Genomic DNA, 56,813 nt, shown 5'->3' on the forward strand with positions numbered 1-56,813 from the left:
ATATGGCACCTTTATATTCTGAGGGGAGCATTCGTGGAGTGGTTGCTGTTCTGCGTGATGTGACTGAAGAAGTGCGACTCGAAAAAATGCGCCGTGACTTCGTGGCAAACGTCTCTCATGAGATTCGGACGCCATTATCGATGATGCAAGGTTATAGTGAGGCTTTACTTGACGGCATGGCTTCTTCACCAGAGGAAAGCAGTGAACTGATTCAGGTCATTCATGATGAATCGCTCCGTATGGGACGTCTTGTAAAGGATCTGCTCGACCTTGCGCGAATGGAAGCTGGACATACGGATATGCTGAAGGCAGAAGTAGATGTGAACGAACTGCTGGAACGAGTGTATCGTAAATTTTCCGTACGTGCGAAAGAGCGTGATATTCATCTGCAGCTAAATAAAGAGAGCGATGTCCTTGTTCTTAAGGCAGCGGATGAAGATAAGCTTGAGCAGGTCTTAACCAATTTGCTCGATAATGCTTTTCGTCATACGCAGGGTGGCAAGAAGATCACAGTTCATACAGGAACTTGTGTCTTAGAAGGGCGTCGCTATTTTGAAATTAAAATTCAGGATGAAGGCGTCGGCATTCCGCAGGAAGATCTGCCTTATATATTTGATCGTTTCTACAAAGCCGATAAGGCACGTGTACGGGGAGAATCAGGTGGAACGGGACTCGGGCTTGCGATTGTTAAAAATATTGTTGAGTCGCATCACGGAACCATTTCAGCTTCCAGTAAGTTGGGCGAAAGTACAACCTTTACCCTGAGACTTCCTGTCGAAAAACAGTAATTCCAAACACAATGTGTGATAGCGCCTCTGACAGCAGAGGTGCTTTTTGTTGAAACAAACACATTAATCTTGTTCATCGTGGAACATATCTCATTGTTTATGCTTGGGAGGCCATCAAATGATTTTATCTTTAGACCAAGGGACTACTAGTTCACGAGCCATAGTGTTCGATGAGGACGCTAGAATCGTCTCACAAGGGCAATATGAGGTTGAACAATCTTTCCCACACCCTGGCTGGGTGGAGCATGACCCAGAGCAAATCTGGGCGTCACAGCTTGCAGCTGCAAGAGATGCGATTACTCAGGGCGGGATAACGAATCAGGAAATATATTCCATTGGAATTACAAATCAGAGGGAAACGGCCCTGATCTGGGATAGAGCAACAGGCAAGCCGATTTATCCTGCGATTGTGTGGCAGGACAGACGTACTGCAGAGCTGTGTGAAGAGATCAAGAGTAAGGGGTTAGAGGGACTCATTGCTAGCAAGACGGGACTCGTTGTGGATGCTTATTTTTCTGCAACAAAATTCTCCTGGATTCTGGATCATGTAGACGGCGCACGAGAGCGGGCGAATAATGGCGAGCTACTAGCTGGGACAGTAGACAGCTGGCTAATCTGGAAGCTTACTGGCGGGGCTGTACATGCTACTGATGTAACTAATGCATCGCGTACGATGCTATATAATCTTCATGAGCGCTGCTGGGACGAAGAGCTAATGGAGGAGCTTCGTGTACCACGCTCCATCCTGCCAGAAGTGAGGATGTCCGGTAGTGAATTTGGAGCAGCAGACGCGCAGTGGTTCGGGACAGAAATACCTATTCACTCTGTATTGGGGGATCAACAAGCTGCTTTGTTTGGACATACTTGTCTTGAACCTGGCAGTGCCAAAAACACATATGGAACTGGATGCTTTATTCTGATGAATACAGGTACAGAAGCTGTAGTCTCCAGTCATGGGTTGTTGACTACTGTAGCTTGGGGAATGGGGGATGAACTCTATTATGCACTCGAGGGCAGTGTGTTTGTAGCTGGAGCGGCTGTACAATGGCTTCAGGAGGGGTTAGGACTCATAACGGAGCCGGCAGGCTCGGAAGACAAAGCACGGGAAGTAGAGGACAGTGAAGGGGTTGTCGTCGTACCTGCTTTTACTGGACTAGGTGCCCCTTATTGGGATATGTATGCACGTGGAGCAGTTTTCGGTCTAACTAGAGGAACCACCTCGGGGCATTTGGTAAGAGCAACGTTAGAGGCATTAGCATTTCAGTCTAGAGATGTAATTGGGGCGATGGAAAAAGATGCAGGCATGCCATTGACCGGACTTCGTGTAGATGGTGGAGCGGTTCGTAATGATTTGCTGATGCAGTTCCAGTCTGATATCCTCGGTAGTGAAGTTACTCGAACTACATATGCGGAGACGACTGCGCTGGGAGCAGCACTTCTGGCTGGATTAACCTCAGGAGTCTGGACAAGAGAGCAGCTAGAAAGCTTTAACAAAGCTGAGAGGGTCTTTTCACCTGTAATGGGTATAGAAGAGCGTGAAAGACGTTACAACGCCTGGAAAGACGCTGTAGCGCGTACCATGGGCTGGGAAAAACATGAAAGATATCAGTGATCAGGGAGATGCATATGTCTATGTTTAATGGAACAGAATCTGATCTACCGAGTGGACTATCTAAGCCTGCACTTCGAGCACTTCATGGTGCTGGGTATACACAGATTCACCAAATCAGTATGCTCACTGAGTCAGAGCTTCTGCAGCTCCATGGGATGGGACCAAAAGGGATTGATGTACTACGGCGTGCGCTCACTGAAAAGGGGTTATCCTTTGCCAGCGAGTCCTAAAGAACAGATCAACCTAAAAAGCGGCAAGCTAAGGATAATCCTTGGCCTGCCGCTTTTTAGGTTGTAACGCTTAATATTCAATAACAAATGCTACGTTTTGCCATCCAGCGCCCACTGTCCAGAACAGAACTTTATCTCCGCGTTCGATCTTTCCTGTAGTAATAGCTTTGTGTAGAGCGATAAACGGGCTACTGGTTGAGGTGTATCCGAATTCATCACCTATGTAAACCGCAACCTCACGATCAATACCCACTTTTTCACAAACACCAACGATATTAGGCAGTGAAAGCTGTGAGAAACAGGCCGCTTTAATAGATTCAGGCGCTATGTTGTTATCAGATAGAAGCGTGCGAATCGATTCAGAAGCAGCATCTACGCAAATGGAATCATCAAATGGAATGAATTTCACATTGAATTCTCCAGCCGCGACGCCTTTTCTACCCAGATTAGCCAAGCCTTCAGCCGGGAACATGGAGTTGCCGTAAACGCATGTGTCTGTTTGATAGACAGAATCAATGAAGCCTACCGCATTATCATCGCGCACAAGAAGGACTGCCGCAGCTGCATCACCGAAGTTAGCATAATAGACAGGATCATTCTTATCTGCATGAGGTGCTACATAATCGGATCCGATGACCAAAGCACGTTTAATTCTAGGATTGGCTTGCATTTGACGGCTCACCTGTTCTACGGAAGCAGTCATACCTGCACAGTTAGCGTTGCTATCTATACAAATTGTATGGGATGCGCCGTTAATTAAACGGTGAATCATTAAAGAGTTAGTAGGAAAGATATATTCAGGAGTTTGACTTGCATAGGCAATAAGATCGATATCAGCGCCAGTGAGACCATTTTTATCCAACACATTACTGGCAGCCTCAAAAGCCATCGTAAGAGAATTTTCTTCCTCATTCTTAATGCTATAGCGCGTATCACGACCTAAAGTGGTCAGTAGACCTCGGATATCAATACCCTTTTCGTCAAAATGCTTAATAAAAAAGTCGTTATCAACTTTATTACTAGGATGATAGATATCAATGTCTTGAATACGAATTCCGGTCATATGAATGAATCCTCCTGAAAAACTCTATAGTTTTTTTAGTTATAAGAAGAATTAAGCTGTAACGGTGGAAATGATCTCGATGTTTTCTAGTCCTGCTTTACGACCCAGACGAGCAAGCTGCATTTTAAGAATTGGGTTATTCTCAAGGGTTAGATTTACTTTTACAAATCCATCATTCTTAAACATTACGAAGCAACCTTCCAAAAGAGGCACAACATCAGGAGCAGTTACGTTTAGCTTTCTGCAGTCGATTTGTAATTCATAGTCAGCTGGAGTGATAGGATTAATAGTTTGTTGATAAGCTTGGATAGATTTCAGACCATCTTCTTCAGAAAATGTTCCTTCCAGCTCAATATTGATCACTTTTTTAGTAGTGTCTGTCTTTAAAATAAACTGTCCCACGTTAACATCTCCCGATATTTTAATTTTACTGAAAATAGTTACTTTATTTCTTCAATCGTTTCGAGAAGAATATTAAAAGCGGTGATGATTCTAGGTGCCCCTATAGCGGGTACTAAGTGTAATAGAATACCTTTGAGTTGTTCTACAGTAACTCCCACACGAAGAGCCATGACATAATGAACACCCAATTGATCAAACTGACCCATCGAAATCAGGGCAGAGATAACTGCGATTTCCTTCCAGTCAGCTTCGATTGTGTTGCGTTGAAAAATATCGCCGTAGGCATTCCCCATAATAAATTCAGCCAAATCGGGGAAATGTTCTTTAATCGGAGCCAGTGCTTTAGCTCCGTAGTCTCCAGAGAGATTCGTGAAGTGGTTCAGACCACTGTTTACATTGTCTTTCATAAGTGACCTCCTAATTTAGGTTCAAAGTACGGTGAGCAGTCGGAGGGACCTCATCACGGTCTGTTAACAGTTCAATGACGGCAACACGGTTGATGGCAACAGCGTCCTTGATGGCTGTTTTGAACTCCTCCGCTGTCTCACATTTGTAACCCGTAGCGCCTAGTGATTCTGCGAATTTCACAGCATCCATAGGGACTTCGTAGATAGTTCCGTCAATACGTCCTGTAGTTTTTTCCATACCTTTTAGAGCCATATCTAGCTGTTTATTATTCACAACAATGAATATGACAGGAATATCCTTGCAGACAGCAGCGTTAATCTCTGCGCCTAGCATCATAAAGCAGCCATCTCCTGTAATGCAGAAGATCGTTTCTTCTGGAGCAGCAACCTTTGCACCAATCGCCATTCCGATGGAATTACCCATACAAGCAAAGTAAGCATCGAAAACAAAACTGCCCGGTTTCTTAACCTTGTACCATTTCGCAGCATGGAAACCGTGACTTCCATCATCAACAAAGACTGTGCTGTTATAAGGAATCAAATCACTCATCGTACTCAAGACCGATGCAAGTGAAAGGTTTGGTAAAATCGGAGGCTCTTCGGTATAATCGGAATTTGTCGGTGCTTCGCGTTTTGTGATGTTGTTCGTGTCAATATTATTGAGATAGTAAACTAGATTGTCCCGTAGATCTCCAGTCACTGGAATCGTATTAGAGAACAATATTTTTCCGACAAAAGTCGGATCGCTATCAAACTGAATTAATGTTGCAGGATGATTTTCCCTTTTAAGATTACAAATAGTCATATCACTTAAACGTGACCCGAGAACGATAAATAGATCACTTTGATTCAGCAAGTCATCCCCATGGGTACAACCGCCTACTCCAATTGGACCGTGATAGAGTGGATGATCCCAAGCTATAGCCCCTTTACCACCTGGAGATGTAACTACAGGAATATTAAATGTTTCCGCTAATTGAATTAGCTCACTATGTGCTCCTGAGCGGTTAACGCCTTTACCCGCGATAATTATTGGATTCTTAGAGTTATTTATAGCATCAAGTACACGGTCGATATTAGCATGGCTAACCAGTGATTCGCGTTCAGGGATTACAATATTACATTCCTCTAGCAATTCCGTTTGTACATCAAAGGGAATACAAAGGTGAACTGGACCACGATTACCGCTCAAAGCAATGGATATGGCATGATTAAAGATTGTGTTAAAGTGATCTCCACGTTCAATAAGCTTGCTATATAAGGTGGCAGGTCTAAACATATCAGCTAAATCAGCTAGAAAAGAAGTAGAGTCCTGACATTGGGGAATTCCAAGCTCTTTAATAGATTGATGGCCAGTAATAAATAGGACAGGTAGGTTGTTAGCCTTAGCATGTGCTGCTGCAGTTAATAGGTTTGTTCCACCAGGACCTGAAGTACCAAAAGCTACACCTAGTTTTCCAGTTTTAAGCGCATACCCGGCTGCTTCGAAGCCGGAACTGGACTCATGTCTCCCAGGAATAAATTCAATACCGTAATCTACCATTTTAAGAACAATAGGACAAATGGATTTCCCAATAATACCAAAGGAATGGGTAACACCTAGGTTCCGTAGTGCTTCCGACATGTAATCTGCGACTGTCTTCAAAAAATACACCTCACAAGTTGATTGTTATTTTAAAATCAAACATTAGAAAACCTGTGCTCTGAATTAGGGCACAGGTTGGTGGCATAAATCGCCATAGAGACTGAACAATTGTTCAGTCGTCTTGGTTTTCTGCAACCTGGCAGTCATGGCCTCTGATTAAAAATGAGGCTGTAGATCCATGGTTTTGCGTCATCCTCTTTCGAAGATTTTGCCAATATTAATTTTAAAATTTATAAGAAGAATTTTCCTTTACAATATATTCCTAGAGTACCTTTGTCAATATATTTTCGCAAATTAACTCGAATTTTGACGAAAGTCTTGTCCAACCTATGAAATAATAGATATAAAAAAACTCCCCCTAAGTCAAAACTTAGGAGGAGTTTTTGGACTTGTTTATATGATTTGCAAGTGACTTAAAACTTGAAAATATGGATAGTCTTCTGTAGATTAAACACAGCCTGTGTCATTTTCTCAGTTTCTTCAGCGACGGACTGCAGGGCATTAATTTGTTCATTCATAGCGGCGGATACTTCCTCGGTGCCGGCAGCGGTTTGCTGTGTGATTGCAGAGATATTCTCTATTGCACTTGAGATTTTCAAGGCACTTTCCAACATCAGATCACTTTCAGCAGAGAAGGAAGAGATTTGCTCGGTAATATACTGCACACTTTGCACAATTTGAGCAAAGATATGAGCAGATTGAGTGATCATCTCATTCTGTACCTGTACGACTTCTTCGTTGATAGCGATATTGTCAATCGCTTGTTTGATATCAGTTTCGATGCTCCGAACTAAGCCAAAGACTTCCTTCGTTGAAGCCGTTGATTCTTCGGCAAGTTTACGAACCTCCTGTGCGACTACAGCAAATCCTCGACCATGCTCTCCGGCGCGTGCTGCTTCGATGGAGGCATTCAGCGATAAGAGGTTGGTCTGCTCAGCGATCTCTGTGATGGTTTTTGTAATCATCGTAATTCCGCGAGCATTATGAGACAGGGCTTCGATAGTATCAGCTACTTTTTGAGTAGCCTGGATGTTTTTGCGCATGCCTTCAGCTTGAGTATCAACGGACTGCCGTCCTTGTTCAACTAGTTCTAATGTATGTATTGAACGTCTGTTCATTTCTTTCGTTGAGTTCGTATAATTGGATACTTTATTCTCAATATCTTTAATGGATTCTGTCATTTCAGCGATATCCGTAGATATTTCATTTGCACCAAGAGCTAGCTCGTTAGACGAAGAGGCTACCTGTGCCATGACAATTTTCAAATTCTGATTCTTATCTTCGATTCCACGGCTTGCATCCATAACTTGACGAGTGATTTGTGATGCTTCTGTCAAAATCTTCTTGAGCTTGTCAATCATAGTATTAAAGGAACGACTTACGTCCCCCATAGACCCGTTCTCATCGGCTCTACTAGTAAAATCCCCTTTTGAAATACTATGAGATACATTCGCGATGTCATCAAAAGAAGATGTAAGCGTTCTCTCGATAAAGCGGGCCACGGGGAAAGTTAGAGCAGCAAGAACTACGATTAGAACAATACCCAAAATAATGTTGCCTAAGATCATAAAAGTAACTAAAACAGGAATAGCAAATAGTGCGGCAACGAGGTAACATCCGGCAACAATTCTTTGTTTTAACGGAAGTTTATGCATCCAGTTCATTGGTATAATGTCCTCCTTATTAATATTATGTATTGGTGTTATTATATGGGATTTAAAGGTGATTGGTCTATAGTAAGAACTGACATAAATCTTCTTTTCGGAGTAGTTCTTTAGATTTCGTGTCAAAAATCCTCATAAATAGCGGAAATTTTTGCGATAGCAGACTTTACCATCTCTAAAAGTTCTTGCGGTGAAAGTACAATAACCGAGGGACTAAAAGAAAGGATTATCCGGCAGGCCGACTCGATCGTATTAAATTCGGCATCTACGTTTACCCACTCTGCTTTGCTAGTTGGCTCTATCAATTGGACAGAGACGAATCTTTCTCGCTGTAATTCTTTTAAGATAGAGGTTCTAACCCTTAGCTTTACTTGATACTTTGGCAGTGCTGCTTTAAAGGCAGTGGTGGACTCTTCCCAGTACTGTTTTAAATCAAAGTCATCAGGTCTTTTAAACCACTCATGAGTCTCCTCAACGTTAACTAATCTGGACACACGAAAGGTCCGTAGTTCATCTTTGCTTTTGGCTACGACATACCATACTCCGCGTTTTGCAACTAACCCAAGAGGTTCAATGAAACGGACCGTTGTCTCGTTGCTCCGGAGATAAGTGATTTTTACTTTGCGGTCCTCCCAAAGTGCTCTCTGCATTACAGAAAGGAACGGATAAGTCTCATCCGAAGGATGCCAACTGGCGCCATCAATATGAATACGCTCGCTTAGGTAATTTGCTGGGTTACTAAGTCGATGTGAGGATGCAGCCTCTAGTTTGAGAAGAGCGGAAGAGTAGTCGTCTTGTATCCCCAGATCCTTCATTATAGATGCGTCAGCGGACAGAAGCAGTGAACCAATCTCTTGTGGCTTCATTCCCGTTAGGGAGGTTCGGTACCCTTCAGTAAGCATCCAACCTCCTTCACGACCACGTTCAGCTAAAATGGGTATTCCTGAAGCACTTAATGCTTCCATATCACGAAACACAGTTCGTTCTGATACCTCGAGTGTTTGGGCCAATTCTCTAGAAGTCATTTTTCCACGATTTTGCAACAGAAGTAATATTGATAACAAACGGTCGGCTCTCATTAGGCTATTGTACCTCCTCGAATTATTGATTAGACGATCACCATTAATCATTTCTAAATCATGATTATATTATATATGTCAGTTGATGTCATATATACGGGCTATACTTATAAAACGTAAGGAATGTTCACAGAATATTGAAATCCGAATTCAGGTGGAAAGGGTTGAGGGCTATGACATTGAAAGGGAAAGTCGCATTGGTTACCGGGAGCAGCAGAGGTGCTGGGAGAGGGATCGCTCTAGAACTAGCAAGAAGAGGTGCTTTTGTCTATATTACAGGGAGGACCACAGATGTATCCGTCACAGAGCATATTAAGGGGAGCATAGATAGCGTACTTAGAGAAATAAAAGAGAGTGGAGGTTCTGGTGCGGTAATACGATGTGACCATACGAAGGATCAAGAAACAGAAGCAGTGATCCGCCAGATCGCTGAAGAGCAAGGTCGGCTCGATATCTTAGTTAACAACGTATGGGGAGGCAATGATTTAGCTATCGAGCAGAAGCCTTTTTGGGAGCTGCCTACAGCTCATTGGGACAATATGTTTAATGCCGGTGTGAGAGCACAGATGATCACAAATTATTACGCAATTCCCTTGATGCGCAAGGCAAAAACTGGTGGTCTAATTATCCATACAACCTTCTGGGATCATTATAAATATTTAGGCAACTTTTATTATGATCTTTCTAAAAATGCACTTTTACGTATGGCTTTCGGATTGTCGAAGGAGTTAAAGGATGACGGCATTGCGGTTATGCCACTTTCACCTGGATGGATGAGAACAGAAGCGGTTCTAGAAGCCATGAATACAGATGAGGAACATTGGCAAGAAGTTGAGGAACTGAAAATGAGTGAATCGACGACATATATTGGTCGAGCAGTGACTGCACTAGCCGCTGATCTAGAGGTTATGTCTATGTCCGGTGAGCCACAGCAGGTTGGAAAGCTTGCTGAAAAATATGGTTTTACAGATATTGATGGAAGGATAATCCCTTCGTTCATAATATAGGAAGAAAAAGATTCGTAAAATATAAGAAAGGCCACTCCAATACATTCTGGAATGGCCTTTCTATATTATAGATTAAAGAAGGATGATTTCTTCAGCAGTGTTAATTTCTGGTAAACCAGCGAGTTTCACAAGGACTTGCTTAGGAACGGCTTTGTCAACGGTCAGCAGCATGATTGCAGCGCCCCCAACAATTTTACGTCCCACTTGCATGGAAGCGATGTTTACATCGTTCTCACCAAGCAATGTACCCACGAGTCCGATAATCCCTACTTTGTCGTTATGGGATACAAAGATTTGATGACCTTCAGGAGCAATATCAACTGGGAACTTATTCACTTGAACAATCCGTTCTCCGTAACCTTGCAGCAGGGTGCCGGCAACAAGATACTCTTGGTCACGATCAGCTTTTAGAGTAACAGTAATCAGGTTGGTAAAGCCTTTAGTTTTAGAAGCTTTAGTTATTACTACGTTCACGTCGCGTGTTTTCGCTAAATGCATGGAGTTTACGATATTAACGTCCTCTGCAAAGTGGCGGGAGAGCACACCTTTTACAATGTAGCGGGTTAGTGGTTGGGTATCTACATCCGAAAGATCACCAGCGTATTCAACATGGATCTCACGGATAGCAGCAGCTGCAATTTGGGTAACAAAGCTGCCCAGTTTTTCCCCAAGCGTGAAGTAAGGTTGAAGCTTATTCATTACACTTGGAGCCACTGGAGGAATGTTGACCGCGTTAATGAACGGTTCATTACGCAGAATATGCAACACTTGCTCCGAAACATCGATCGCCACATTTTCTTGAGCTTCAATCGTAGAAGCGCCAAGGTGAGGAGTCACGATGATTTTTGGATGAGACAGGAAAGGATGATCTGCTTGCGGCGGCTCTTTCTCGAATACGTCGAACGCAGCGCCAGCAACAATACCGCTATCTATAGCTTCTACTAATGCCATTTCATCAATTACACCACCACGTGCACAGTTGATGATGCGCATTCCCTTTTTCATCACTTCGAATTGTGGGCGAGAAATCATATGGCGTGTTTCCGGAGTAAGTGGAGTGTGCACAGTAATGAAGTCTGCTCCGCGAACAACATCGTCTACGGAAGCCAATTTAACTTCCATCTTTTCAGCACGTTCAGCTGTTAGGAAAGGATCAAAAGCAAGAATTTCCATACCGAAAGCTTTAGCACGTTTAGCCACTTCGCTACCGATTCTGCCCATTCCGAGTACACCTAAAGTTTTGCCACGAAGCTCTACACCTACGAATGTTTTTCTATCCCAGGTTCCACCGATTGTTTTTGCATAAGCTTGTGGAATATGACGGGCCAGAGCCATCATCATTGCGAAAGCATGCTCACAAGTCGTAATTGTATTTCCATCAGGAGCATTGATTACAACAATACCACGCTTTGTTGCAGCATCCAGTTTGATATTATCTACACCAACACCTGCACGACCAATTACTTTTAGATTTTTTCCTGCTTCGATGATTTTGTCTGTTACAGTAGTTTGACTGCGGACAAGGAGACCATCGTATTCACCGATAATTGCAATGAGTTCGTCTTCGCTGAGTCCTGTTTTTTTGTCAACAACTACATCTTCTGCGTCCATCAATTGCTGAATGCCCAAATCACTGATTGGATCCGATACTAATACTTTAAACATGGTTTCTTATCCCCCTTAAAGTTGAAAAGCTTTATATGTCGAGGACGCCTTTTTGGGCAATCCACAATACCTGAAGATTCACGAACTAGTAGAGAAAAAACATGCGATAATAGTAGATCAACGCGGTGTCGCATAAAAGAAGCTGCGTGCAGAAGTACCGCGGAATCGGTAACTTTGGGCAAAAGGATAGTATAGATTAGGTATTTAGAAATTAAAAAAACTCCCGACCCCCATACTACTGCCGTAGTAAGGGACGAGAGTTATCTTCGTGGTACCACCCTAATTCACTGCAACTTGGAAGAAGCAGCCTCATTGGCCTGCAAAGGCCACACTGGTAACGGAGTTGATCCGATTGCACCTACTTTAAGGTTCGATACAATATCTCAGGAGCGCTAAAGACATCTGTTTGTCACCGGTTTGCACCAACCACCGGCTCTCTGAAGACTTCCAGAATCTTTGTTCCATCATCGTTTTTGATTGATTAATTTTTTCATAATGTAACACGGTAATGTAGATGTGTCAATAGGCTTTGAAAGTATGCTTTCTTGAAGTGAACTTCATTTTTCGTTATGATTCAATGACTGGTTCTATTCATAAAAAAACGGGAGCTGTGGAATCGTCTCCTTGCTATAGTACTGCTCTCGCCACTTCATAAAATCCTCTACCTGTATAGCACCTGTGGAAATAAGCAGGGTTACTGAGGACTGAACATCCGTAAGATTCAATGAACTGGCTGTACCAGAATGTATCAAATCGTCTATTTTTGCAGTAATGTCCTGAGGATCGTAGGCTGCAAAAATTCCGCGATTTAACATCATATCAGCGATGGATGCGTTCTTTTGAAGGAGAGGCATTTTTTTCCACTGGATAAAGGACATGGTCTTTAGCTCACCAGCAACAGAAGGGATTTTCTGGTTTGTCTTAGAGCCCCACTTTAGCATAGAATCATAAAAGTTCTTTTGTGCGAGCAATCCGAATTTAACCGCACCGGCAGTATAAGGATCATTTTTCAGCAATTTTGCCGTCTCTGCACCAGATGCACTTGCACTTATTTCACCAGAAGCTTTTGAGAATAAAGTTAAGCTTTTGAGTATGTTTAGCTGTGATTGATGTAATAAGGGAGAGTCGGAAAAGATAGAGTCCTGGTTAACTCTTTCATATTGTTTATCTGCTAGAAGGCTAAGATTCTTCATAGCTGCTGCATTTACACGGGCATCTGTACTGCGTGCCAACTTGTCCACTTGTGTGTTCCAATTCTGCTTGAATTCCCGATAAGGCAAAAATACGTTATGATAGAAAGTAACAAGATCCTTCTGTTGGTAAGAGCCCGTGAATTCTTCTAATCCATATCCATTACTGCTCTTTTGTTGCTCATATTTAGCTTCCGTTTTGTCTGCGCCAACCTTGACGCCTGTGAAAAATGCGGCGAAGGCGCAAATAAGGAAAAACAAAAAAAATAGAGTGTACAACATTTGTGTACGGGAGTTACGTTGGCTCATAATAAGTGCTCCTTTTTCTGGGGGAATTATCCTATGTATTATGTATTGATAGCAACATTATGGACGGTTTCTCTTTCGGAGCTGCCCCAAAAAATTAAAGAACAGGCAGGTCACGATGAAAAAATTCAAATTTGGCGAGATTAAGATAAAAAAAGTAGAGCCAGGTCAGTTAACAGACCGTCTTCTGCTCCTCAATCTCTACATTACTCAGGGGCTTACATTAATTATCGGTTTGATATGGATATTATTTCAGAAAAGAAATCCTTTTCAGCTATTAATTTTTCCAGAAAACGTACATTTTGTGGCATGGGGTCTTGGACTTGCTGCTGTAATGCTGGTAGTTGATTATTTATTGACTCATATTGTACCTGAAGAAAGTATGGATGACGGGGGAATAAACGACCTTTTATTTCGAAATCGGCCCGTATGGCACATTGTTGTAATTGCAGCTATGGTATCGATCTGTGAAGAGCTTCTGTTCAGAGGAGCCATTCAGTATTCCATTGGTCCTTATTGGACGAGTATTTTGTTTGCTCTTATTCATGTTCGCTATTTGCGCCACTTTGTACCTACCGGATGGGTGTTCTTAAGCAGCTATGGTCTTGGATATATATACATTCAATCAGGAAGCCTATGGGCACCTATACTATGTCATTTCTTCATCGACCTTTTCTCTGGTCTGGTGATCCGCTACAGGAGGGAATCATGAGTGAGGAATTGAGCCGGTTGAAGTCTCGTCAGAAAAAGCGCAGTGGCGAAGGCAAAACTTCTGGCAAAAGTAAAAAAACGAATCCGCGATCGGAGGGGGCTCCTAGAAAGAGCAATCATTCCCGGACAACAACGGCAACTTTATCAAGGAAAGCGCGCCGTCCGGCAGCTTCTGCGAAGGGATCTAGCGCTGGAAACAAAGAGCAGGAAGAATCTGTTCCATCACGTTCGAATACGTATTCATCAGAACGTGTTCGGCTTAGTAAAATGTTTGTTAACTCTCTGATTTTCATTTTTGTAATATTGCTGGTAGCGCTCCTCTGGTGGGGAATCGAAGGGGCGCCGCCTTTGAGTACTTTATGGTGATTTTTTGGATTTGGGGATTGGTTGTGGTTGTGCTTTTGATTGCGCTAATCATTGCAGTGATTATGGTGAGTAACGCCTTTAGAAGCAGAATTATTACCGAGGAAATAATTTTGAAGTCGCTCCCAGATGAGTTTGATGGATTTCGTCTCTTATTTATAACTGATATCCATCGCCGCCGCCTTCCAACAGCACTGCTGACTCCGTTAAAGGGAAAGGTGGGTGCTGTTTTATTAGGCGGTGATCTAACGGAAAAAAACAGTCCTCTGGATCGACTGACTGATAATATGACTTTAGTGACTTCTATTGCTCCTACCTATGTAGTACATGGAAATCATGATTATCGAGCTGATATTTCACTAATTGATCAGATTATCCGGGGCAGTGGTGCAAAGCTGTTAATGGATGAGAATGTGCGTATTGAACGTGAGGGAGCTTCTCTTTGGTTAACGGGAGTGGATTTTCCGAAAAAGGGTGGTAACACTTCTTATCGTCCATTACCTGAACTAACGTCACGTGCTTCTTCAATAAATAACACTTGTCGTATCATTCTTGTTCACGATCCGCTCTGGTTGTCCAAACGTCAAAGTGTGCCAGCGGATCTGATATTAGCAGGCCACACGCATGGAGGGCAGGTCATTCTTCCTTTTTTGGGTCAAAGACATGTGGAAAATTTCTATCATAAATATGATGCGGGAATGTTTCAATGGCCCAGAAGAGATGGGACAGGAAGGGATGCGAAGCTGCTGATTAGCAGAGGGTTTGGAACCTCTCACTTGCCGATCCGCTGGGGAAGTCCTGCTGAGATGCACGTGCTAACGCTCCGTAAAGAAAAACATTAGAAAATTGTCTTTGTACCGATTGAACGGGTGGACAAAAAAACAGGTAATCTCCTTTCCATCAAGGGGATTACCTGTTTTTATTTATCCTAATTAGGAATTAGCGCATCTTAAGCTCAATACTGCGAGGATCTACAAAGCTATAACCCTTGCCTTCAAGAGTAGTAAGCAGTTTATCCAACGCTTCAACTGTCCAAGGTAGCTCATGCATCAGAATATTACTGCCAGAATGCAATTGATCCGTCACATTTTTGATTAACTTATCTGTTTTTCCGGTTTCTTTCTCTTTCATTTCCCAGTCCAGTGATCCATTGGACCAGGTCATATACAACATCCCATTCTCAGCGGAAATCTTCTTCCCTACATCTCCGCCAGCACCATGTGGGGGACGGAAAAACTGAGGGGCTTCACCAATAATCTCCTTGACCGCATTTTGAACGTCTTCGATTTGCTTTTTGACCTCAGTGTAAGACTTGTCCTTCAACACAATATGATCCCAGCTATGGTTGCCGATAATCCCTCCGCGGTTATGAATTAACTCTAGAAGCTCGGGATGCGCTTTAACGCGGTATCCATTCACGAAGAAGATCGCTTTGGCCTGATGTTTGTCCAGAACATCCATTAACGGATTAATCATTTCCGCATCTTTGGGACCGTCATCAAAAGTGAGTAACACGACTTTTTTATTTGTAGTTTCCTTATTTGGGACGATGTCGTAATTTTTGTTCATATGGTACAGCAGTGGAATTTCAGCGGAGGCTTCATCCTTACTGGCTGTATTATTACTACCTGTAGTTCCTCCATCTGCTGACGCTTCAGGGGTAGGGCTGGCTGTAACTTCAGGGGAAGGCGCTGTAGTTTCTGCGCTCTGTGTAGCTGCCGCCGTAGGCGTATTGTTTGTGGTGTTTGTATCCTCGGCTGTCTTTCCATTCGCACCGCTGTTGCCACAGGCTGTCAGCAGTAAGGTAGCCAGTAGGAGCACTGATGTCATTTTACCCACTTTTTTCAACTCGCTTTCTTCTTATTAGGTTGCATGAGCGGCAATCTTTCCGCGAACACTAAACATGATTTTACCATACAAGGAGGCTGGAAATATGAATACTTCGTCATTTTTATGTGGGGTGCTGATGGGCGTCGCAGCCAGTATGATTATGTCCAAAAAGCGGAATTCTCTAATGTCTTCGCTGGGGCAATCGGGCGGTTCCATGAGTGGAGCAGCAGATAAAGCAAAAGAAAAAATAATTGGTATGGCTACGACAGGGTTTGGAAACACTGCTGCTTCAAGCAGCAATGCAAGCAGCAATGCTCAAAGTAATGGTTCGAACAGCGGAACCTCTGAGCATAAAACGGAATCACCGGCAAAATCAAAAGAATCCAATCTCAAATTACTGAAGGATTTCATTCGCAACAATCCTGAAGTGAAGAGCGAAGTGGAGCAAATTCTTAAAGAAACGCATACTGCCATACCGGGATTGTAACCGTAAAGGACTCCTTCAGAATCATTTTGAGGATGAAATATTCCGCAGAATGATTCTTTTTTATATTCAAGGGCTTGAAAATGGTTTATGAATTAGAATAAGCTCTTCAGTAGTGGCAATGCTTTAAGAGGATTTTATATATTTATTTTCGTGCATTTATCTCTGCAAAATGATAACATACATACATAGTAACCATTTTTGGCTCATTACTCGGGACTCATCATACATTATAATAAATGAGCTTGCAAAAGGAGGATCCTGTCATGAGAATAGAGCGATTAAGTCAAGATAAGATACGGATTTTCCTCACTTTTGACGACCTGAGCGAGCGGGGCATCCAGAAGGAAGACATGTGGCAGGAAGTTCCCAAGGTTCATGACCTGTTTACGGAGATGATGGACCAAGCATATAGTGAACTAGGTTTTGATGCTACCGGTCCGCTTGCCGTAGAAGTTTTCGCATTGCCCGCCCAAGGCATGGTCGTTATAGTGACCCGAGGAAAATATGATCACCATCAGTACGGTGCGTCCGGGGAAGAAGAATTGCCAGAAGAGATTTACGAAATGGAAGTTACTCTTGAACAAAGCGACTCCATTGTATATGCATTCCGCGATTTCGAGGTTCTTGTTGAAGCGGCCCATGTGCTCATTGGTAATATTACTTCCCAGGGGAAACTGTATTCTTATAACAATAAATGGTATCTGTACTTCGATCCTAAGGAATTTGAAGAAACAGCGTTGTCAGGTCTTGTTGGCGTACTAGCTGAGTTTGGAGATTCCTCACCGGTTACTGAAGCTGTCCTCGATGAATACGGGAAGACAGTAATGCCGGAGAATGCAGTCCAGTTATTGTGCACTCATTTTAAGCGTCAGGATTAAATAGCATGATAGGGCTGATAAGCATCATTTTAGCTGATTAGCCCTATTCTTGTTCTTGATGGTATGGCGGTCATTCTTGAATTAAAGCTGTTATCTGCCTTGCTGTAATCAGCAGAATAAGGCGCTAGGGATATAGGGAGGTTATTCGGTGCTCGTGTTATCGGTTATTTCGTCGGCAGTAGCGCCGGGACTTGCTCTGCTGACCTTTTTTTATTTGAAAGATAAGTATGATCAAGAACCGCTTCATATCGTTATTAAGGTATTCCTGCTAGGCCTTCTGATTGTATTCCCTGTTATGATCATTCAGAGAGGACTAATGCTGGGACTGAATGGCGGTCCTTATGTGGAATCGTTTCTCATATCCGCTGGCGTGGAAGAATGTCTAAAATGGTTTGTGCTTTACCATATGATTTACAATCACACCGAATTTGACGAGCCATATGATGGGATACTATACGCCGTAGCGATTTCGCTCGGCTTCGCAACAATAGAAAATATAATGTACGCTTGGTATAGCAATGCATCAATCGGTTCCATGTTCCTGAGAGCTCTGCTTCCGGTTTCTGGACACGCTATGTTTGGTGTAATCATGGGCTATCATTTAGGGAGAGCCAAGTTCTCAAAAGGAGCTAAAACAAAAGGGATTCTGTTAATTTCTATCTTGCTGCCATGGTTGTGGCATGGGATTTATGACTTTATTTTGAGTACGACAGCTAACTACTGGATATGGTTTATTGTTCCTCTGATGGCTATTCTATGGTACGGAGGGATGGGGAAAGTGGATAGGGCGAATAGCCGGTCCCCTTTCCGCTTTCTGAAACGAGAAGAAGAGGTTAACCTATAATCGAGATGGACACACTTATATTCAAAGGATTGTTCCTTAGCGGGAGATTCCAGAGAGGAGAGAGGTGTCTTTTTTTGCGTATAAAAGTCCGTATACTTTGCAAACAATGCGGTGAGACCTACATATTAAGAGGGATAAAAGAGCAGGGTGTGATTCAAACCGGCTTTAAGCAATGCCTTTGCAGTAATAGCAGTGGCTTTGAAATTGAAGAGAGAGCATAAGCGCTATGCTATGCAAATTTGGAGTGAAATCCCTCTATTCAAACACTTTAGTCATATTGTGTTACAGAAGGGTGCATAAGACTCCTAGTTTATTGTCAAACTAACGCCAATAAGCTATCGAAAGGAGTCTTGTAGCCCTATGTACAAAAGATTAAGTGCTGTAATGTTCCCGCTGACTGCGCTGCTGTTAATTGGAGCGCTCGTGTGGGGTTATCAGGAGAATCAGGAGAAGAATGCGATCCTAATTAAGGCGGAGAACCAATATCAGCGTGCCTTTCATGATTTGTCTTACCATGTGGAGCGTCTTCATGGAGAGCTGGGAAACACACTAGCTGTTAACTCCGCTTCTAACGGGATGCACCGCAAAGGACTTGTTAATGTGTGGCGGATGACCAGTGAGGCGCAAAATGAAATTAATCAGTTGCCACTCACATTACTGCCATTTAGCAAAACGGAGGAGTTTCTGTCCAAAATCTCAAACTTTTCTTATAAAGCTGGGATTCGTGATTTCGCTAAGAAGCCTTTGACAGATGGTGAATTGAGCAATTTAAAAGCATTGTATAAGAGCTCTGGAGAAATCTCAAAAGATTTGCAAGATGTTCAGAATAAAGTGATTGGTAGCCGTTTGCGCTGGATGGATGTTGAAACCGCATTGGCTACAGAGAATAAGGCAGAAGATAATTCGATTATTGACGGCTTTAAGTCGGTGGACAAACGTGTCGAAGGTTACCCTGACCTGGATTGGGGTCCTTCAGTTGCAAGCATTTACGATAAACGCTCTGTAAAAATGCTCGGAGGTACCCCTGTTTCAGTTGAAGATATCAAACGTAAAGCCATTAAGTTTGCTAATGCAGGCTCGAATGCTAAGGTAGACGTTAAAGAAAACGGAAAAAATACGAAGTGGCCTTCTTATACGGCTACAGTCAGTGGTACGAATAATAAGCAGATTATCAGTATGGATTTCACCAAAAATGGTGGTTTACTGATCTCTTATTACGATAACCGTGAGATAGGACCTGCTAAGGTGACCCTAGAAGAAGCAGTTTCCAAGGCAGAGCAGTTTCTTAAGAAAAAAGGATATCCTCATATGACTGCGGTTAATGCTGACCGTTATGATAATATCGGGAATTTAACCTTTGTAACGAGCCAAAATGATGTCTTGATTTATCCTGAGAAAATGACGATCCGTATTGGACTTGATACTGGGACAGCGGTTGGATTTGAGGCTAGCGAATATGTCAATGAGCATAAGGACAATCGTAAAATTCCAAAGCCAAAGCTGACTCTGGCGGAAGCGAAGAAATTTCTGAATTCGGATTTCAATGAGAATTACCATCGCATGGCGTGGATTAAAAATGATGACTCCGTAGAAGTCTTGACTTACGAATTTGGCGGAGAGGTAAATGGTACTCAGTATCGTATTTATCTTAATGCGGACGACGGCATTGAAGAGTCCGTGGAAGAAATCAGGCCTTCTTCAGGGGTAGAACAAAAGTGAAAAAACAGGGCGCATCCATTATTTGGATGAGCCCTGTTTTATTTTTGAAATTCAAATAATATTTATCTCATTGGGTGATATTCCCATGCTATAATCATTGTTAACTATACTGATTTGGCGGTGACATCTTTGTATCCTAAAATTAATGAATATCTATACATACAGGTTGCTTCCAGTGACGCTGCTGAAGCAGAAGTTGAATATAGATCGAGAATTGCAGAGACAGAAGACGACGCATTCCTGATTGAAATTCCTATGCAGGAGAGTGACGGTCGTCTGAAACGACTTTTTATGGGGGACGAGCTTTCGGTTTATTTTATTACTGAGGGTGGCATTAAAAATTACTTTAATACTCATGTTCTCGGGTTTAAAGAAGATGTAATTCGTATGGTCCGGATACAAAAACCAGAGGCGGATTCGATTTTCAAAATTCAGAGACGAAGCTTTTTTCGGGTGAATGCAGATCTTGAATTAGCTGTGAAGGATAGCTTTGGCAAAAGATTCCTTGTACGTACAGATGATATCGGCGGCGGAGGAACGTCTTTCTTGGTGGATCACCAAGTGAAGCTCGAGGTGGGAGCGAAATTATCCTGCTGGGTTCTAGTGCCTTATCGAAATGGTAGTATTGAGCATGTGGACTTTGAAGGTGAAGTGGTTCGGATTAAAAAGCTTGAAAACGGACGCCAATTGGCCATGCTGAAATTTGTGGCTATTACGGATAATGAGCGTCAGAAAATAATACGTTACTGCTTTGAACGACAGTTTGATTTCCGCAACCGATAGGCATTTTTCTTAGCTCTATTAAGTGTTCTGATTTTGCACTGAAGTATAAACTGTGGTATAATTTTATAAGTCGCAGGCAATGCCTGCTTTTTTCTTGATAATATCATCAAGCATATCCATTTGTATGTGCTCCTTGATATTGCAGGAACGAACTTGACATCGCTAGATGCTTTTCTTATGAAAGAGTGTTTGAGGAGGAATGCCCCGTTGGATAGGCAGGGTACACATACTTACGACAGAATTAACGTCGCCATCGACGGACCTGCCGGGGCAGGCAAGAGTACTGTAGCCCGATTGGTAGCCCAGAAGTTGTCTTATATTTATGTCGATACAGGCGCAATGTACCGGGCAATCACCTGGTATATGATCCGAGAAGGCATAGAACCGGAAGATCAGAATCAAGTGAACCAGAAAGTTCACGATATGGTTATTGAGCTTATTCCGGAAAAAGACATCCAGAAGGTGCTGATTAATGGGGAAGACGTAACGCCGCATATTCGGAGTCTTCAGGTTAGCGGCCTTGTGTCGCAGTATTCGAAGATCGAAGGTGTAAGGTCCAGACTGAGTCATTTGCAGCGTCAGATGGCGCTTCGCAAAGGCGTTGTAATGGATGGCCGCGATATCGGTACGACCGTGCTGCCCGATGCCGAAGTAAAGATTTTTATGACGGCAAGTGTGGAAGAAAGAGCTCTCCGTCGTTATAAGGAATTGAGAGACGCGGAATCGGTGACGCTTCAGCAGCTTGAACATGATATTGCACAGCGGGATCGTCTGGATGAAGGACGGGAGATTTCACCGCTGCGACGTGCGGAAGATGCGATTCTTCTCGACACGACCTTTATGGATATCGATCAAGTCGTGGAGGCCATTGTATCCCATTGTAGATCTCATGTTGACGGGGAGAGAAATCATTTATGATTTATGTATTTTGCCGAGGATTGCTTCGCTTGATTTACGCAATTGTTTTCCCGCTTAAGATTGTGGGGGAAGAGAATGTGCCAAAGGAGGGCGGGGTGCTGCTCTGTGCCAACCATATTAGTTTGCTGGATCCGATGACTATCGGGATTAAGTTAGACCGTCAAGTAAAGTATATGGCTAAGGCAGAACTTTTTGAGGTTCCTGTGCTTGGCTGGCTCATTAACAAATTGGGTGCTTTTCCGGTCAAACGTGGTGGTGTAAGCAAAGAATCCATTAAAACGGCCCTTAACACACTTCGTGGTGGTAATGTCATGGGTATCTTCCCGGAGGGTACGCGTAACTCTGACGCCGGAGTTGCCAAGAAAGGTGCTGCAAGCTTTGCACTTCGAAGCGGTGCTGCAGTTGTTCCAGCCGCTATTGTCGGTGAGTACAAACCCTTTCGACGGATGGTTGTAGTCTATGGGGCTCCTATAGATCTCAGTCAATTTGCCGGTGCAGGAAGTGAATCTCTCGAGGCTGTTACCGATGTCATTATGGAACGCATCAATGAGATGAAGAAGTCGGGTATACCAACTGTTGGTTAAGGGATAAACGGAATCACAAATTTCGTCCTGTGCTATGATTAAATAACGGCATAGTCGCTATTTTTTGGAACATACTATCTTCAAGCGTAATTTGTAATACCAAGCAATGCTTGTTTTGAACTCTGCTATACGCAGGTTTAAATAAATGGGGTTTTGAATCGAGGAGGCTAATCACATGTCTGAAGAAATTAAAAATCAGGAAACTACGGAGAGCAATGAAACCGTAGAAGCGGTGGAATCCGCTGTGACAGAAAATAACGGAGCTGTAGAAGAAGTTGCTGCCGTTAACGAAGAAGAAGTGACTAACCAAGCTGACTTGGAAATCATTTCTCTGAAAAAAGGCGATACCGTGAAAGGAACAATCGTCAAAATTGAAGATAACCAAGCTTATGTAAGCATTGGATATAAATACGACGGTGTGATTCCGATTCGCGAATTGTCCGCAGTACAACTGGACAACGCTGCTGCAGCAGTAGAAGTTGGACAGGAAGTAGAATGTAAAGTTGTTAGCATCAACGACAACAAGGAAAGCCTTGTTCTTTCCAAACGTGCTGTTGATAGCGAAAAATCATGGGAAGATCTTGAGAAGTACTTTGCTTCCCAAGAAGCTTTCGAAGTTACTGTGGCTGACGTTGTTAAAGGCGGTCTAGTAGCTGATGTTGGAGCACGTGGATTTATCCCAGCTTCCATGGTTGAGCGTCACTTCGTTGAAGATTTCAGCGATTACAAAGGCCGTACCCTTCGCGTTAAAGTGAAAGAACTTGACCGTGAGAACAGCAAAGTAATCCTGTCCGCTAAAGAAGTTCTTGAAGAAGAGTTCGAAGCTAATAAGCTTAAAATTATGGCTGAACTGTCTGAAGGTCAAATCATTGAAGGTACCGTACAACGTCTGACCCAATTCGGCGCATTTGTTGATGTTGGCGGAGTTGACGGTCTTGTACACGTATCCGAAATCGCTTGGAATCACGTAGAGAAGCCTTCTGATGTAGTTTCTGAAGGTGATAAAGTACGTGTTAAAGTACTTAAGGTTGATCCTGAAAAAGGAAAAATCAGCCTGAGCATTAAAGCTGCTGCTCCAGGTCCTTGGGACTCTGCTGCTGGCGAAATCAACATCGGTGATGTTGTAACAGGCGTTGTAAAACGTCTTGTGAACTTCGGAGCATTCGTTGAATTGCTTCCAGGTGTGGAAGGTCTTGTGCACATTTCACAAATCTCCCACAAACACATTGCTACTCCACACGAAGTATTGAAAGAAGGACAAGAAGTACAAGTGAAAGTACTGGACTTCAATCCATCCGAGAAACGTGTTAGCCTGAGCATCAAAGAAACTGAAGAAGCTCCAGCACCTACTGCTAGACCTGAACGCAGCAACAGCAGAGACAGAGCTCCTAAAGAAGTATTGAATAACCCTAACGTTTCTCTAAGCAACGAAGGCCTTAGCTTTACGCTTGCTGAACGTTTTGGAGACAAGTTGGACAAATTCAAAGGTAATAACTAATCCTGCTTTTTGAATATACGGGTAAAGTAATCGGCGAGCCCTCGATACGGGGGTTCGCCGATTCTCTTTTTCCAGTGACAGAAAGATTTATTGGAACTAACATGAGTGTTAGCCAATTTTAATGTTTTTTGCTATGATGAGTATCGTAAGGATGACAGGAGGAATGAATATGGCAAGACCCGTTGTGGCAATCGTTGGGAGGCCTAACGTCGGGAAATCGACGATTTTTAATCGGCTGATTGGCGATAGATTGGCCATTGTAGAAGATAAACCGGGGATTACACGTGACCGGATTTATGGTATTTCAGATTGGAACGGTAAGTCGTTCAGTGTGATTGATACCGGAGGTATTGAAATTGATGGAGATGACACGATTCTGAAATCAATCCGCGTTCAAGCGGAGCTGGCGATTGAAGAAGCGGATGTTATTGTATTTATGTGTGAGGCGAAGAGTGGTGTGACGAATTCAGATGAAGAGGTAGCTCAGATTCTGTTCCGTTCAGGTAAACCGATCGTTCTTGCCATCAATAAAGTGGATAATATGAAGCGTGCAGATGATATTTATGAGTTCTATAGCCTAGGTTTTGGAGATCCAATCGGAATTTCCGGTAGTCATGGTACAGGACTCGGTGACTTATTGGACGCTGTCGTAGAACGTCTGCCAGAGAAAATAGATGATGAATATGATGACGATGTCATTCGTGTAGCTTTGATTGGCCGTCCGAATGTAGGTAAATCCTCTTTGGTTAACGCAATTCTGGGTGAAGAACGCGTTATCGTTAGTGATATTGCAGGTACTACTCGCGATGCTATTGATACGCCTTTTGAACGTGATGGACAACGTTATGTGCTTATCGATACTGCAGGTATGCGCAAAAAAGGCAAGGTATATGAGAACATTGAGAAATACAGTGTTATGCGTGCGATGCGTGCGATTGAACGGGCTGATGTGGTTCTCGTTGTAATTAACGGTGAAGAGGGCATTATCGACCAGGACAAGCATATCGCTGGTTATGCACATGAAGCTGGTAAAGCATCTATTTTTGTTGTGAACAAATGGGATGCCATTGAGAAAGACGACAAGACTATGCAGAACTTCGAATCTAAGATTCGTGACCACTTCTTGTTTATGAGTTACGCACCGGTTGTCTTCTTGTCGGCTTTAACTAAACAGCGCCTGCAAAAACTGCTACCAGTGGTGCAGCATGTATCTCAACAGCATGCACTACGCATTACTACGCATCTGGTGAACGATGTTGTATCGGACGCCATTGCGATTAACCCTCCTCCAACTGACAAAGGCCGTCGCTTACGTATTAACTACGTAACGCAGGTTGCGGTGAAGCCACCGACGATCGTGGTGTTCGTAAATGACCCATCGCTGATGCACTTCTCCTATGAACGTTACTTGGAGAATAAAATCCGCGCGGCGTTTAATTTCGAGGGAACGCCAATCCGTCTCTTTACACGGCGCAAATCCGAAAACGAAGGTTAGGGGAGAAGAAGTGTGGCGCTTGAACTTCTGGTTATCGTTGTAAGCTATTTGCTTGGTTCTGTCAGCTTTAGTGTGCTGTTCGCCAAGCTACTAAAGGGAATTGATATCCGTCAATATGGGAGCGGCAATGCGGGGGCTACCAATACACTTCGTGTACTGGGAAAAGGTCCTGCGATATCTGTGCTAGTGCTGGATGTACTGAAGGGTGTTGCCGCAGTTTGGTTAGGAACTTGGGTAGGCGGCTGGGGAACCTGGGTTGCTGCTCTTTGCGGAATCGCTGCCATTGTCGGACATAACTGGCCGCTTTACTTTCGTTTCCGTGGGGGAAAGGGCATCGCTACTACGATCGGTGTTATGGCCACACTGTGTTTATGGCCTGCACTGCTCGCTGGTGTTATCGCCATAGGATCTATCTTTATCACTCGTTACGTGTCACTTGGCTCGTTGATTTTTGTCGCGCTGACACCGGTCTTTCTATTGTTGACAGGATTTACACAGCCTGTGCTCTGGACCAGTATTATCATTGCGGTTTTTGCCTTCTGGCGGCACCGGACGAACATTGTTAAGATTGTAGAGGGCCGTGAGAACAAGATAGGCTCAAAAGTAAAAGGAGGGAATCGTGTTGTCTGATAAAGTAACCGTACTAGTAGCGGGGAGCTGGGGAACTGCGCTGGCAAGTGTGCTGGCTGCGAATCACTCGGAAGTTTATCTGTGGACACGTAACTCTGATCAAGCTGCCGAGATCAATGGTTCTCATTTCAATAATAAGTATTTACCGGGGATTTCTCTGCCTGCAAACATCATTGCAACCACCGATCTGGAGACCGCAGTTTCCGGTTCTAAAGCGGTTGTTATTGTAGCCCCATCTTCAGGTATGCGACAGGTTGCTCGCAGTCTGAAGCCGTTCTGGAAGGATGAAATGCTATGCGTTCATGCTACGAAGGGCTTTGAGACTGAAAGCAAGAAACGGATGTCCATCGTTATTGCTGAAGAACTCGGCTGTGACGAAGGGCAGATTGTCGTTCTCTCCGGACCGAGTCATGCAGAGGAAGTAGTGCGCCTGTGTCCTACTACAGTTGTTGTGGCTTCACCTGATGATAAGCGTACTGCTGAAGCACAGGAATTGTTCATAAACAATGATTTTCGTGTATATACGAACCGTGATCAGGTAGGAGTAGAGCTTGCCGGCGCACTAAAGAATATTATTGCACTCGGTGCAGGTCTATCCGATGGTCTAGGATTTGGGGATAATGCTAAGGCGGCGCTTCTGACACGTGGACTGGCCGAGATTTCTCGGGTGGGCGTCGAGCTTGGAGCGAATCCTTTGACCTTTGCAGGGCTTGCAGGTGTTGGCGATCTTGTAGTGACTGCTACGAGCCAGCACAGCCGTAACTGGCGTGCTGGCTTTATGCTCGGGCAAGGGAAACCACTGGATGAGGTACTGGAGTCGATGGGAATGGTTGTCGAAGGTATTCGTACCACGGAGGCAGCTTATGCTATTTCCATCAAGCTAGGGGTCCAAATGCCCATTACAGATCAAATTTATCATGTCCTTTTTAAAGGTAGAAGTCCGCGTAGTGCTGTTGAGGCTCTGATGGGCCGTGATCGTAAACCTGAGCTTGAGGCAATATCTCAGGAAACTTGGGAGCAGTGGCATTCCTGATCCTGTTCACCTTTTTCCGCAAATTCTCATATGTTGTATTGGGGATTGACGGAGGAGGGATGAAAAGTGAGCAGAGATTTTTCCAAGGATGCATTGAACGCCATTAACAAAAAGGCGGGCAAGAACATTACGGAAAGTGCCGTCAAAAAGCTAGCCAGTACGGTCAAACCAGGAACTACGCAGAATGAAGCCCAGCTCCGCCAGTTAATTAAGCAGGTGTCATCGATGGCGAAAGTGCCGGTCAGTGAAGCTACTGTGCAGGAAATTGTTAATGCCGTCAAAAAAGGCGGCGCAGGTTCCGGCACAATGGAGTCTTTAATGAAAATGATGCTTAAAAAATAGCTTTAGGTTGGGTGAGCAAAAGATTCAGAATCCATGAGATTCTGTTATCTTTTGCTCTTTTTTTATTTATTGGTAAACTCTCACAGCTAAAATATCTTAATAATAATATATAAAAAATGATGTTTTTTTACAGAATAGGATAAGGTCATGATATAATAATCCCTAATATATTACAGGCGAATGGGGGCTTTGACCTTGGATCCGATGACAAAAATGTGGTTGTCCCTGATTGCAATGCTGATTATGGGACTGTCTGTATTTCTAATAACTTTTGCTCGGAGCAAAACAAAGGGACTGCTTAAAGCACTGCTATCTATCCTTGCGTTTGTCATCATGTTAGTTGGCCTATTGGGCGGAGTTGTTTCGATTATGTAAGCAGTTACATAATGTTGAGGAAGGAAGTAACATCATGAAATCGCAAAATGGCGTCACCGTTATGTTTCAACCTGAAGGTCGTAAAGCTGTGGTGAATCGTGGTATCTCGTTAATGGAGGCAGCTCGTAAAGCCGGAGTGAGCATTACCACTCGCTGTGGAGGCAAAGCAGGCTGTTTGATGTGCAAGGTTAAAATTGCGACTGAAGAGGCCACAGCGCTGAGACCGCCAGGGGATATTGAACGACGTAAGCTTGGAACTACGTTAGAAGAAGGAGTGCGTCTGGCTTGTCAGGCTGCCGTATGGAGCGATGTGACCGTTCAGGTGCCAGAAGATCCACTTAAGGCTGCTGTACGCCGTAAGCTTGAAGCTGCGCGGCGTGGGGAAGAAGATGAGCTGTGGTAGTGTTAGATTGTCACCGTGGGAGGGACTCGGTTGGAGTTTATACGAAGAAAGAAGAAGCTAAAGGCAGGAGCAAGACTTTTTCTGGTAGTGATGTCAATCGCTCTTACTCTTTCCGGATGTCTGTATCCTGGAGAAGAAAAGCGTGCTAGCGTTAATTATCGAGAAAGTGTTAAACGGATACAAGCAGCCGTTGATGATTTTCAACAAGAGGAAGGTGTGCTTCCGATCCTTAATGCGGATGAAGCTACTCCAAGATATGAGAAGTTCCGGATAGACCTAGGCAAGCTGAACAATAAGGGATATTTGGATGATATTCCGGCTACGGCTTTTGAACAGGGCGGAAGCGCTTATTTTCTTATTTTGAATGAGGAAAGCGATCCAGTTGTTAAGGTGATGGACCTTGTTACCGTTCAAAAGGTGAATGATGTGCAGCGTCAGATTAATCGTTATAAATCAGCTCATGACGGCTCTTTGCCCGTACTTGATGAGCTATATCCTGGACTTTACACCATTGATCATAAGAAGGCAGGAACAAGCTCCATATCATTAACTAGCGTCTATTCCGGGCAGGTTCTTGATTTCATCATGGATAAGGCTGGAACGGTCTATGTAGATTATGTCTTTGATATTATAGCTGCCATCGAAAAGAATGGTGGAGAACATGACGAGAAAAAAGATTTGCGACTAGATCTGGAGGAAGCTTCCTATTACGTGCCCGTAAAGTCTTTGCCGTATCTATGGATTAACAATCAGCCTGTCCCGCAGTCTCCTAGTTGAAGTGAAAGTTAAAGCTTAAGAGCGTCTAAGCTTCGGTTATATCCGAAGGATTAGGCGTTTTTGTGTTGTTCAGATATTGCCTTAACTGAAACTTAATTGTCTTACATAAATCGTAGATGGAATTAAGGTTCAGTTTCATAGCGCGTAAGACTGGATTGCTAGAAATGATGGTAAGAAAGGAGATTCAGCTCAAGCTAGAAATAAATCATGAAATAATCGTAACCGTATAAAATTAGAGGCAAAAGGATGTAGATGACATACGCTAAAATTTCCTTCATGCATATCCACTAAAATAGTTCTATCAATAAATCCTATCTCATATGATGGATGAGTAAGCTTCCGGGCGTCAGACGCCTTGCGGCGCGCACAACTAATTTTTAGAAATTACATTGCAAAATGCGCGATTATGGGTCATAAATTCGTTCCGGATACATATGATGATACTAGTCCAAATGCATGTCCGAGCATTCGGAGTTTAGCGCGGGGCCAGTACGTCCCGGTCGAAAGCAGCTAGGCTTCGGGCGGGCATACGATAAGTCCGGTTGATGTCCTGCAAGGGTCAGATTACCGGCGGAACGCGAAGTCGATGCTCTTCAGGCATTTTTTCTTCGGAGTAATATGAGGAGGGGATCTCTTTTGGAAAAAGTGGATATTTTCAAGGACATTGCCGAGCGTACCGGCGGAGACATTTATCTTGGCGTCGTCGGCGCGGTTCGCACGGGGAAATCGACATTTATCAAGCGCTTCATGGAAACAATTGTCCTGCCTAACATCACGAATGAGGCAGATCGGGTAAGAGCTGTGGATGAGCTTCCGCAAAGCGCAGCAGGCAAAACAATTATGACCACTGAACCTAAGTTCGTGCCTAACAACGCAGTCCAAATCAAGGTTGCGGAAGGGCTTGAGGTTAACGTTCGACTGGTAGACTGTGTGGGTTACGCTGTAGAAGGCGCTAAAGGCTACGAGGATGAGAATGGACCACGAATGATCTCTACACCTTGGTTTGAGGAGCCAATTCCTTTTCAGGAAGCGGCAGAAATCGGGACCCGTAAGGTCATCCAGGAGCATTCAACACTTGGTGTTGTAGTAACAACAGATGGTACGATTGCAGAAATTCCGCGGAACTCGTACGTGGACTCTGAAGAGCGCGTCATTGCAGAGCTGAAGGAAGTGGGTAAGCCATTTGTGCTTGTCATTAACTCCACTCGCCCACGCAGTGAGGAAGCACAGCAGCTCCGTAGCGAGCTAGCCATCAAATACGATATCCCTGTCATGACACTCAGCGCAGCAAACATGACCGAAGAGGATGTAACAGGTGTACTGCGTGAAGTATTGTACGAATTCCCTGTTCATGAAGTAAATGTGAACTTGCCAAGCTGGGTCATGGTGCTTGGAGAGAATCACTGGCTGCGTAGTAGCTATGAGAACTCCGTTCGCGATACGGTAAAAGACATTCGCCGCTTGCGGGATGTCGACCGGCTCGTATCTCAGTTCACAGAGTATGATTTTATCGATAAAGCTGGCCTAAGTGGTATGAACATGGGTCAGGGTGTAGCAGAGATCGATCTGTATGCCCCAGAAGAGCTGTATGATCAGGTTCTGATGGAGGTAGTAGGGGTTGAAATTCGCGGTAAGGATCACTTGCTCCAGCTGATGCAGGAATTCTCACACGCGAAAAGGGAGTACGACCGTTTCTCGGAAGCTTTAGAAATGGTCAAGACTACCGGTTATGGTATTGCTGCTCCTTCACTAGCTGAAATGGCGCTAGATGAACCAGAGCTGATTCGTCAAGGCTCTCGCTTTGGGGTTCGCTTAAAAGCCACCGCACCATCTATTCATATGATTCGTGTTGATGTTGAATCTGAGTTCTCACCAATCATTGGTACAGAGAAACAAAGTGAAGAGTTGGTTCGTTATTTGATGCAGGATTTCGAGAACGACCCGATTAAGATTTGGGAATCCGATATTTTTGGGCGCTCCTTGCATTCCATTGTGAGGGAAGGTATTCAAGGCAAGATCGCGATGATGCCGGATAATGCGCGCTACAAATTGCAAGAAACGCTTGGTCGGATCATCAATGAAGGCTCAGGCGGACTTATTGCAATTATTCTCTAACTTAAATTTAAGCAGATTGGAAGAGTGGGAGAGATCCCACTCTTTTTATGCGTAAAAATAACGAAACTTGATTCCTAGTTCCTATAATAACGGTGAATCTGACTCAATTTTTTTTCTGAAAAGAAGAATTTACCTGGTCTTATAGGTCTATAAAATTAGATGGGAATTAGATGTTTATGCAAGCATAGATGATAATTTCTACTCCTTTTTTGTCTAACTGCTTGAATTTATGGATGGGCTGTATTACTATAAGTTTGTTGCGCTTCAAGGTCTATGGGCGCCAGTGTTCAGTAATAAACGGGATTATCACGTATATTTTACGTTTAAACGGAAACAGTGTATGATACCGGAAATTTACTCAGGGAGGTGAGAAAACATGAATAAATCTGATTTGATCAATGTAGTTACAGAAGCAACTGAACTTCCCAAGAAGGATGCTACTAAAGCTGTAGATGCGGTTTTCGAAGCAATTACAGAAGCGCTGCAAAGCGGTGATAAAGTACAACTGGTTGGATTCGGAAACTTTGAAGTGCGCGAACGTTCCGCACGTAAAGGCCGTAACCCACAAACTGGTGAAGAAATCGAAATTCCTGCAAGCAAGGTACCGGCATTCAAACCTGGTAAAGCGCTGAAAGACGGAATCAAATAAAGATTTCTACATATCAATCCCATAGTCTTTTTAAGTAACAACTATGCCGCCCTCCAAGGCGGCATTTGTTTTTTGGAATAGCATGGGCTGTACATTAGGTTTAGAGGAGGATCAGCGATGACGGATAAAAATACGAGCGAAAATCCGCTTCCGACAGGTAGCGACTATATTGTGGTTAAGGCCAAAGAAAATGGCGTTCAAGTCATTGGGCTAACTAGAGGTACGGATACACGCTTTCATCATACAGAGAAGCTAGACAAGGGTGAGGTGTTGATTGCCCAATTTACCGATCATACCTCAGCAATGAAAATCCGCGGAAAAGCTGAAATTTTAACGAAACACGGACAATTGGAAAGTGAAAGCTGAAAAGCAGGCATAGCCTGCTTTTTTTCAAAATATAGTAAGGGTGAATGATCATATTCACAAAAAAAGTGGGTACTATGGATAAGGGGGCGTGTCCATGAACAAAGCCTGGTTGATTGGTGCCGTATTACTCTTGACTGCGACCTCTGCTGTTATTTTGCCGAAACTGGCAGACATAGACTCATCCGTACAGCAGAGAAATGGGACAGTGGAGACTTTTACTGGCAGCCATAACACAGTGCTGGGCAATGACAATCTTGTTGATGTTCTGGGCGCTCTTCCGTTGACCTTATCCATAGATAGCGTTGGCTGGGAAGATCATGTTCTGTCACTGGATCTGAAAGTGAGCGGGAACGATCATGAACCTGAGGAACTCTATCAAAATATGGCTCAGGCCATTTCCTTTGCTATTCAGGAAACCTCGAATGTGGATCAACTTCTACTTCGCATTGTGGTAGAAGATAAATGGCTTGGTAGCCGCCGACTGCTGTTAGCTGGTGATATCAGACGTTCTGAATGGTCTTATACGCTGCAAGATGAACTTCAGTCTGCGGGTAATCTTCCTATATCGGATCGTCTCAAAACGGGCTTCCGCATTAGTGAAACCGAGCTCTGGAAGAAACAGTTCATTTATCCTTGAAAGGATTAAAAGAAACTCAGGCGTACCACAGTGCGTGACAAAAAAACATGTGATATAATAGACAAGATTGTGAACAAACGAATTATTATTATGTCAATGGCTTCGGAGGCTGAAATGAAACCGTACTGCATACCGCAACTGGCTAAACCCTACACCGACTACGACATGATTCAGAAGCATACGGATTTGCCGCCGTTTTCTGATGGCCGGGGTCATTTGTTATATATTTTTCTAAATCATGCTTCTTCTGCAAAAGGAAGTGCCGGAGAGTTGTACACGCTTGTGACAGCGCTTGTTCAACTAGGTCTGGACACGCATGAGGTCATTGACCGTTCGAATGATAGACGGGGGGGAGACCCTATGCGTTCCCGTCAATTGAAGGTTCTAGCTGGCGATTACTTCAGCAGCTGGTTTTACCATTTGCTTGCAAAGAGTGATCAGATCGAGATGATTGGAATCTTGAGTAAGGCGATTGCAGATTTCAATGTCTTGAAAGCGAATCTCTACGTGAAGATGAGAGGCATACGTCTTTCGGCTGAACAATACTTGCGGCACATGGTACAGCTGAATATGCGGCTGTTCCTTTCTTTTACGCCTATGATTGAGAACTCCTTAGTGGAGCTGTGGGAAAAACTGCTGGCAGAATTCAGTCAGTGCGAGACCGTTGCTATTGAGCTTCTTCGTAGTGATGATCCTGCGAATGCAGGGAATGGCTATTGCTACTGGAAGATGATGGAGACTGCAACGGAGGAAGAACGTAAGCAACTTCAAGACCTGAACCTTGATCAGAAGGAATGGAAGATGCTAAAAATGAAATATAAATGTGATTCGCAACTGACGGACAAGCTTCATCAATCGCTTCAGTCTATTCAGGGGCTATTGCAAAGCGTTAAAGACGAGAGTTTACTTAGAGAGCTAGAGATCGCGCTGGATCGTTTTCTCCTGCAGATGAAGGTCACAGGACAAGCAGCCGTGGAGGGTTAAGGGATGACTATGGAAAAAACGACAACTGCTGTGGGTGACAACAGCAAACCAAAAGAGCAGTTTGTACATTCCGTATTTGAGAGTATTGCTGGAAAATACGATTTGATGAATGACATCCTAAGCTTTCGCCGCCACAAGGCATGGCGTAAATTCACGATGAAGAAGATGGGGATGAAGCGCGGGGATTCGGCCGTTGACCTATGTTGCGGAACCTGTGATTGGAGCATCGCTTTGGCGGAAGCTTCGCAGACTGGCAATGTAATCGGACTGGATTTCAGCGCAGGTATGCTTGAAGTAGGTCGCCGCAAAGTGGAAGAGCGCAAGCTTCAGGACCGTATTTCGCTGGTGCAGGGCAATGCTATGGAGCTGCCTTTTGAAGACAATGCGTTTGATTATGCAACGATTGGATTTGGACTACGCAATGTGCCAGATCCTGTTCAAGTGCTTAACGAAATGAAGCGGGTAGTGAAACCTGGTGGAATGGTTGTATGTTTGGAGCTATCCAAGCCGATGAAACAGCCGTTTAAAGGTGTATATTTCTTTTATTTCCAGCGTGTGCTTCCATTGCTGGGTAAGTTATTCGCGAAAAGGTACGAGCAATACAAATGGCTGCCAGAATCATTGGCAATGTTCCCAGACCGGGAGCAACTGGCCACTATCTTCCGTGAAACCGGACTTCAAAAAGTGGAATCCTTCCCCTTGACCGGAGGCATCGCGGCATTACATATTGGGCTCAAGGAGAACGGGAATGTTTAAGAAAATCGGTATCTTTTTACAAATGATTAAGTTTGAACATACGGTATTTGCTTTACCCTTTGCCTTTATGGGTGCTTTACTGGGATCTGTGGTCATGAATGATAGCCTCCCATCCTGGAGTCAAATTGGCTGGATTGTAATCGCTATGTTTGGAGCACGCAGTGCAGCTATGGGATTGAATCGATTGATAGACCGAATCAGTGATGCCAAGAATCCACGCACAGCGGGAAGAGCGATTCCTGCAGGGTTACTTAAGATCGGTGAAGTTGTCATTTTTATAGGCATTTCGTTTTTCTTGCTCTTTTGGGCAGCCTTTAAATTGAATCCTTTGTCAGCTAAGCTGTTACCTATCGCTGTATTCCTTCTTGTTATTTATTCATTCACTAAGCGCTTTACATGGGCATGCCATCTTATCCTCGGCCTCACCATTGCGCTTGCACCGCTGGGCGGCTGGGTAGCTGTGACCGGTAGTGTGAATTGGACTTCAATGGTATTTTACTTCACAATTGTGTTTTGGACGGCTGGTTTTGATGTTATATACTCTTGTCAGGATGTTGAATTTGATCTTAAAGAAGGCTTAAAATCCATTCCAGTGCGATTTGGGGTCCAAGGTGCACTCGTTATTGCTCGTGTGTTTCACATTCTTACGGCGATTGGATTCGTATCGCTGCTGTTTTTGACGGATTTAAGCTGGTGGTATGTGGCTGGTATGATCCTCGCATATATTATTCTCTTTTATGAGCATTATATTGTATCTCCGAGTGATCTCAGTCGTTTACAGACCGCTTTTTTCACTATGAACGGCGTGCTAAGCATCGTGGTGTTCTCTTTCACTCTGATTGACTTGGTGGTGCATTTCAAAAAATGACGCTTACTAAACCGAAAAACTTCGTGGTAGGAATTACAGGGGCAAGCGGTGCTATTTATGGTATTCGTCTGATCGAAACGTTGCTATCGCTAGGCTACTCCGTTCATTTGGTAGTAAGTAATGCGGGCTGGCGCGTTTTTAAAGAAGAACTAGGTTATATCGCATCAGACCGGGAAGGCTTTTTGAACGAAAAGTTCAAAGGCTATCCCGGTTCTCTACTTTATCATCCTGTCGCTGATATCGGTGCATCTATTGCAAGTGGTTCGTTTCGTGTGGAAGGGATGATTATTATGCCTTGTTCCATGGGAACATTGTCTGCGGTTGCTAATGGAACCTCCGACAATCTGATGACTCGTGCTGCTGATGTTATGCTTAAGGAAGGACGTCCACTGGTCCTTGTTCCTCGTGAGACACCTCTGCATGCTATTCATCTTGAGAATATGTTGAAGCTGTCCCGTCTGGGGGTTCGGATCATTCCGGCAATGCCGGCGTTTTACTTTGGGCCACAAAGTATGGATGATCTGATTAATTTCATGGTGGGTAAAGTGCTTGACAGCTTTAATATTGAACATCAATTATTTCGCAGATGGGGGGATTGAAAGGATGGAGAATAACAGCCACACCATCATAGGCAAAATCAGCTATACTAACTCATGGCCGGTATTTCACAATTTTCATCCCTCTGCACTGAAATATCCGGCAGAGATGGTGAGTGAGGTACCTGCCATTCTTAATCAGGGGATGAGTCGTGGAACGATTCATGTGGGTGCATTATCCTCTTTTGCGTATGCTGAAGCCAGTGATAAGTTATTGCTGTTACCTGATTTATCGGTAAGTGCGGACGGTCCTGTGAGGTCTATTTTTCTTTTTTCTCGAGTGCCTCTTGCACAGATAGGTACAGGTACGATTGCTGTTACGAACACTTCTGCAACATCGGTAAATTTGCTGAAAATTTTAATGGAAAAGGCTTTTGGCAATAAACCAGAATATATTAGCGCTAATCCTGATTTGGATGCTATGATGCATCAAGCAGATGCCTGCTTACTCATTGGTGATCATGCGATTAAAGCCTCTTGGCAGGATCAAGGGTATATCGTTACGGATCTGGCGGAGCTTTGGAAAGAATGGACGGGCTTAGGGATGACCTTTGCGGTCTGGGCAGTGAATCGAAAAGCTGCGAATGACAAACCGGAAGCCATTGCGGAGATTGCAGAAGCTTTTGCTGAGAGTAAACTGCGGGGACTAAGTGATTTAGATCCTATAGTACTTGCAGCCTGTTCGACAATTGGAGGAACTAAGTCTTATTGGGAAGGGTACTTTCGCAATTTAAGCTATGATTTTGGAGAAAGGCAGCAGAAAGGTCTGAACCTCTATTTCCGCTATGCCTATGAGATGGGTCTGCTGCCGCAGGCAGTGAAGATGGAGATTTGGAGTCATAAACTGTTGACACGGGTGAAGGAATGAAACGACTGCAAATATTCGGATTACTGAACAGAGACATGGATCAGATTGAAAAAGATTTGTACCGTAGCGTACAGGGTGATGACGACCTACTAACCGAGACTTCTCTGCATTTATTAAAAGCTGGCGGTAAAAGATTGCGTCCCGTATTTGTTTTGATGGGTGGGAAATTTGGAAAGTATGATCTTGAGAAGCTGAAGCGTGTGGCGATACCGCTAGAACTAATTCATAGCGCTTCACTAGTTCACGATGATGTCATTGACGATGCAGAACTGCGCCGGGGTGAACTTACTGTTAAGGCCAAATGGGGCGATAAAATTGCCATGTACACCGGTGACTACATATATGCGAAAGCACTGGTGATGACGACGGAGCTGAAGAATCCGCGAATTCATCAGATTTTGTCCAAGGCCATGATTGAAATGTCGATCGGTGAGATGGAGCAGATTCGTGACTTCTTCAACAGTGAGCAAAGTGTGCGTCATTACCTGCGGCGGATTCGCCGCAAAACAGCGCTGTTGATTGCAGTCAGTTGCCAATTAGGTGCACTTGCTGCTGATGCTGAACCAGAGGTGGCTCGTCTACTTTATAATTATGGATACAATGTAGGGATGGCTTTCCAGATTCGTGATGATTTACTTGACCTCTCAGGCACCGAAAAGCAAATCGGTAAACCTCCAGGAAGTGATATGCGGCAAGGGAACATCACCCTTCCTGTCATTTATAGCCTGGAGGATGAAAGATTGCGAGCTCCGCTTCTTGAGGAGTTGAAGTCTATTCGTGAAGGGCACAGCACAGTAGGGCGTGCTATTGATCTTATTCTTTCTGGAGACGGAATTGTCCGTTCCGAGGAGCTGGCTTCGCGATATATCGCGAAGGCACTTGCTGCACTAGATCAGTTGCCTAACAACAAGACTAAGCGTAATCTGCGCGATATTGCCTTTTTTGTAACAGGTAGAGCTTATTAGTATTTTGGTGATCATGAAATTAAACGTTTCCAGAAAGCTCGGTTTCTGTTAAGATAGCGTCAAAACAACCCAACTAATGGGAAATTGGAGAGTGCCTCTATGGAAAAGACGTATCTGATGGTCAAACCGGATGGAGTACAACGTGGATTAATTGGGCGTATTGTCTCACGCTTTGAAGATAAGGGCTTTAAGCTGGTCGCTGCAAAGCTGATTACAGTTAGTGAAGACCAAGCAAAAAGACATTATGCGGAGCATGCTGGCAAGGACTTTTTTTCAGAGTTGGTTTCTTTTATAACTTCAGGTCCAGTGTTTGCAATGGTATGGGAAGGTGATGATGTTGTAGCATTATCCCGTACGCTCATTGGTAAGACGAAGGTAGGAGAAGCCTTGCCGGGTACGATTCGAGGCGACTTTGCCAGCCATACACCGCTTAATTTAATTCATGGATCAGACTCGCCTGAAAGTGCAGAACGAGAAATTGCTAATTTCTTTACTCCAGATGAATTGAATCTTTATAACAAAGAGATCGCAGTCTGGATGTAGGAGCCAAGCGGGAGGCGGGGGATTAACATGTCTGATCGTAATGTTGCAGCATTAACAGCAGATTCAGATTACATCGGGTTTATTCATCATGTTAAGCAAAGCACCGGAATTGATCTGGCTCAGTATAAAGAAGCGCAGATGAAGCGGCGTTTAACGACTCTTCGTGTGAAGAATGGATATCAAACCTTTAGTGATTTTTTTGCCGCAATGATGAAGGACAAGGAATTATTTTATGAATTTTTGGACCGAATGACGATTAATGTCTCCGAGTTTTGGCGGAATCCGAATCGGTGGGAAGTACTGCGAGATATCATTCTTCCTGACATACAACAATCTGGTCGCAGATTGAAACTGTGGAGCGCTGCATGTTCCACTGGAGAAGAACCCTATACGCTGGCTATGATTTTATCGGATAAGAATTTATTGGGGCAGACTGGCATTCTGGCTACGGATATTGACGACGGTGCGCTTTCCAAAGCAAAGCAAGGTTTGTATCTGGAACGTTCTTTAAAGGATGTGCCTAAGGATGTTGCTGCGCGTTACTTTAAACCCGAGGGTCATTTATTCAAAGTTAGCGACACGCTTAAGAAAAACATAGATTTCCGTAAACAGAACCTACTGCTGGACAAGTTCGATGAGGGTTTTGATCTTATCATTTGTCGCAATGTAATGATCTATTTTACTGAAGAGGCGAAGAATAAGCTCTACCATAAGTTCTCGGCTAGTTTACGTCCAGGCGGGTATTTGTTTGTAGGTAGTACAGAGCAGATCTTTACGCCAGCGCAATATGGCTTTGAATCGACGGAAACCTTTTTCTATCGTAAAAAATAAATACTTCTTGCTCCTTCGTCTGTGTACTTTTATAGGTATACTTTCGCTATCGTTCAGTGATACTGGGTAGTAGAATCTGTAAGCTAAGCGAAAGGATCGTTAAACCGATGGACAAAAGCAAGGTCATTGCCGCGTACAAACGAGGCTTTATTACCGTTCGTGAGTGCGGGCAAATTCTCGGTGTAGAAGAAATGCAATTGAAGCGCCTTCTGCAACTGGAAGAGCGTAAGTCTACATTTCCTTCAACAAGTCAGCGGATCGGAAGCTAACAAGTGCCGGACCGAGCCGAGGAGCGCCATTCATACTCTTTAGAGTATGAATGGCGCTTTTTCTTTACACAAAAACCAATTCATTTTGTCGCGAATGGAGTCGTTTTAGGGAGATCCCTTTCTTGTCAAAGAGGATTGCCTATACTATAATGAGCAAAGATCATTAGGATTTTAGCGGTTTACAGTTTAAAAGTATAAAAGGGGGAACGCAGCATGAGTTTGCGCTATTTAACAGCGGGGGAAACGCACGGCCCCCAGCTTACGGCCATTATTGAGGGATTGCCAAGTAATTTGACATTGGATTTTGAAGAGCTTAATTTTCAATTGCAGCGTCGACAAAAGGGTTATGGACGTGGACGTCGCATGCAGATTGAGAAAGATACGGCACAAATTGTAGGTGGAGTGCGTCATGGCTATACTACAGGTGCTCCAGTAGCCTTGGTAGTAGAGAATAAAGACTGGACCCACTGGAAGAACATCATGAATATCGAGCCTATTCCTGGCAGTGACGAAGAAAAACGCCGCGTAAATCGGCCGCGTCCTGGCCATGCAGACCTGAATGGCGGATTGAAGTACAACCATACAGATCTTCGTAACGTACTGGAGCGCTCCAGTGCTCGCGAAACAGCAGCCAGAGTTGCATGTGGCGCTGTAGCCAGACAGCTGCTTGCAGCTTTTGGCGTGAAGGTAGCAGGGCAAGTTATTCGTATCGGTGAAATTGAAGCGCCTGCTAACGATCTGCCTATTGATGAGCTGATTGAGCGGACAGAACAGTCCTCTGTCAGAGTTGTCGACAAAGAAACGGAACAGAAGATGGAGGCTTACATAGATCAGATTAAGGAAGAGGGAGACTCCATCGGTGGAATCGTTGAATGTATCGTCGAAGGACTTCCTATCGGACTTGGCAGTTATGTACAGTCTGATCGGAAGCTTGACGGAGCAATCGCTGGGGCCGTAATGTCGATTAATGCATTCAAAGGCGTTGAAATTGGCATTGGGTTTGAAGCTGGCAAATTGCGTGGATCGCAAGTCCATGATGAAATTATGTATGAAGCTTCTAAAGGATACTACCGTGCAAGTAATCGCTTAGGTGGTTTTGAAGGTGGTATGACTAACGGCATGCCGGTTGTAGTTCGCGGTGTCATGAAGCCGATCCCTACCCTTTATAAACCGCTTCAAAGTGTGGATATTGACACGAAAGAACCATTTACAGCGCAAGTTGAACGCTCCGACGCTTGTGCAGTTCCAGCGGCGTGTGTTGTTCTGGAAAACGTAGTAGCTTGGGAAATCGCAAAAGCTTTCCTTGATAAATTCGGTGGCGACTCACTGGAAGAAATTAAAGCGAACTATGAAAATTACCTATCACAGCTGGAGAGCTACTAATTATGCGTACTATTAATGTAGATTTGGGCGACCGCTCGTATCCTATTCTTATCGGTAGTGGTTTACTAAAGGACATCGCCCATTATTGTACTGAGGCCGGATTTTCGGAGCGTAGTCCACTGTTAGTAGTGAGTGATACTGAAGTAGCGCCAAGGTACTTGCCGGCTCTTGAAGAAGCTTTGCGTTCTCACGGCTATACTGTGGTTAGTCACATAATGACGGCAGGTGAAGCCTCTAAATCATTAGCCGTGTATGAAGAAGTCATGACAACCGCGATTCAAGCAGGATTAGACCGCAATTCAGCAGTTCTAGCTTTAGGCGGCGGCGTGGTTGGCGATTTAGCAGGATTTGTAGCAGCAACCTATATGCGTGGAATCGGCTTTCTGCAAATTCCGACGACGATCCTAGCTCATGATAGTAGTGTGGGTGGTAAAGTGGCGGTCAATCATCCATTAGCCAAAAATATGATAGGTGCTTTTTATCAACCGTCAATGGTACTCTACGATTTGGATACACTAAGTACTCTTCCAGCACGGCAAGTGTCATCAGGTCTGGCTGAAGTGTTAAAGCACGGTCTCCTCGTGGACAAAGAGTTCGTATATTGGTGTCGTGATCATGCCGAAGAGCTGCTAGAGCTGAATGTCGAAGCCTTAGGTTATGCTTTAGAGCGTGGCTGTGCAATTAAGGCAGATGTAGTGGCGAATGATGAGCGTGAGCATGGACTTCGAGCGATATTGAACCTTGGACATACGATCGGACATGCCATTGAAGCAGTTGGTGGGTATGGTGTGTTTCTGCACGGAGAAGCGATTGCGATTGGGATGGCGGGTTCAGCGCTATTGGCTGCGAAGCTTGGGCGGGATACTTCCATTTATGAGGATACTGTATCTATGCTGACCGCGCTGTCACTGCCTGTACGGCTTCCTTCCGAGTATGATGAAGATGAACTGATGGACGCTATGATGCATGATAAGAAATTCAAGGAAGGCAAGATGACCTTTATCGTGCCTGATTCCATAGGCTCTGTAAGCATTGTGAACGATGTGCAGGAGTCGCTTGTGCGAGAGGTTCTCGCAGAGCTTAAGAAGGAGGGAAGACCGTGGTAAACCGAGGAATTCGCGGAGCAACAACCGTGACTAAGAACGAAGAGGCAGAGATTTTACGTGAGACCGTTATATTGCTGCGGGAGATCGTAGAACGTAATGATGTTATAGCTGAGAATATAAGCAATGTATGGATTACGATGACCAATGATCTGGATGCTACTTTTCCTGCAAGAGCTATTCGTGAGATTGAAGGCTGGGAAATGGTTCCACTTATGTGTTCAACGGAAATCCCGGTTAAAGGAAGCTTGCCGATGTGTATCCGGTTGATGGTACAGATTAATACGGATAAATCGCAGCGTGAGATTCGCCACGTTTATCTGAATGAGGCTCAGAAGCTACGTCCGGATTTATCAGAGAGCAAGTCTTAAATTATAGTTGTGGGTTGTCAATGACCCTCGTCATCATGTATAGTGTAGTTAGCCGAGTATAGAAGAGTTTAGTTTAGTTGAGATGAGTATAGTTGAGCAGAGTGCGAGAAGTTTTTTAGATTAGCATGTATCGTGTAAGCAGAGTCTTTATTTTGATATGCACTGAAGTCATTTATCAGTGATATATCTTATTTAGGGATAAGTCTGTAAACACTACATAATTATGCTAATCAATGCTCAAAAACATATACTTACTTACACAAACCCTCTACTTCGGTAGAGGGTTTTTTTGTATTTCGGAACCATTCATATATCTAAGGGGGCATCTAACAATGACGAATCCAAGTGTTCAAGAGGTGGTAAAGCTGTCGCGGGATTATAATCTGATTCCTGTTGTAAAGCGACTGCTCGCGGATATGGAAACACCTATCCGATTATTCCAACGTTTCGCTGAACGTGATCGCGCGTTCTTACTTGAAAGTGTAGAGGGTGGAAAACAATGGGCACGGTATTCGTTCATCGGTAGCGATCCCTTTTTGATGATATCCGGTAAAAAGGGTGCAATTAACGTTGAAGTCGGCGGAGAGAAGAAGCAACTATACGGAAAGCCGATTGAGGAGCTTAAAGCGTTACTTCGTTCATACCGTAGTCCTAAGCTTGACGAAATGCCTCCATTTACTGGAGGGGCTATCGGATTTTTCGGATATGATCTGCTGCAATATTATGAGAAGTTACCTCAGCATCCTGTGGATGATCTCCAAATGGATGATATAAGATTTATGTTTTGCGATCGGATCATTGTTTTTGACCATGTGAAGCAACAGATTCTGCTTGTTGGTAACCTGCATGTAAAAGACGGAGATACAGATTCGGATATCAGATCCAATTATGAAAGTCTGAGTCGTAAGCTGGAGGCTATGGCCGAAGATCTACAAAAAGAAGGCCCTAAGGAAAATGTGAATCGTCGCAGCATTCCGCAGGATATCGAGCTTGGAGAGATTCATTCTAATCTCACTAAAGAGCAGTACATCAACAATGTAGAACAGGCGAAGGAATATATTCGCTCAGGCGATATTTTTCAAGTGGTATTGTCACAGCGGTTGCATATTGAAACGGAAGTTTCTCCATTGCATGTATACCGGATGCTCAGAACTCTTAACCCCTCTCCTTATATGTACTATTTGAAAATGGACGAGGAGATTATTGTTGGCACTTCACCTGAAGCACTCGTAAAGGTGGATGGAAATCGTGTAGAGACACGGCCGATTGCTGGAACTAGACCAAGGGGTGACAGTGAAGCATCAGACCGGGCGTTTGCTGCGGAGCTCTTGGAGGATGAAAAAGAACGTGCGGAACATCTGATGCTTGTTGATCTGGGTCGTAATGATCTAGGGAGAGTATCCAAATTTGGTTCAGTAAAATGTGATTCCTTTATGGAGATTGAAAGATACTCCCATGTCATGCACATGGTATCGAATGTGTCAGGCACGCTCAGTGAGGATAAAGATTTCTTTGATGCCTTTCTCTCCTGTCTGCCTGCCGGAACGGTTTCTGGGGCACCGAAGCTGCGAGCTATGGAGATTATAGCAGAGCTGGAAAAAGAAGCTCGAGGTGCTTATGCCGGAGCAATTGGATATTTAGGGTTCTCAGGAAACATGGATTCTTGTATCACCATTCGTACCATCATCTTCCGGAAAGGTCGTGCGTACGTACAGGCCGGAGCAGGTATCGTTTGGGATTCGGTTCCCGAGAAAGAGTATGAAGAAACGGTGAATAAGGCGAAGGGCATGCTGAAAGCTATTCGTATGGCAGAAGCTATGTTTCCATCCGAAGTGAAAGAAAAACAAGTTATTAACCAAGATTATATGTACGAATATACCCCTGAACAAGTGGTTTGATTTATATAGTAACTCATTAAGGCTGGGAGGAAGAACATTATGGATGCAACGAAATTAATTCAATCAGGAATCGCCGGACTAATCGAAGGCAAGAATCTGACACGTACAGAAGCACGGGATATAATGGGTGCTATAATGCTAGGAGATGCTTCACAAGCGCAAATCGGTTCACTGCTGACCGCTTTACGAATTAAAGGAGAAACCGTGGAGGAGATTACGGGTTTTGCAGAAGCTATGAGAGGGTTCGGCACATCCGTACTGACTGATCGCGCACGCTTGTTAGATACTTGTGGTACGGGCGGTTCCGGCATCCATAAATTTAATATTTCAACCGCCTCAGCGATTATTTCATCAGCGGGTTCTGTAAGAGTTGCCAAGCATGGAAATCGCTCTGCTTCAGGCAGAGCGGGAAGTGCGGATGTACTTGAAGCCCTTGGCGTAAACATTCATCTGAATGCAGACCAAGCCCGAGAATGTCTGGATCGTATCGGCATTTGCTTTTTATTCGCACAAATTTATCATCCTTCGATGCGGCATGCAGCAGCTCCTCGTAAAGAGCTTGGTGTACGTACGATCTTCAATATGCTGGGTCCTCTTACGAATCCCGCTGGAGCTGACCGTCAGCTCCTAGGGATTTATGACCGAAATAAGACGGAGACGGTGGCTAATGTACTGAAGGAGCTAGGTTCCAAGCGCGCAATGGTTGTAAGCAGTTCGGATGGTCTGGACGAGATCAGCATCTCTGCCTCTACATTAGTGTCTGAACTAAAAGAGGGTGTAGTGACCACTTATGAAATTACTCCGGAGGGATTAGGTCTTAACAGACATCCACTTGAAGCTGTTTTGGGTGGAGACGCAGCAGAGAACGCAGCAATTATTACCTCTGTGCTCCAAGGTGAGATCAATCCCTACCGAGATATCGTGTTAGCTAATGCAGGAGCATGTATATATGTTGCGGGTCTGGCGGATACCATGGCCGGAGGCGTCGAGAAAGCTAAAGAAGTAGTGGACTCGGGTAAGGCATTATCCAAGCTGAAACAGCTTGTTGTGATGACGGAGGAGCTTAATTATGTATCTTGATAAAATTGTCGCTACAAAGATCAAAGAGGTGGAGGCGCTGAGTAATAGCTTTTCTCTAGCTCAAGCAGAACGTGATATAGCAGCACTCCCTCAGACTAGAGGCTTTCGTAAGGCTCTGACCCAAGGGAAGAACAGGGATATGGGTTTGATTGCGGAGGTAAAGAAGGCATCCCCTTCAAAAGGGCTGATTCGTGAAGATTTCGATCCTGTTTCCATTGCAAAAGGTTATGAAGCGGGCGGCGCTGATTGTTTATCTGTTTTGACGGATACGGATTATTTTCAGGGAAGCGCTGCTTACTTGCAGCAAGTGAAGGAAGCTGTAAATCTGCCGCTGCTACGCAAAGATTTTATTATCGATGAGAAACAGATTTATGAAGCGCGTATTCTTGGAGCAGATGCGGTGTTGTTAATCGTTGCTATTTTGACACCGGATAAACTGTCTCATTTTATTGAAATAGCTACTGGGCTTGGAATGGATGTATTAATCGAAGTTCATGATCGGAATGAGCTTGCGGTGGTATTAAGTACAGACAAGATAACACATCCTAATATTCTGCTGGGTATTAATAATCGTAATCTGCGTACCTTTGAGACGTCCTTAGAGACAACTGCAGAGCTGGCAGCACTAGTACCTCAAGGGGTTCCTGTGATCAGTGAAAGCGGAATTGCAGGGCCAAGTGATATTGACTACTTAAGAACGACTGGCGCTCACGGGGTCCTCGTAGGGGAATATCTAATGCGTCAAGCTAATGTAGAAGAAGCGGTAAATGGATTGCTAGGAATGCTTCCAAATGGAAAGGACCGTGTCCGGCATGGCTGAGACATTGGTAAAAATCTGTGGACTTCAGGACGTTGAAGTGCTAAAATCTATGTTACACTTACCACTAGATTATATTGGATTTGTATTCGCTCCTAGTCGTCGCAGGGTTACTCTGGAGCGTGCTTCCGAACTGATTGCTGAACTTCCGCAATGGAAGACTAGTGAAAAACCTAAAGCTGCAGGGGTTTTTGTTAATCCAGAGCTGAATGAGCTGAGCGAACTGCTTTCCGTTGTGTCACTAGATGTCATTCAGCTACATGGGCAGGAAAGTCCAGCCTTTTGTCAAAAGGTTCGGCAAGCTTTCCCACAAGTTCAGGTGTGGAAGGCATTGTCTGTTGCTGATAAAGAGCGTGATGACGCTGATAACAAATATACATTGGAACAATACGCAGGCTTCGTCGATGCTGTGTTGTTAGATACTTATGATCCTCAGCAGAGCGGCGGGTCTGGGCGCATGTTCGCTTGGGAGAGGTTGCCTGATTATCAGGAAATCGCGCTACGAAATGGGTTGCCGTTATTTGTGGCTGGCGGACTTCATCCTAATAACGTAGGAGAGTTGCTAGATACTTATGCTCCGTACGGAGTAGACGTGTCTAGTGGAGTAGAGAGTGAAGGCGTTAAAGATATTATTAAAATGACAGCTTTTGTGGAAAGGGTGAAGCAATCATGATACAAGTACCGGACCAGCATGGACGTTTCGGTTCATTCGGAGGGCGCTTCGTGCCCGAAACTTTGATGACTGCATTGATTGAGCTGGAGGAAGCCTATGAGAAGTATTCGGCAGACCCTGCTTTTCAAGAAGAAATAGATTATCTATTAAAGCAATATTCCGGACGGGAGACCCCACTGTATTATGCGGAACGTCTAAGTAAACATCTGGGAGAAGCAAAAATATATTTGAAGCGTGAAGATTTGAATCATACGGGCGCTCATAAGATTAACAATGCGATTGGTCAGGGAATTCTGGCTAAAATGATGGGTAAAACCAAGGTGATCGCTGAGACCGGAGCTGGTCAGCATGGTGTAGCTACTGCTACAGTTGCAGCCCTACTTGGTATGGAATGTAAGGTGTTTATGGGGGAAGAGGATACTCGTCGCCAGGCACTCAATGTATTCCGTATGAAGCTGCTTGGTGCTGAGGTAATTCCCGTTACTTCCGGATCGCGTACCTTAAAAGATGCCGGCAACGAAGCGCTTCGCTACTGGGTTAGCAATGTGGAAGATACTTTTTACATTCTCGGTTCTGCCGTAGGCCCACATCCTTATCCGATGATGGTTCGTAACTTTCAGCGGGTTATTGGTGATGAAACGCGGCGCCAGATTCTGGAGGCTGAAGGAAGACTGCCGGATGTGCTTGTTGCTGCAGTAGGCGGCGGTAGTAATGCTATCGGCATGTTCTATCCATTCGTAGAGGATAAAGGTGTCGGTATGATTGGTGTTGAGGCAGCAGGTAAGGGAATTGACACACCATTTCATGCGGCGACGATGAGCAAGGGGACTCATGGCGTATTCCAGGGTTCGATGAGTTACCTTCTGCAGGATGAACATGGTCAAGTAACAGAGGCTCATTCCATCTCCGCAGGTCTGGATTATCCAGGCGTAGGTCCTGAACACTCCTATTTAAAAGATATCGAACGCGCAAAATATGTTCCGATTACGGATGCAGAGGCGCTTGATGCACTGAAGCTGCTATGTGTAACGGAAGGTATTATTCCAGCTTTGGAGTCAGCACATGCGATAGCCCATGTAGTGAAGATGGGTCCAACCCTTACCAAGGATGATATTGTTGTTATCTGCCTGTCAGGCCGGGGAGACAAAGATGTGGAATCGATCATGGCGTACACAGAAGGGAAGGGAAATGAATGACAACCGAAACTACAAACCGGATGGATTTGGTATTCCGGAAGCTTAAAGCTGAAGAACAGACGGCATTAATTCCTTTTCTGACGGTTGGAGACCCTGATCTGGAGACTACGCTTGCCATCATCGCAGAACTGGAGGCGGCAGGTGCAGACATTTTGGAGCTGGGAGTACCTTACTCTGATCCGCTAGCAGATGGCCCTGTCATTCAGCGAGCGTCTGCACGAGCTCTGCGGGGGGAGGTTCACCTGCGTACCTGTATGGAGACCGCGTTAAAAGCTCGTCAAGCCGGAAGCAGCCTGCCCTTTATTTTGTTTTCCTATTACAATCCTATCCTGCAAATGGGGCTGGATACATTTTTCGCAGAACTGAATGCTCATGAGATTAGTGGTCTTATTATTCCAGATCTTCCTGTCGAGGAATCAGAGGAGATGCGTCGCCGCAGTAGTGAAGTTGGCGTTAATCTCATTCCACTTGTTGCACCGACCTCAAGTGAACGTATTGCGAAGATTGTCTCAGGTGCGAGTGGGTTTATCTATTGTGTATCCTCGTTAGGTGTGACAGGGGAACGATCCTCTTTCCATGCTGATGTAGAGGCGTTTATTGATTCCGTGCGTCAAGCTACGGATCTGCCGGTGGCTGTAGGATTTGGGATCTCAACTGGCGAACAGGTGGCCCGCTTTGCTCAGATTTGCGATGGCGTGGTAGTAGGTAGTGCGATTGTTCGTAAAATAGAAGAGGTCATTCCGCTGCTCGATAATCCCGCTACACGGAATGAGGGGCTGTTGCAAATTCGAGAATTTGTGGCACAATTAAAAAGACCATAACAGTGTCATTTTGACCTGTGTATAGTGGAGTAATCAACTATGGAGAGCGAGGACTATTCATGAATCCAAAACCGAATATAGTTAATCTCCCTGTCTACAAACCAGGGAAACCTATAGACGAAGTTAAGAAGGAGCTTGGCTTAAGTGAGGTTATTAAGCTTGCATCCAATGAGAACCCGTATGGAGCTTCCCCGAGTGCTAAAGAAGCTATTCTAGCAGAGCTTGAGAATCTTTATCTATATCCAGACGGATCGGCCGTTGAGTTGACGGCAGCACTTGCCAACCGTCTTGGTGTGAACAGCGATAATATTATTTTTGGCTGTGGTTCTGATGAGATTATTGCTCTTATTGCTCGTGCTTTCTTCTTGCCAGGTGATGAGACAATCATGGCTGACCAGACCTTCTCTGTGTATAAGAGTAACGCAGATATCGAAGGCGCTGTGTCCATCGAGGTACCACTTGTAAATGGTACACATGATCTGGATGGGATGCTGGCCCGTATTACGGACCGTACGAAGGTTATCTGGATTTGTAATCCGAATAACCCAACAGGAACGATTGTACCAGAGGAAGCCTTGGTTTCTTTCCTTGATGCTGTTCCTTCCAATGTAATGGTTGTTCTTGATGAAGCATACTGTGAGTACGTAACAGATCTTTCTTACTCCAACGGTATCCAATTATTAAATCGTTATACGAATTTGGTTGTGCTTCGCACATTCTCCAAAATTTATGGCTTAGCCGCATTGCGTATTGGTTATGGCGTTGCTAGTCCTGAGATTATTTCATTGATCAACAAGGTACGCGAGCCTTTCAATACCACTCGTCTTGCGCAAGCCGCGGCTCTTGCTGCCTTGAATGACCAAGAATACGTGGAGGAATGCCGTCGTCTTAATAGCGCGGGTATTGTCCAATTACAAGGTGAATTCAAACGTCTGGGCCTTGAATCCTTCCCTGCACACGGGAACTTCATTATGGTAGATGTTCGTAAACCTGCAACCGAGGTTTTCGATGCTTTGATGCGTAAAGGAATCATAGTAAGAGCGGGTCATCAAGTTTACCCTACTTATATTCGTGTTACTGTGGGCTCAGCTGAACAGAACACAGCGTTTATAACTGCGCTGGAACAAACGCTTATAGAGTCTGGTGTGCGCGCTTAGTAATAAACAGCAAGACTAGACTAAAAAAGGCAGGTAGTTCAAAGAACATGACGACAAAAATAGCTATATTCGGTGTCGGTCTGATCGGAGGCTCACTGGCCCTTTGCTTTAAAGGCAAGGAGGGCCTGACCGTCGTAGGACATGCCCACCGTCCTGAATCCGCGAGTAAATATATAAGCAGAGGTGTGGTTGATCAAGCCACGCTTTCTGTTGAAGAAGCGGCACTTGATGCTGATTTCATTTTTTTATGTGTACCGGTAGGGATGTTAGAGGATTATCTGCAGCAATTAAGTAAATTGCCTCTAAAACCCGGCTGCATTATTACAGATGTAGGAAGCACGAAAGCTAGTATTGCCGCATGTGCGGTCTCCTTAGATATTCCTGGAGTACATTTTATCGGCGGACACCCAATGGCAGGATCAGAGCGCTCAGGTGTTGAGGCAGCTTCATCACTACTATTTGAGAATGCCTATTATGTGTTGACGCCTCCTCCAGGAGTGCCAGATGAGGCTTATCATGCACTGGAGTCTCTACTACACCACACAAGAGCACAGATAGTACGCCTTGATCCAGAACGCCATGATGAGATTGTAGGTGCCATTAGTCATTTACCGCATATTATTGCTGTTGCTTTGGTAAATCAGATTCGTGCCTATGACGATACCGACTCCTTATATAGCACGCTAGCTGCAGGGGGCTTTCGGGATATCACTCGGATTGCGTCCAGCGATCCTATAATTTGGCGAGACATTTTGCTGAACAATCGTTCCGTAATGCTTCGTTTATTGAAGGATTGGAACGAGGAAGTTTCTTCTTTTGTTCGTCTCCTGGAAAGTGAAGATGGCGTAGGAATTGAAGAGGCTTTCCAAGAAGCGAATGGCTTCCGCAGTCAGTTGCCTGAACGGCGTAAAGGCATGATCGCACCTTTATTTGACCTACATATTGATGTACCGGATCATCCGGGGATTATCGGTCGTATCGCTACTGAGCTGGGGGATCAAGGCATTAACCTTAGCAACGTACAAATCATCGAGAGTCGTGAAGATGTGCCGGGTATTATGCGCCTATCTTTTCGACAGGAGAACGATATGGAACGTGCGAAGGTGCTTCTGCAGCAGCACGATTATACCGTATATGTGTAGTTAGTAGCCCTTCCAATATGGAGGGGCTTTTATTTCGTTATAGGATCTGAAAGAGCATACTGTTGAAAACAGCTACTGCTTCAAGTGGATGCAGAAGAGGGTATTAATAATGAGTGGGGCTAATACAGCGCTTACAGGACAAAAAAAGACCGCTTACAAAGTAAGCGGCTACAGTTCACAATAAATTGGAACCGTGTAGTATTTGGATAGGAGTGGAGAGAAACCATACTGTACTTTTATTATATGTATACGTTTACATTTTGTCAACAGTTTATTAAAAAGAGATTAAAGTCACATTACAGTGATCAAAGTCTTATGGTTGAACTTCATGTTCGTTTATAATCTGTTGTCAGGTCATGCTGACGAGATTACTGCTCTGAAGTCTATTAATGTCATCCTATGAGAATCTGTGATACAATAGATCTGGTATATTTCTAGATTCGTTATAAAATTTATATGCTCATAGAAATATGCCATTTTTCTTTTTATATTCATCACAATCATCATGCCTTAATTATTGGGTGTTTGAATATACATAGGTGTATTTCAAAATTGAAGAACGGATAAGTTGCACGTCATATATTTTCCCTTAAATTCCCACAAGGAACGTTTGTCTTACATAAAAGGTCGACAATATCGTTTCTTCTTGTAATAAACTAAAAAGTTGTAGTAAACCAGCGCAACTTTTAAAGCCCAAACCGGTATAATAAGTACGGACCGGACGGGAAAAGACGTGCAAGGGCGAGGAGGGCCAATCTCACCATGACGGATTCCCAGTTGATCCAGGAAATTAAACAAGGCAACACAGAATTATATTCAGAATTAATGCGTCGTTATCAACGAAAAATATTGGCATTTGTATATCATATGCTTAGAAACTCACAAATGGAGCTAATTGCAGAGGACCTTTGTTCGGAGACTTTCTACAAGGCATTCCGTAGCTTGCATTCCTTTCGAGAGGTAGATGCTTCCTTTTCAACGTGGTTGTACACTATTGCTCGTAATACCGTGCTAAGTGAGCTTCGTAAGAATCGTGCCGGAAATGTATCCCTAGAAGAGAGTGGATATACTCCCGTTGCACCGTTTGAAGTAGCGCCTGAGCAGGCTGCATTGCGTAAAGAACGGATGAATTTGGTTCGTGAGGCAATTAATAATCTTCCGGAGAAACAACGCTCTGCGTTAATCCTGCGTGAATACGATCAGATGGATTATCAAGAAATTGCAGAAATTTTGGATCAGAGTGTAAGCTCCGTGAAATCATTGTTGTTTCGTGCCAGAAGTAGTGTGAAGCTTCAACTCGAATCCTATTTCAATGAGCCTGAAGTTGAAGAGCAGGTTGAGAGGGTGTAAGGCGAATGAATTGCAGGGAAGCGCAAGAATGTATTCCGCTCTTGTGGGACGCTCCCCCCACACATCCTAGGCGGATTTTGCTCGAACAACATATTGAAACTTGTCCTTACTGCGCTGCTGAATGGTCTCTGTGGCAAGAGAGTAGCCAGCTTATGCATGATTTGAAAGAAGAGATTAGTGAAGAGCGTGCAGAAGTTATAAATGTTAAAGTTATGGAGCGGATTTATCTAGAGAGTCCTTGGTTGATGCCAGGGGATGGGAAATCCGCAGGGACATCTGCCATTGTTCGTCATAGGCTTAGTCTCTGGATCGCTTGCTTCCTGGCGGTATTTTTGTCTAGTGTTCTTTACTTTACTATGTTTAGAACACCTGCAGATATCACTGTGGCTCAAAGTGGAATTGTAGAGACTGGCGTTGCTGGCTCTATGGAATGGACTTCTACTTATCCCATTTTAGGCTCTGAAGGTGGGATTATTGAACCGCTTGTAGTAAATATGGGACCTACTCATCCTCAATATTGGATGATGTTATCCATGCTTGGCGTGGGTTTTGCAGTGTTTTCGTTAACCCGGCTGAATCGATATCGCAGATCATAAAGGGTCTATTGATGTATGACTTAACTATTGCAGTATATAATAGTGTTAAGAATGATGTAGGAGTCCCTTTATGTAAAGATAAGGGGCTTTTTTGTATTCTAATACGCATAAAAGAAGACTTTTTATTTCATCCATGTTACATTAAGAGACAAATACTTGGGTGAAAAGGGGGAGATAATATGCTAATCGGCTTGATACGCCATGGATTGACGGACTGGAACGCAATTGGAAAGATACAGGGGCAAAGTGATATTCCGCTTAATGATGAAGGACGGATGCAAGCTGCTATGCTTGCTGACCGCTTATTACAAGAGCCGTATCGCTGGGATTATTGCATTACAAGTAACCTTTCCCGGGCAGCAGAGACAGGCAAGATCATCGCTGATAAATTAAATGTACCGTTGCTTGATCCTGATGATCGGATCCGGGAACGTGCCTACGGGCAAGTAGAAGGACTTACTGCCGCTGAGCGTGAAGAGAAGTGGGGGAAAGATTGGAGTCAGCTTTCACTTGGTCAAGAAACTGACGAACAGCTTCAAGCACGTGCACTTGCCTTTATGGAGGATATTTCTGCGCAGCATCCCAATCGGAACATACTAGTTATATCTCATGGAGGGTTCCTCGCTCAACTGTATACTGCATTTTACAAAGATAAGTATTCTGAGCGAATTGGGAATTTATCCCTGACAATTTTGGAGAAAAAAGAACGGGAATGGAACCCTATTCTATATAATTGTACTCGCCATATCCTGCAAAATCAGCGTTAACCCGTGCATCGGGTTATTTTTTTTGCGCAAAGGGGAATAAAAAGGGCTGTATTTCCCATAATGGTAGTAAAACGGTGAGGCGATAAAACATGAATCTGGCGGATATGCTCACTTATGCAGATATTGGACAGCTGACCGCCATAGCGGGACGCTACCGGTGTGAATGCAAGCAGAATTCCAAACATGACTTGATCCAGAGTATTTTGATTATGCTTGGAAGCAGAAGTTTTATGGAGTCTCATATCCGGGAATGTACTCCGGAGGATCTACGGTTTCTGAATACATTACTTTTTGATGAACGCAGCTACTTTAGTCTGGAAGATTTGTTGGCTGTAGCTAGACAGGCTTCTTTTGATGCTCCAGAAGGAAAGACCGGAGGCTTCCGAGAAATGGTGTCTCGTTTCAAAAGCGGAGGCTGGCTCTTTAGCGGTTCCTCCCAGCAAACCAGATACTTGTTCCAAGTGCCTAAAGACTTGAAAGAGCGCTTTCGTGAGACGATGAGCGCACATATCAAGGATAAGGTTGCGGTTAGCTCTGAACCAGCCATGTATCGAAATGAAGGAGAATTGTTATTAAGTGATCTGGTTATGCTTCTGAGATATATCAAGGAAAATGAGCCAGAGCTTAATCAGGAAGGGGCAATGTATAGGCGGTATCAGCAAGGAGTGATGAATGCACTTCATATTCCGGAGGATCTTCTTAGCAAAGGCGGCTGGAGATTTGGTTATGGTAGGGCATGTGAGCATTATCCGCCTAGATTAGCGCTCCTGTATGATTATGTTCGTCATCGCCGCTGGATCACTGAAGAAGGTTTTCGGCTAAGGCTTACGGCGACAGGAGAGGCAGTGTTAGCCGACGGAAAATGTGACTCGTTGATGCAGATATTCTCTTTTTGGTTAAAACTATATAAGGGGGCTGTACCAAACCTGCCTTCACTTGTGTATTGGGTAAGCATTAGTGCTGGGAATTGGGTGAGCGTACCTTCATTAGTGGATGGTATTGGGTGGTTAATTAAACCGTTCTATTATGACAATGCTGCCTCTATTCTGGAGCAACGAATTATTCGGATGATGGTGCACCTTGGGATGCTTAAATTAGGGGAGACTACTGCTGGTCTCACTGTGATGATGACGCCGTGGGGGATGGAGATAGCCGTGCCTAAACATCTATAGTAGTATGAAGGCATACAAGCAAATGCTTATGGGGATTACATACGTAGATGAGGACTTCGCTTTGGTTGTTGATAGGAACAATAGATGAAGTATTGATCAGAATGGGTAAATATGTAGAACGTAGACAGGATTGTTGAATATGATTTAGTAGGTGCCGTCACTTTTGAAACCGAAAACAAAATCATCTTGATGGATATCAAAATATTAAAGTAATAAGGATCTCTTAAACAGCGGAGGTGTATCGAATGGACAAAATGAAGGCTACGTACGAAGTGATGCTAGGACTTGCGGCAGAAATGGTGTGGGATGAAGCGCTGCGAAAGCGTCGCTCCGACATCTTGCACCGTGAGATTGACACGGCGCTGGCTACAGGAGATAAATTGGCTTTTCGAAATCTTACAGAAGAACTTAAAAGTTTGGCATAAAGAAATGCGCATAGCGCATTTCTTTTTTTATTAAATAGGTACCTGTTCAACTCACTTTATGTATCAATTAGAGGTGAAGGAAGACGGGTGAAAATCTAAATCTAGACGTTTGTCTTCCTCTTTCAATATAATGGGATTTATAACATCGGGCAAATTTGTGAAAAGTGGATGCGAAGAAGGATCGCAAATAGGGAGATGACATTAATGAAATTCAGTGATTTTGAAGTTGAACAGTGGGAAGAAAATCGAAAGTTCTATGATACATGTCTCATACCTTTTACAGGATTAAGTGGGTCCGAGAGTCCCCCTGAGACGGTTCAAGCATTAGAAAGATTACGTGATTTTATGGATTTGGTGGAAATACCGTTTAAGGGACGGATTGTAACTTACCCAGCGATTCAGTATGGAGGGGAAGGATATGTCGGTCTAATTAATGAGGTTTGCCGAAAAGTCAAATCCAGTGGTTTCCAGTATGCCGTGGTATTAACAGCAGATATAGCACTTCTGGAACAAGAAATTTTTGAAAGCGATTTAGTACTCTCTCTGCCTATCATTGAGGGCTCTCTGGAAGGTAAGATTAATAGTGATATTGGTATGAAAATTCAAAAGATGTGGGGACGGTGAGTCTCTTTTAAATGTGACAGAAAATCAACAATTGTAAGTGAAAATCACTTTTTGGCCTGTCACAAATTAGACAATATTCTTGACGGGTTTTAGTGCCTAAGCTATTATTAGGTTGAATCGAAATGGTATGTGATGTATTTCATTGAAAAGATTTGAAAACGGATTATTTATAGTAAGGCATCTCTGATCGGACACCTTAGATACTTTCTTATATCTTGAGAAGGGGGTTATATAACAGTATGAGCAGCCATAATGATCAACAGGATATTTGGCCTGAACAACCACCCAGCCGTAAAGAGATGTCGCGCAGGCAATTTTTGACCTACACGCTAGGTGGCGCTACTGCTTTTATGGGGGCAGGTACAATTCTCCCAATGGTCCGTTTTGTCGTGGACCCAATATTACATAAGAAGGGCGCAGGTGATTTTATAAAGGTTGCTGAAATTAGCAAAATCACCGAAGAGCCCCAAGAGTTTACGTTTGAATTGAAACAGAAAGACGGATGGTACGACAGCACAGCGACGCTGACTGCGTGGATCCGTAAAGACGCAAAGGGTGATATTTATGCGCTTTCACCCATTTGTAAACATTTAGGATGTACGGTTGGGTGGAACAATGATAAGGCACATCCGGACGAGTATCACTGTCCTTGCCACGGTGCGCGTTATACCAAACTCGGCAAAAATCTCGAAGTAGCTCCAAAACCGCTTGATCAGTATAAAACGAAATTTGATAACGGGTGGGTTCTTTTGGGTGATATTGTGCCTAATACAGTAGCTAGTGAGGAGGCGTAGGTTCTAATGTTTAAAAATGTCTATAACTGGATTGACGAACGTTTGGATGTTACGCCAATTTGGAGAGACGTGGCCGACCACGAGGTTCCTGAGCATGTTAACCCGGCCCATCACTTCTCTGCGTTTGTGTATTGTTTTGGCGGACTGACCTTTTTTATTACAGTGATTCAGATCTTATCGGGTATGTTCTTAACGATGTATTATGTTCCAGATATTATCAATGCTTATGCAAGTGTTGAGTATTTACAATCTAGTGTTGCCTTTGGACA

At 44.0% G+C, this 56,813-nt stretch carries 63 protein-coding genes, 1 riboswitch and 1 other annotated feature (2 of these 65 cut by a window edge); of the genes, 54 read left to right on the top strand and 9 right to left on the bottom strand.

Going from position 1 to position 56,813, the window contains the following annotated elements; translation table 11 throughout:
- The 3 genes from MKX35_RS12500 to MKX35_RS12510 all read left to right on the top strand — a co-directional run.
- Positions 1-788, top strand: the 3' portion of a protein-coding gene (locus tag MKX35_RS12500) for an ATP-binding protein (RefSeq protein ID WP_076284549.1). 649 nt of this gene lie to the left of the window's left edge; only the last 788 of its 1,437 coding nucleotides appear in the window; the start codon falls outside the window, past its left edge; its stop codon occupies positions 786-788.
- A 118-nt stretch (positions 789-906) separates the two neighbouring features.
- Positions 907-2,400, top strand: a complete 1,494-nt coding sequence (glpK, locus tag MKX35_RS12505) for a glycerol kinase GlpK (protein WP_218641859.1) — start codon at positions 907-909, stop codon at positions 2,398-2,400.
- Between the two features lie 14 nt (positions 2,401-2,414).
- Positions 2,415-2,630 (top strand): DNA-binding protein, encoded by a 216-nt coding sequence (locus MKX35_RS12510; protein WP_179086697.1) that lies wholly within the window; start codon positions 2,415-2,417, stop codon positions 2,628-2,630.
- Between the two features lie 70 nt (positions 2,631-2,700).
- Here the strand turns inward: MKX35_RS12510 and MKX35_RS12515 are convergent, their stop codons facing one another.
- The 6 genes from MKX35_RS12515 to MKX35_RS12540 form a co-directional block, all read right to left on the bottom strand.
- Positions 2,701-3,693, bottom strand: a complete 993-nt coding sequence (locus MKX35_RS12515) for a ketoacyl-ACP synthase III (RefSeq protein WP_076299564.1) — start codon at positions 3,691-3,693, stop codon at positions 2,701-2,703.
- Between the two features lie 51 nt (positions 3,694-3,744).
- Positions 3,745-4,095 (bottom strand): hypothetical protein, encoded by a 351-nt coding sequence (locus MKX35_RS12520; RefSeq protein WP_076284551.1) that lies wholly within the window; start codon positions 4,093-4,095, stop codon positions 3,745-3,747.
- A gap of 38 nt (positions 4,096-4,133) precedes the next feature.
- Positions 4,134-4,502 carry a carboxymuconolactone decarboxylase family protein gene (locus MKX35_RS12525; RefSeq protein WP_042129622.1) on the bottom strand — a complete coding sequence of 123 codons (369 nt, stop codon included), beginning with the start codon at positions 4,500-4,502 and terminating at the stop codon, positions 4,134-4,136.
- A 10-nt stretch (positions 4,503-4,512) separates the two neighbouring features.
- Positions 4,513-6,156 (bottom strand): thiamine pyrophosphate-binding protein, encoded by a 1,644-nt coding sequence (locus tag MKX35_RS12530; RefSeq protein WP_081382889.1) that lies wholly within the window; start codon positions 6,154-6,156, stop codon positions 4,513-4,515.
- Positions 6,157-6,274: 118 nt separating this feature from the next.
- Positions 6,275-6,370, bottom strand: a riboswitch (cyclic di-GMP riboswitch).
- A gap of 190 nt (positions 6,371-6,560) precedes the next feature.
- Entirely contained in the window at positions 6,561-7,811 is a 1,251-nt protein-coding gene (locus tag MKX35_RS12535) for a methyl-accepting chemotaxis protein (RefSeq protein WP_042190241.1), read from the bottom strand.
- Between the two features lie 122 nt (positions 7,812-7,933).
- Positions 7,934-8,890 (bottom strand): helix-turn-helix transcriptional regulator, encoded by a 957-nt coding sequence (locus MKX35_RS12540; protein WP_076299566.1) that lies wholly within the window; start codon positions 8,888-8,890, stop codon positions 7,934-7,936.
- A gap of 173 nt (positions 8,891-9,063) precedes the next feature.
- On the opposite strand from MKX35_RS12540, the gene MKX35_RS12545 reads away from it, so the two are divergent.
- A complete protein-coding gene (locus MKX35_RS12545) occupies positions 9,064-9,897 on the top strand; it encodes an SDR family NAD(P)-dependent oxidoreductase (protein WP_076299567.1) in 834 nt (277 codons plus the stop codon).
- A 72-nt stretch (positions 9,898-9,969) separates the two neighbouring features.
- Here the strand turns inward: MKX35_RS12545 and serA are convergent, their stop codons facing one another.
- Both serA and MKX35_RS12555 read right to left on the bottom strand, forming a co-directional pair.
- Positions 9,970-11,562: a phosphoglycerate dehydrogenase gene (serA, locus tag MKX35_RS12550; RefSeq protein WP_076284555.1), complete on the bottom strand. Its 1,593-nt coding sequence runs from the start codon at positions 11,560-11,562 to the stop codon at positions 9,970-9,972.
- A 246-nt stretch (positions 11,563-11,808) separates the two neighbouring features.
- Positions 11,809-12,039: a binding site (T-box leader), on the bottom strand.
- Between the two features lie 110 nt (positions 12,040-12,149).
- The gene (locus MKX35_RS12555) at positions 12,150-13,061 is read right to left on the bottom strand and encodes a hypothetical protein (protein ID WP_042190235.1); all 912 of its coding nucleotides are present in this window, start codon (positions 13,059-13,061) and stop codon (positions 12,150-12,152) included.
- A gap of 115 nt (positions 13,062-13,176) precedes the next feature.
- On the opposite strand from MKX35_RS12555, the gene MKX35_RS12560 reads away from it, so the two are divergent.
- The 3 genes from MKX35_RS12560 to MKX35_RS12570 are packed head-to-tail and all read left to right on the top strand — an operon-like array spanning position 13,177 to position 14,974.
- Entirely contained in the window at positions 13,177-13,770 is a 594-nt protein-coding gene (locus MKX35_RS12560; RefSeq protein ID WP_042190233.1) for a CPBP family intramembrane glutamic endopeptidase, read from the top strand.
- Positions 13,767-14,135, top strand: a complete 369-nt coding sequence (locus MKX35_RS12565; protein WP_076299568.1) for a hypothetical protein — start codon at positions 13,767-13,769, stop codon at positions 14,133-14,135. Before MKX35_RS12560 ends, MKX35_RS12565 begins: the two co-directional genes overlap by 4 nt.
- A complete protein-coding gene (locus tag MKX35_RS12570; protein ID WP_076299569.1) occupies positions 14,129-14,974 on the top strand; it encodes a metallophosphoesterase in 846 nt (281 codons plus the stop codon). The genes MKX35_RS12565 and MKX35_RS12570 overlap by 7 nt, the downstream gene beginning before the upstream one ends.
- 97 nt (positions 14,975-15,071) lie before the next feature.
- Here MKX35_RS12570 and MKX35_RS12575 read toward each other — a convergent pair whose 3' ends face one another.
- The gene (locus MKX35_RS12575) at positions 15,072-15,962 is read right to left on the bottom strand and encodes a polysaccharide deacetylase family protein (RefSeq protein ID WP_179086699.1); all 891 of its coding nucleotides are present in this window, start codon (positions 15,960-15,962) and stop codon (positions 15,072-15,074) included.
- 103 nt (positions 15,963-16,065) lie between these two features.
- Between MKX35_RS12575 and MKX35_RS12580 the strand changes: the two genes are divergently transcribed.
- The 47 genes from MKX35_RS12580 to qcrB form a co-directional block, all read left to right on the top strand.
- Positions 16,066-16,449 carry a hypothetical protein gene (locus tag MKX35_RS12580; RefSeq protein ID WP_076299570.1) on the top strand — a complete coding sequence of 128 codons (384 nt, stop codon included), beginning with the start codon at positions 16,066-16,068 and terminating at the stop codon, positions 16,447-16,449.
- A 263-nt stretch (positions 16,450-16,712) separates the two neighbouring features.
- Entirely contained in the window at positions 16,713-17,327 is a 615-nt protein-coding gene (locus MKX35_RS12585; RefSeq protein WP_042190227.1) for a genetic competence negative regulator, read from the top strand.
- Between the two features lie 148 nt (positions 17,328-17,475).
- A complete protein-coding gene (gene prsW / locus MKX35_RS12590) occupies positions 17,476-18,171 on the top strand; it encodes a glutamic-type intramembrane protease PrsW (protein WP_042129603.1) in 696 nt (231 codons plus the stop codon).
- Positions 18,172-18,531: 360 nt separating this feature from the next.
- Positions 18,532-19,890 (top strand): germination protein YpeB, encoded by a 1,359-nt coding sequence (gene ypeB, locus MKX35_RS12595; RefSeq protein ID WP_076299571.1) that lies wholly within the window; start codon positions 18,532-18,534, stop codon positions 19,888-19,890.
- A 129-nt stretch (positions 19,891-20,019) separates the two neighbouring features.
- A complete protein-coding gene (locus tag MKX35_RS12600; protein WP_042190221.1) occupies positions 20,020-20,673 on the top strand; it encodes a flagellar brake protein in 654 nt (217 codons plus the stop codon).
- Positions 20,674-20,880: 207 nt separating this feature from the next.
- Positions 20,881-21,591: a (d)CMP kinase gene (gene cmk / locus MKX35_RS12605; protein WP_231573321.1), complete on the top strand. Its 711-nt coding sequence runs from the start codon at positions 20,881-20,883 to the stop codon at positions 21,589-21,591.
- Positions 21,588-22,175: a lysophospholipid acyltransferase family protein gene (locus MKX35_RS12610; protein WP_042190219.1), complete on the top strand. Its 588-nt coding sequence runs from the start codon at positions 21,588-21,590 to the stop codon at positions 22,173-22,175. The genes cmk and MKX35_RS12610 overlap by 4 nt, the downstream gene beginning before the upstream one ends.
- A gap of 175 nt (positions 22,176-22,350) precedes the next feature.
- A complete protein-coding gene (gene rpsA / locus MKX35_RS12615) occupies positions 22,351-23,673 on the top strand; it encodes a 30S ribosomal protein S1 (protein WP_256716304.1) in 1,323 nt (440 codons plus the stop codon).
- 169 nt (positions 23,674-23,842) lie between these two features.
- Positions 23,843-25,168 carry a ribosome biogenesis GTPase Der gene (gene der / locus MKX35_RS12620; protein ID WP_042190218.1) on the top strand — a complete coding sequence of 442 codons (1,326 nt, stop codon included), beginning with the start codon at positions 23,843-23,845 and terminating at the stop codon, positions 25,166-25,168.
- Between the two features lie 12 nt (positions 25,169-25,180).
- Positions 25,181-25,798, top strand: coding sequence for a glycerol-3-phosphate 1-O-acyltransferase PlsY (plsY, locus tag MKX35_RS12625; RefSeq protein WP_042129592.1), 618 nt, complete (start codon positions 25,181-25,183; stop codon positions 25,796-25,798).
- Positions 25,791-26,831, top strand: a complete 1,041-nt coding sequence (locus tag MKX35_RS12630; protein ID WP_076299572.1) for an NAD(P)H-dependent glycerol-3-phosphate dehydrogenase — start codon at positions 25,791-25,793, stop codon at positions 26,829-26,831. The genes plsY and MKX35_RS12630 overlap by 8 nt, the downstream gene beginning before the upstream one ends.
- 66 nt (positions 26,832-26,897) lie before the next feature.
- Entirely contained in the window at positions 26,898-27,173 is a 276-nt protein-coding gene (locus MKX35_RS12635) for a stage VI sporulation protein F (protein WP_076284557.1), read from the top strand.
- A 195-nt stretch (positions 27,174-27,368) separates the two neighbouring features.
- Positions 27,369-27,548 (top strand): DUF2768 family protein, encoded by a 180-nt coding sequence (locus tag MKX35_RS12640; protein ID WP_042129589.1) that lies wholly within the window; start codon positions 27,369-27,371, stop codon positions 27,546-27,548.
- Between the two features lie 34 nt (positions 27,549-27,582).
- Positions 27,583-27,951, top strand: coding sequence for a 2Fe-2S iron-sulfur cluster-binding protein (locus MKX35_RS12645; RefSeq protein ID WP_076299573.1), 369 nt, complete (start codon positions 27,583-27,585; stop codon positions 27,949-27,951).
- Between the two features lie 30 nt (positions 27,952-27,981).
- Complete coding sequence (locus MKX35_RS12650) at positions 27,982-28,728, top strand: DUF3939 domain-containing protein (RefSeq protein WP_256716305.1); 747 nt, start codon at positions 27,982-27,984, stop codon at positions 28,726-28,728.
- 636 nt (positions 28,729-29,364) lie between these two features.
- Positions 29,365-30,843 (top strand): stage IV sporulation protein A, encoded by a 1,479-nt coding sequence (spoIVA, locus tag MKX35_RS12655; RefSeq protein ID WP_042129583.1) that lies wholly within the window; start codon positions 29,365-29,367, stop codon positions 30,841-30,843.
- Between the two features lie 376 nt (positions 30,844-31,219).
- Positions 31,220-31,492: an HU family DNA-binding protein gene (locus tag MKX35_RS12660; protein WP_036676223.1), complete on the top strand. Its 273-nt coding sequence runs from the start codon at positions 31,220-31,222 to the stop codon at positions 31,490-31,492.
- Between the two features lie 117 nt (positions 31,493-31,609).
- Positions 31,610-31,858 (top strand): trp RNA-binding attenuation protein MtrB, encoded by a 249-nt coding sequence (gene mtrB / locus MKX35_RS12665; protein WP_042190204.1) that lies wholly within the window; start codon positions 31,610-31,612, stop codon positions 31,856-31,858.
- Positions 31,859-31,952: 94 nt separating this feature from the next.
- On the top strand, positions 31,953-32,495 hold the full coding sequence (locus MKX35_RS12670) for a hypothetical protein (RefSeq protein ID WP_076299574.1): 543 nt from the start codon (positions 31,953-31,955) through the stop codon (positions 32,493-32,495).
- Between the two features lie 69 nt (positions 32,496-32,564).
- The gene (locus tag MKX35_RS12675; protein ID WP_341044231.1) at positions 32,565-33,479 is read left to right on the top strand and encodes a heptaprenyl diphosphate synthase component 1; all 915 of its coding nucleotides are present in this window, start codon (positions 32,565-32,567) and stop codon (positions 33,477-33,479) included.
- Positions 33,480-33,482: 3 nt separating this feature from the next.
- The gene (locus tag MKX35_RS12680; RefSeq protein WP_094870064.1) at positions 33,483-34,235 is read left to right on the top strand and encodes a demethylmenaquinone methyltransferase; all 753 of its coding nucleotides are present in this window, start codon (positions 33,483-33,485) and stop codon (positions 34,233-34,235) included.
- Positions 34,228-35,103: a UbiA-like polyprenyltransferase gene (locus MKX35_RS12685; RefSeq protein ID WP_042190197.1), complete on the top strand. Its 876-nt coding sequence runs from the start codon at positions 34,228-34,230 to the stop codon at positions 35,101-35,103. Before MKX35_RS12680 ends, MKX35_RS12685 begins: the two co-directional genes overlap by 8 nt.
- A complete protein-coding gene (locus MKX35_RS12690; protein ID WP_042190195.1) occupies positions 35,100-35,702 on the top strand; it encodes a UbiX family flavin prenyltransferase in 603 nt (200 codons plus the stop codon). The genes MKX35_RS12685 and MKX35_RS12690 overlap by 4 nt, the downstream gene beginning before the upstream one ends.
- 4 nt (positions 35,703-35,706) lie before the next feature.
- Entirely contained in the window at positions 35,707-36,567 is an 861-nt protein-coding gene (locus MKX35_RS12695; protein ID WP_076299575.1) for a menaquinone biosynthetic enzyme MqnA/MqnD family protein, read from the top strand.
- Complete coding sequence (locus MKX35_RS12700) at positions 36,564-37,532, top strand: polyprenyl synthetase family protein (RefSeq protein ID WP_076284562.1); 969 nt, start codon at positions 36,564-36,566, stop codon at positions 37,530-37,532. The genes MKX35_RS12695 and MKX35_RS12700 overlap by 4 nt, the downstream gene beginning before the upstream one ends.
- A 99-nt stretch (positions 37,533-37,631) precedes the next feature.
- On the top strand, positions 37,632-38,075 hold the full coding sequence (gene ndk / locus MKX35_RS12705; protein WP_060622704.1) for a nucleoside-diphosphate kinase: 444 nt from the start codon (positions 37,632-37,634) through the stop codon (positions 38,073-38,075).
- A 27-nt stretch (positions 38,076-38,102) separates the two neighbouring features.
- On the top strand, positions 38,103-38,906 hold the full coding sequence (locus MKX35_RS12710; RefSeq protein ID WP_076284563.1) for a CheR family methyltransferase: 804 nt from the start codon (positions 38,103-38,105) through the stop codon (positions 38,904-38,906).
- A gap of 107 nt (positions 38,907-39,013) precedes the next feature.
- On the top strand, positions 39,014-39,175 hold the full coding sequence (locus MKX35_RS12715) for a hypothetical protein (protein WP_170880309.1): 162 nt from the start codon (positions 39,014-39,016) through the stop codon (positions 39,173-39,175).
- A 213-nt stretch (positions 39,176-39,388) separates the two neighbouring features.
- The gene (aroC, locus tag MKX35_RS12720; protein WP_042190184.1) at positions 39,389-40,558 is read left to right on the top strand and encodes a chorismate synthase; all 1,170 of its coding nucleotides are present in this window, start codon (positions 39,389-39,391) and stop codon (positions 40,556-40,558) included.
- Between the two features lie 2 nt (positions 40,559-40,560).
- Entirely contained in the window at positions 40,561-41,664 is a 1,104-nt protein-coding gene (gene aroB / locus MKX35_RS12725) for a 3-dehydroquinate synthase (RefSeq protein WP_076299576.1), read from the top strand.
- Positions 41,658-42,032 carry a chorismate mutase gene (gene aroH / locus MKX35_RS12730; protein ID WP_042190180.1) on the top strand — a complete coding sequence of 125 codons (375 nt, stop codon included), beginning with the start codon at positions 41,658-41,660 and terminating at the stop codon, positions 42,030-42,032. Before aroB ends, aroH begins: the two co-directional genes overlap by 7 nt.
- A gap of 332 nt (positions 42,033-42,364) precedes the next feature.
- Positions 42,365-43,930 (top strand): anthranilate synthase component I, encoded by a 1,566-nt coding sequence (trpE, locus tag MKX35_RS12735; protein ID WP_042190178.1) that lies wholly within the window; start codon positions 42,365-42,367, stop codon positions 43,928-43,930.
- 39 nt (positions 43,931-43,969) lie between these two features.
- Complete coding sequence (gene trpD, locus MKX35_RS12740) at positions 43,970-45,010, top strand: anthranilate phosphoribosyltransferase (RefSeq protein WP_076284565.1); 1,041 nt, start codon at positions 43,970-43,972, stop codon at positions 45,008-45,010.
- A complete protein-coding gene (gene trpC, locus MKX35_RS12745) occupies positions 45,000-45,830 on the top strand; it encodes an indole-3-glycerol phosphate synthase TrpC (protein WP_076284566.1) in 831 nt (276 codons plus the stop codon). Before trpD ends, trpC begins: the two co-directional genes overlap by 11 nt.
- On the top strand, positions 45,823-46,500 hold the full coding sequence (locus tag MKX35_RS12750) for a phosphoribosylanthranilate isomerase (protein ID WP_076299577.1): 678 nt from the start codon (positions 45,823-45,825) through the stop codon (positions 46,498-46,500). Before trpC ends, MKX35_RS12750 begins: the two co-directional genes overlap by 8 nt.
- Positions 46,497-47,696 (top strand): tryptophan synthase subunit beta, encoded by a 1,200-nt coding sequence (gene trpB, locus MKX35_RS12755; RefSeq protein ID WP_076299578.1) that lies wholly within the window; start codon positions 46,497-46,499, stop codon positions 47,694-47,696. Before MKX35_RS12750 ends, trpB begins: the two co-directional genes overlap by 4 nt.
- Positions 47,693-48,517 (top strand): tryptophan synthase subunit alpha, encoded by an 825-nt coding sequence (gene trpA, locus MKX35_RS12760; RefSeq protein WP_076299579.1) that lies wholly within the window; start codon positions 47,693-47,695, stop codon positions 48,515-48,517. The genes trpB and trpA overlap by 4 nt, the downstream gene beginning before the upstream one ends.
- Positions 48,518-48,576: 59 nt before the next feature.
- The gene (gene hisC / locus MKX35_RS12765) at positions 48,577-49,674 is read left to right on the top strand and encodes a histidinol-phosphate transaminase (RefSeq protein WP_076284569.1); all 1,098 of its coding nucleotides are present in this window, start codon (positions 48,577-48,579) and stop codon (positions 49,672-49,674) included.
- A 47-nt stretch (positions 49,675-49,721) separates the two neighbouring features.
- Positions 49,722-50,816, top strand: coding sequence for a prephenate dehydrogenase (locus MKX35_RS12770; RefSeq protein WP_076284570.1), 1,095 nt, complete (start codon positions 49,722-49,724; stop codon positions 50,814-50,816).
- A gap of 762 nt (positions 50,817-51,578) precedes the next feature.
- Positions 51,579-52,166, top strand: a complete 588-nt coding sequence (locus tag MKX35_RS12775; RefSeq protein ID WP_042190156.1) for an RNA polymerase sigma factor — start codon at positions 51,579-51,581, stop codon at positions 52,164-52,166.
- A gap of 5 nt (positions 52,167-52,171) precedes the next feature.
- Positions 52,172-52,762, top strand: coding sequence for an anti-sigma factor family protein (locus MKX35_RS12780; RefSeq protein WP_042190154.1), 591 nt, complete (start codon positions 52,172-52,174; stop codon positions 52,760-52,762).
- Positions 52,763-52,941: 179 nt separating this feature from the next.
- A complete protein-coding gene (locus MKX35_RS12785; RefSeq protein WP_042190151.1) occupies positions 52,942-53,529 on the top strand; it encodes a histidine phosphatase family protein in 588 nt (195 codons plus the stop codon).
- An 89-nt stretch (positions 53,530-53,618) separates the two neighbouring features.
- Positions 53,619-54,701: a hypothetical protein gene (locus tag MKX35_RS12790; protein WP_076299580.1), complete on the top strand. Its 1,083-nt coding sequence runs from the start codon at positions 53,619-53,621 to the stop codon at positions 54,699-54,701.
- A gap of 245 nt (positions 54,702-54,946) precedes the next feature.
- Positions 54,947-55,126 carry an IDEAL domain-containing protein gene (locus MKX35_RS12795; protein WP_042129535.1) on the top strand — a complete coding sequence of 60 codons (180 nt, stop codon included), beginning with the start codon at positions 54,947-54,949 and terminating at the stop codon, positions 55,124-55,126.
- A gap of 204 nt (positions 55,127-55,330) precedes the next feature.
- On the top strand, positions 55,331-55,750 hold the full coding sequence (locus MKX35_RS12800; protein WP_076284571.1) for a DUF2487 family protein: 420 nt from the start codon (positions 55,331-55,333) through the stop codon (positions 55,748-55,750).
- 239 nt (positions 55,751-55,989) lie between these two features.
- Complete coding sequence (locus MKX35_RS12805) at positions 55,990-56,544, top strand: QcrA and Rieske domain-containing protein (RefSeq protein ID WP_042190144.1); 555 nt, start codon at positions 55,990-55,992, stop codon at positions 56,542-56,544.
- Between the two features lie 6 nt (positions 56,545-56,550).
- On the top strand, positions 56,551-56,813 hold the 5' end (the start) of the coding sequence (gene qcrB, locus MKX35_RS12810; RefSeq protein WP_042129529.1) for a menaquinol-cytochrome c reductase cytochrome b subunit. Its footprint extends 409 nt past the window's final position; the window shows 263 of its 672 coding nt (coding positions 1-263); its start codon is at positions 56,551-56,553; the stop codon falls past the right edge of the window.

It is taken from the genome of Paenibacillus sp. FSL R5-0923, assembly GCF_038009145.1.
In the GTDB taxonomy this organism is placed as follows: Bacteria; Bacillota; Bacilli; order Paenibacillales; family Paenibacillaceae; genus Paenibacillus_AQ.

What these genes read in the sequence shown, in the direction of transcription:
- glpK (WP_218641859.1), top strand. Translation starts at nt 907, where the DNA reads ATGATTTTATCTTTAGACCAAGGGACTACTAGTTCACGAGCCATAGTG.
- MKX35_RS12510 (WP_179086697.1), top strand. Translation starts at nt 2,415, where the DNA reads ATGTCTATGTTTAATGGAACAGAATCTGATCTACCGAGTGGACTATCT.
- MKX35_RS12515 (WP_076299564.1), bottom strand. Translation starts at nt 3,693, where the DNA reads ATGACCGGAATTCGTATTCAAGACATTGATATCTATCATCCTAGTAAT.
- MKX35_RS12525 (WP_042129622.1), bottom strand. Translation starts at nt 4,502, where the DNA reads ATGAAAGACAATGTAAACAGTGGTCTGAACCACTTCACGAATCTCTCT.
- MKX35_RS12535 (WP_042190241.1), bottom strand. Translation starts at nt 7,811, where the DNA reads ATGAACTGGATGCATAAACTTCCGTTAAAACAAAGAATTGTTGCCGGA.
- MKX35_RS12540 (WP_076299566.1), bottom strand. Translation starts at nt 8,890, where the DNA reads ATGAGAGCCGACCGTTTGTTATCAATATTACTTCTGTTGCAAAATCGT.
- MKX35_RS12545 (WP_076299567.1), top strand. Translation starts at nt 9,064, where the DNA reads ATGACATTGAAAGGGAAAGTCGCATTGGTTACCGGGAGCAGCAGAGGT.
- serA (WP_076284555.1), bottom strand. Translation starts at nt 11,562, where the DNA reads ATGTTTAAAGTATTAGTATCGGATCCAATCAGTGATTTGGGCATTCAG.
- MKX35_RS12555 (WP_042190235.1), bottom strand. Translation starts at nt 13,061, where the DNA reads ATGAGCCAACGTAACTCCCGTACACAAATGTTGTACACTCTATTTTTT.
- MKX35_RS12560 (WP_042190233.1), top strand. Translation starts at nt 13,177, where the DNA reads ATGAAAAAATTCAAATTTGGCGAGATTAAGATAAAAAAAGTAGAGCCA.
- MKX35_RS12565 (WP_076299568.1), top strand. Translation starts at nt 13,767, where the DNA reads ATGAGTGAGGAATTGAGCCGGTTGAAGTCTCGTCAGAAAAAGCGCAGT.
- MKX35_RS12570 (WP_076299569.1), top strand. Translation starts at nt 14,129, where the DNA reads ATGGTGATTTTTTGGATTTGGGGATTGGTTGTGGTTGTGCTTTTGATT.
- MKX35_RS12575 (WP_179086699.1), bottom strand. Translation starts at nt 15,962, where the DNA reads ATGACATCAGTGCTCCTACTGGCTACCTTACTGCTGACAGCCTGTGGC.
- MKX35_RS12580 (WP_076299570.1), top strand. Translation starts at nt 16,066, where the DNA reads ATGAATACTTCGTCATTTTTATGTGGGGTGCTGATGGGCGTCGCAGCC.
- MKX35_RS12585 (WP_042190227.1), top strand. Translation starts at nt 16,713, where the DNA reads ATGAGAATAGAGCGATTAAGTCAAGATAAGATACGGATTTTCCTCACT.
- ypeB (WP_076299571.1), top strand. Translation starts at nt 18,532, where the DNA reads ATGTACAAAAGATTAAGTGCTGTAATGTTCCCGCTGACTGCGCTGCTG.
- MKX35_RS12610 (WP_042190219.1), top strand. Translation starts at nt 21,588, where the DNA reads ATGATTTATGTATTTTGCCGAGGATTGCTTCGCTTGATTTACGCAATT.
- rpsA (WP_256716304.1), top strand. Translation starts at nt 22,351, where the DNA reads ATGTCTGAAGAAATTAAAAATCAGGAAACTACGGAGAGCAATGAAACC.
- der (WP_042190218.1), top strand. Translation starts at nt 23,843, where the DNA reads ATGGCAAGACCCGTTGTGGCAATCGTTGGGAGGCCTAACGTCGGGAAA.
- MKX35_RS12645 (WP_076299573.1), top strand. Translation starts at nt 27,583, where the DNA reads ATGAAATCGCAAAATGGCGTCACCGTTATGTTTCAACCTGAAGGTCGT.
- MKX35_RS12660 (WP_036676223.1), top strand. Translation starts at nt 31,220, where the DNA reads ATGAATAAATCTGATTTGATCAATGTAGTTACAGAAGCAACTGAACTT.
- mtrB (WP_042190204.1), top strand. Translation starts at nt 31,610, where the DNA reads ATGACGGATAAAAATACGAGCGAAAATCCGCTTCCGACAGGTAGCGAC.
- MKX35_RS12670 (WP_076299574.1), top strand. Translation starts at nt 31,953, where the DNA reads ATGAACAAAGCCTGGTTGATTGGTGCCGTATTACTCTTGACTGCGACC.
- MKX35_RS12680 (WP_094870064.1), top strand. Translation starts at nt 33,483, where the DNA reads ATGACTATGGAAAAAACGACAACTGCTGTGGGTGACAACAGCAAACCA.
- MKX35_RS12685 (WP_042190197.1), top strand. Translation starts at nt 34,228, where the DNA reads ATGTTTAAGAAAATCGGTATCTTTTTACAAATGATTAAGTTTGAACAT.
- MKX35_RS12690 (WP_042190195.1), top strand. Translation starts at nt 35,100, where the DNA reads ATGACGCTTACTAAACCGAAAAACTTCGTGGTAGGAATTACAGGGGCA.
- MKX35_RS12695 (WP_076299575.1), top strand. Translation starts at nt 35,707, where the DNA reads ATGGAGAATAACAGCCACACCATCATAGGCAAAATCAGCTATACTAAC.
- MKX35_RS12700 (WP_076284562.1), top strand. Translation starts at nt 36,564, where the DNA reads ATGAAACGACTGCAAATATTCGGATTACTGAACAGAGACATGGATCAG.
- ndk (WP_060622704.1), top strand. Translation starts at nt 37,632, where the DNA reads ATGGAAAAGACGTATCTGATGGTCAAACCGGATGGAGTACAACGTGGA.
- MKX35_RS12710 (WP_076284563.1), top strand. Translation starts at nt 38,103, where the DNA reads ATGTCTGATCGTAATGTTGCAGCATTAACAGCAGATTCAGATTACATC.
- MKX35_RS12715 (WP_170880309.1), top strand. Translation starts at nt 39,014, where the DNA reads ATGGACAAAAGCAAGGTCATTGCCGCGTACAAACGAGGCTTTATTACC.
- aroC (WP_042190184.1), top strand. Translation starts at nt 39,389, where the DNA reads ATGAGTTTGCGCTATTTAACAGCGGGGGAAACGCACGGCCCCCAGCTT.
- aroB (WP_076299576.1), top strand. Translation starts at nt 40,561, where the DNA reads ATGCGTACTATTAATGTAGATTTGGGCGACCGCTCGTATCCTATTCTT.
- trpE (WP_042190178.1), top strand. Translation starts at nt 42,365, where the DNA reads ATGACGAATCCAAGTGTTCAAGAGGTGGTAAAGCTGTCGCGGGATTAT.
- trpD (WP_076284565.1), top strand. Translation starts at nt 43,970, where the DNA reads ATGGATGCAACGAAATTAATTCAATCAGGAATCGCCGGACTAATCGAA.
- trpC (WP_076284566.1), top strand. Translation starts at nt 45,000, where the DNA reads ATGTATCTTGATAAAATTGTCGCTACAAAGATCAAAGAGGTGGAGGCG.
- MKX35_RS12750 (WP_076299577.1), top strand. Translation starts at nt 45,823, where the DNA reads ATGGCTGAGACATTGGTAAAAATCTGTGGACTTCAGGACGTTGAAGTG.
- trpB (WP_076299578.1), top strand. Translation starts at nt 46,497, where the DNA reads ATGATACAAGTACCGGACCAGCATGGACGTTTCGGTTCATTCGGAGGG.
- trpA (WP_076299579.1), top strand. Translation starts at nt 47,693, where the DNA reads ATGACAACCGAAACTACAAACCGGATGGATTTGGTATTCCGGAAGCTT.
- hisC (WP_076284569.1), top strand. Translation starts at nt 48,577, where the DNA reads ATGAATCCAAAACCGAATATAGTTAATCTCCCTGTCTACAAACCAGGG.
- MKX35_RS12770 (WP_076284570.1), top strand. Translation starts at nt 49,722, where the DNA reads ATGACGACAAAAATAGCTATATTCGGTGTCGGTCTGATCGGAGGCTCA.
- MKX35_RS12775 (WP_042190156.1), top strand. Translation starts at nt 51,579, where the DNA reads ATGACGGATTCCCAGTTGATCCAGGAAATTAAACAAGGCAACACAGAA.
- MKX35_RS12780 (WP_042190154.1), top strand. Translation starts at nt 52,172, where the DNA reads ATGAATTGCAGGGAAGCGCAAGAATGTATTCCGCTCTTGTGGGACGCT.
- MKX35_RS12785 (WP_042190151.1), top strand. Translation starts at nt 52,942, where the DNA reads ATGCTAATCGGCTTGATACGCCATGGATTGACGGACTGGAACGCAATT.
- MKX35_RS12790 (WP_076299580.1), top strand. Translation starts at nt 53,619, where the DNA reads ATGAATCTGGCGGATATGCTCACTTATGCAGATATTGGACAGCTGACC.
- MKX35_RS12795 (WP_042129535.1), top strand. Translation starts at nt 54,947, where the DNA reads ATGGACAAAATGAAGGCTACGTACGAAGTGATGCTAGGACTTGCGGCA.
- MKX35_RS12800 (WP_076284571.1), top strand. Translation starts at nt 55,331, where the DNA reads ATGAAATTCAGTGATTTTGAAGTTGAACAGTGGGAAGAAAATCGAAAG.
- MKX35_RS12805 (WP_042190144.1), top strand. Translation starts at nt 55,990, where the DNA reads ATGAGCAGCCATAATGATCAACAGGATATTTGGCCTGAACAACCACCC.